The sequence below is a fragment of the Alloacidobacterium sp. genome (assembly GCF_035631355.1).
Lineage (GTDB): Bacteria > Acidobacteriota > Terriglobia > Terriglobales > Acidobacteriaceae > Alloacidobacterium.
Genome location: NZ_DASQIX010000052.1, coordinates 1 through 52,943 on the forward strand (window position 1 = coordinate 1; position 52,943 = coordinate 52,943).

Consider the following 52,943-nt stretch of genomic DNA (forward strand, 5'->3'; position numbering starts at 1 on the left):
GTGGAACCGCTGCAAAGCGCCCTCAAGTATTTCGCGGATGATTTCCGCAGGCATGTCGACGAACAACGTTGTCCCTGGAAATAAATGTGGAGATAACCGTGGCGACCATATACATCGACAACGAAGCGAAACAGGCCGACCCCAAAGAGAACCTGCTCCATGCCTGCCTTTCGCTCGGCTATGACCTTCCCTATTTCTGCTGGCATCCGGCGCTGGGATCGGTTGGCGCGTGCCGTCAGTGCGCTGTCAAACAATTCCGCAACGAGCAGGACACAACGGGCAAGCTCATCATGGCCTGCATGACGCCCGCCGCGGAAGGCACGCGTATTTCCATCGCAGACGCCGAAGCCGCAACTTTTCGTGCAGCGGTGATTCAGGGTCTCATGCAGAACCACCCGCATGACTGCCCTGTGTGCGACGAAGGCGGTGAGTGTCACCTGCAGGACATGACGGTGATGACCGGACACCGCATGCGCTCCTACAGCTTCGGAAAACGCACGTTTCGCAATCAATATCTCGGCCCGCTGGTCAATCACGAGATGAACCGCTGCATCCAGTGCCAGCGCTGCGTGCGTTTCTATCGCGAATACGCCGGCGGAGACGACCTGAACGCATTTCGTCTGCGTGACAGCATTTTCTTTGGGCGCGCTGAAGACGGCATTCTTGAAAGCGAGTTCAGCGGCAATCTCATTGAAGTCTGCCCCACCGGCGTCTTTACCGATGCGACGCTCAAGCAGCACTACACCCGCAAATGGGACCTCCAGATGGCACCATCCATCTGTGTACACTGTGGTCTCGGTTGCAACACCACCGTGGGCGAGCGCTATGGTTCTCTGCGCCGCGTCGTGAACCGATATAACCACGAAGTGAACGGCTACTTCCTCTGCGACCGTGGCCGCTTCGGTTATGAGTTTGTCGAAAGCCAGAAGCGCATCCGCTATCCGCTGCTGAACGGCAGAAGCGCAACCAAATCCGAAGCGCTGGAACGGTTCGGAGCAATCCTGAGTGAAGGCAATGTAATCGGCGTCGGATCGCCGCGCGCTTCGCTGGAAGGCAACTTCGCGTTGCGAACACTGGTCGGCCCTGATCGCTTCTTCGCTGGGATCTCCGATCAGGAGTCTCAACTCCTGTCGAGCATGCTTCGCATCCTGCGCGAAGGCCCTGCGCGCTCGCCGTCACTCGACGATGTTGAGCACTCGGATGCCGTTTTCGTGTTGGGTGAAGACGTAACAAACATCGCGCCGATCCTGGCACTGAAATTGCGCCAATCCGTACGCCAGGCTCCGATGAAACTGGCGGACGCTCTGCACATTCCCCAATGGCTCGACCATGCAGTTCGCGAAGTTGTACAGGAAACAAAAGGGCCACTTTTCATCGCCTCTCCATACACCACAAAACTCGACGATGTCGCGACCGCAACCCATCGCGCTTCACCGGACGATCTCGCGCGACTGGGCTTCGCCGTTGCTCATGCAATTGATCCCACCCCTGAAGTGGCTGACCTTCCGGAAGAAACAGGAAAACTTGCGGCAAACATTGCATCTGCTCTGCTCGGCAGTCAACGCCCGTTGATTGTTTCCGGCACAAGCTGCCGCAGCCAGAGCGTGATCGAAGCAGCCGCACAGATCGCATCGGCGTTATGCAAGACGGGCCATCGCACATCGTTAAGCTTCACCACACCTGAATGCAACAGCCTCGGCCTCGCTATGATGGAAGCGCGTCCGCTCTCCGCAGCGATAGAAGCTGTCGAAAACAATCCTGATGCTGCGCTGATTGTCCTCGAAAATGATTTGTTCCGTCGCGCTTCCGCAAGCGAGGCATTGTCTTTTTTGCGGAGCGCGCGACATCTCATCGTGCTCGATTGCCTGGAATCCCAAACCACAGAAGCAGCTGAAGTGGTGCTGCCCGCAAGCACATTCGCCGAATCCGACGGGACGCTGGTCAACAGCGAAGGACGCGCACAGCGGTTCTTCCAGGTCCTGGTTCCCGGTTCCGATATCGAGGAAAGCTGGCGATGGCTCCGCGAAGGTTCTTTGGCAGCGGGCATCGAGACTGAAGCGAAATGGCTAAGCTTCGATGACCTGACCACAGTTATGGCAGCAGAAATGCCTGCGTTCGCCTCGATTCCACTCGTCGCTCCCGCCCGCAAAGCTGCCGGAAAAATTGCACGCGAGCCAAACCGCTACAGCGGACGCACCTCAATGCTCGCCAACATCAGCGTGCATGAGCCGAAGCCGCCCGATGACCCCGATTCGGCGCTCGCATTCTCGATGGAATCCGGCCCCGCGCCCGCGCCTCCTTCGCTGCTACCCTTTTTCTGGACGCCTGGCTGGAATTCCATTCAGTCGGTCAACAAATTTCAGAGCGAAGTCGGAGGCCATTTGCGCGGCGGCGACCCTGGAGTCCGATTGATCGAGCCATCGCAAAACCCAACCTGGCAATATTTCACCGAGATTCCAGCCGCTAAAAATACAAATCGGGACGAATGGCTTCTCATCCCGATTTATCACATCTTCGGCTCGGAGGAACTAAGCAGCCATGCTAACGGCATCTCGCAGTTGGTTCCACGTCCGTATGTTGCTTTACATTCCGACGACGCTTCTCGGCTCGGCGTCAATGCAGGCGAGAAAATCAATATAACCGTCGCCGACTCCAGCTTCGAGCTTGAAGTTATCTTGCGTGACGATCTCCCCCGCGGTACAGCAGGCTTGCCTTCTGGATTACTGCCAATCGCAGCAATGCCATCGCCAGCCTTCGCAAAGCTCACTCCAGCAAAGGTCGAATCTCGAGCCGGGGGTATGGCATGAGGCAATACATCTTTCCCTTGATTGTCATTGCAGTTGTGCTTGGCGTCGCTCTCAATCTTGCCGCTGGACTTATCTGGGTAGAGCGCCGTCTGCTTGCGCTGTGGCAGGACCGGTATGGCCCCAACCGCGTCGGCCCCTTCGGCCTCGGACAGGTCGTTGCCGACTCGCTGAAGTTGTTCACAAAAGAAGACTGGGTCCCACCGTTTGCGGACAAACCGGTCTTCATCATCGCGCCCGCCATCGTCGTGGCGACGGCGCTTCTCTCATTTGCAGTTATCCCGTTCTCGCCCGGCTTTGTCGTTGCCGATCTCAATATCGGCATCCTCTATCTACTGGCCATGTCGTCGCTGGGTGTCTACAGCGTTGTGCTGGCAGGCTGGGCGTCGAACAACAAATACTCGCTGCTCGGCGGAATCCGCGCTTCGGCGCAAATGCTGAGCTATGAAGTCTTCCTCGGCCTCTCACTGCTCGGTGTCGTCATGCTAACCGGCTCATTCCGGATCACTGACATAGTCGAGGCTCAGCGCAAGATGTGGTTCGTCGTGCCGCAATTCCTCGGGTTCGTTCTGTTCCTTATAGCCGGAGTGGCCGAGACACGCCGACTGCCCTTCGATCTTGCCGAAGCCGAAAACGAATTGATCGCGGGCTTTCACTCGGAATACTCCGGCATGAAGTTCGGTATGTTCTTCGTAGGCGAATACATCGGCGTAACTCTGATCTCAGCTACCATCGCGCTCTTGTTCTTTGGCGGATGGCTCGGCCCCTGGCTTCCCGCGCCGCTATGGTTCGCCGCAAAAACGATGTTCTTCATCTGCCTGTTCATTCTGTTTCGAGCGGCGCTGCCCAGGCCGCGCTTTGACCAGTTGATGTCCTGGGGCTGGAAAGTGATGCTGCCCCTCGCGCTGGTCAATTTATTAGTCACCGGGGCCGTGGTGCTGGCCCGGAGGTAGAGGTAAAGGAGGCTGTTGATGCTCAGTCTTGTGCGTTCTTTATGGGAAGTTTTCCGGCACGCTTTTGCGCGGCGTGTTACCGTCCAATATCCTGACGAAAAGCCTTACCTTGCGCCGCGCTATCGGGGCCGTATTGTTCTCAGCCGCGATCCCGACGGCGGAGAGCGCTGCGTCGCATGCAACCTTTGCGCCGTGGCCTGCCCAGTGGACTGCATTTCATTGCAGGCAACCGAAGACGAGCATGGCCGCAGATATCCAGAGTTCTTCCGCATCAACTTCTCGCGCTGCATCTTCTGTGGCTTCTGTGAAGAGGCCTGTCCCACTTACGCGATCCAGCTCACGCCGGATTTCGAGATGGGCGAATACAAGCGAAAGAACCTCGTGTACGAGAAAGAGGACCTCATGATTAGCGGCCCGGGCAAATATCCCGGCTACAACTTCTGGCGCGTCGCTGGGGTGGCCATAGGTGGCAAAACCAAAGGCGAGGCCGAGCGCGAAACCCCGCCTGTAGATATCCACAGCCTGATGCCCTGAGAGGACGACATGGTGACGCTCTTCTATCTCGCCGGAATTCTCGCCATCATTGCCACATTGCTCGCCGTAACGCGCCGCCACGCGGTGCATGCGTTGCTCTATCTGGTCGTCTCCCTGCTCGCGGTCGCCATTGATTTCTACACTCTCGGCGCTCCATTCGTGGCCGCGCTTGAAATTATGATTTATGCAGGCGCCATCATGGTGCTCTTCGTTTTCATCGTGATGATGCTCAATGTCTCCGAGCACGCCATGGAAGTCGAGCGCTACTCCCTTCACCCCAAAAACTGGTTTGGCCCTGCGCTGCTCGCCTTTGTTTTATTAGCTGAGATCGTCTACTGCACGCTGACATCGAGCCATGCGACGGCGCGCGCAGCAGTTGTGGGCCCGAAACAAGTTGGCGTCGCGCTGTTTGGAAACTTCTGGATTGGGGTGGAACTCGCATCTCTGTTGCTCACCGCCGGACTGGTGGGCGCTTATCACCTGGGCCGGCAAGCATTCGCAAAGGAGGAGCCGAAACATGCCGCAGATAATACCGATGCAGCACGCCTTGATACTGGCGGCGATCTTGTTCACGCTGGGGCTGGCAGGACTGATCACGCGGCGTAACCTCATCTTCACGCTGATGTCCATTGAGATCATGCTTAACGCAAGTGGTCTCGCATTCATCGCAGCCGGCTCGCGCTGGGGACAGCCTGATGGACAGGTGATGTTCCTCTTCATTCTGTCTATGGCAGCGGCGGAGGTCGCAATTGGATTGGCCTTCGTCCTGCTTTACCACCGAAGGCAGATGGAGCTGGACGTGGATGCAGCCAGCGAGATGAGAGGCTGACATGCTGCGCCTGCTCTGGCTGGTCGTACTCATTCCGTTTGTCAGCGCTGCCATTCTCGCCTTGGTCGGCTCCCGCTTAAGCCGTCGCATCGTCGCATTTCTGGGCGCAGGTTCTATCGGCCTTTCCGCAGCTTTGAGCATCCTCATCGGCATTGCGTTTCTGTCGTCCCCGCCTCCCGGCAATGCCTATACCCAACATCTGTGGACATGGATGAGCGCGGGCGGCTTCCAGCCCGAAATCGCCTTTTATCTCGATCCTGTCTCGCTTTTGATGCTTCTCGTCGTCACTTTCGTCAGCTTTCTAATCCATCTCTATTCCGCTGAATACATGCGTGACGACGAAGGCTACGCACGCTTCTTCGCCTATATGAATCTTTTCGTGGCGTCGATGCTCACGCTTGTGCTGGCGAACAATCTGCTGCTGCTCTATCTCGGATGGGAAGGCGTTGGCCTTTGCAGCTTCCTGCTTATCGGCTTCTGGTATCAGGATCCAAAGAATGTCCGCGCCGCAGCCAAGGCCTTCATCGTCACCCGCTTTGGCGACACCGCCTTCGCAGTCGGCCTGTTCCTTTTGCTCACAAAGCTCGGAACGCTCGACATTCAGGAGATGATGCACCGCGCCGCGACGCAATGGACAGTAGGCAGCGGCATTGCAATCGCAGCAGCTGCGCTCTTATTAGGCGGAGCAGTCGGAAAGTCCGCGCAGTTGCCGCTGCAAACGTGGCTGCCCGATGCGATGGCTGGCCCCACGCCAACGAGCGCTCTCATTCATGCGGCAACTATGGTGACTGCCGGCGTCTACCTTATCGCACGCACGCATGTGCTTTTCATTCTGGCGCCGCAGGTCCAATTCGCCGTCGCCGTCATTGGAGCGGCAACCATGCTCCTCTCCGGCTTTAGCGCGCTCGCTCAGAGCGACATTAAACGCGTATTGGCTTATTCGACTATCAGCCAGATCGGCTACATGTTCCTCGCTCTCGGACTGGGCGCGTGGTCGGCGGCCATGTTCCACTTCATGACTCATGCCTTCTTCAAGGCTCTGCTTTTCCTCGCCGCGGGCGTCGTGATTCATGCAGTGCATGAACAGGACATGTTCCGCATGGGCGGTCTCCGCAAAGAGTTGCCGCTTGCTTTCTGGTCGTTCATCATCGGCGGATGCGCGCTCGCTGGACTGCCGCTTATTACCGCCGGCTTCTTCAGCAAGGACCTTATCCTGTACCAGTCGTGGGCAGGCCCAAATGGAAGCGACTGGTTCTGGATTGCGGGCATGATCGGGGCCATGCTCACGTCGCTTTACACCTTCCGCATGATCCTGCTCACGTTCTACGGCCCGCAGCAGTTGCATGTAAAAGCGCACAGCGGGATACCTGTTCGCATTGCCCTTGTCGTGCTCTGCGTCTTGTCCATTGTCGGCGGATATGTGGACACTCCTCCAGATTTTGGCGGAGTGCCCGCGCTATCAAGATTTTTGAACAGCGTGGTGCCTCCGCTTGAGGTGGTCCATCGCGGCCTGATTACCGAGACCATCACCGCGCTCTCCGCCAGTACCGTCTTTGCCATCGGCTTCTTACTCGCTTTCGCCTTCTACAAGCCGCAGCGTGTCCGCGTGCCGATGAAAAATTTCCTGCAGCAGCTCTGGTTTGCCGGCTGGGGCTTTGATTGGATCTATGACTGGCTGCTCGTTCGCCCCTTCTTATGGGTAACGCGCAATATCAGGCGTGACCCAGCCGACGTTCCTATTCATGGCCTGGGAGAAATTGTCGTATTCGGCAATCGTGTCCTGCGTCTCACACAAACCGGACGCGTGCGCTGGTACGCGGCGGGACTTGCGATGGGGACAGTCGCAATCCTCGCAATAGCATTCTTTCTAAGGTGACAGCATGGCGCTACTTATTCTCATCGCGATTTTGATCTTCGGCGGCATTGCTTCATGGATTGCCGCCTCGCGCAGCGCAACCATGGCCCGCTGGATTGCTCTGGTGTTTATCGGCGTTGATTTCGTTCTGACCATTTCAATTTGGTTTGCCAACTTGGGCCACGCCCGCTGGTATCAGGAGTGCAGTTTCCAGTGGATTCCACAATTCGGCATCCGCCTGCACCTGGCGGTCGACGGACTCAGCCTTATCATGCTGCTGCTAACTTACTTCCTCGGAATCATGGCCATACTCTGCTCATGGACAGAGATCCGCGAGCGGACAGGCTTCTTCCACTTCAATCTGTTGTGGGTTCTGGCGGGAATCACAGGCGTCTTTCTGTCGATGGATCTGTTCCTTTTCTATCTCTTCTGGGAATTGATGCTGGTGCCGATGTACCTGCTTATCGGCATCTGGGGCCATGAACGCCGTATCTACGCCGCAACAAAATTCTTCCTCTTCACTCAATTGAGCGGGCTGATGATGCTCATCGCGATCATTGCGCTGGCGATCATCCACCGGCAGTCAACCGGGGTCATCACCTTTGACTATGAGCAGTTGCTGGGAACATCACTCGAACCCAGCACAGCGCTTCTGCTCATGCTTGGTTTCTTCATCGCATTCGCGGTCAAGCTGCCGATATTCCCGCTGCATACATGGCTCCCCGACGCGCACACTGAAGCGCCAACCGCGGGGAGCGTCATTCTCGCCGGATTGCTGCTCAAGACCGGCGCTTACGGCCTGATTCGCTTCGTCCTGCCGCTCTTTCCTGAGGCATCGCGTCAACTGGCTCCATTAATGATGACCATCGGTGTCATCGGCATCCTTTATGGCGCAGTGCTCGCAGTCGGACAAAGTGATCTGAAGCGCCTCGTTGCCTACACCAGCGTCAGCCATTTGGGCTTTGTGCTGCTGGGGATATTCGCCGGTAATCAGATCGCGTTGGAAGGCGCGGTCATCCAGATGGTCAGCCACGGCATCAGCACAGGGGCGCTTTTCATCCTCGTCGGGCTGCTGCAGGAGCGGATGCACACGCGCCAGATATCCCAGATGGGCGGCTTATGGGAAACCATGCCATCTCTCAGTGGAGCGGGCCTCGTCTTCGCTATGGCCTCACTCGGGCTTCCCGGACTCGGTGATTTTGTCGGCGAGTTCCTCGTCTTGCTCGGCGCTTACCGCGCGAACGTCAGCCTCACCGTCCTGGCTACTCTGGGAATTCTCGCAGCTACTCTCTACGGTTTAAGAATTGGTCAAGGCGCATTTCATGGCCCCAATCCTCATCATTGGAACCTGCCTGACCTGGGCTTCCGTGAGTGGGCCATTCTCGGGCCAATGATGGCTTGTATGCTGTGGATTGGCCTCTATCCGCAGCCGATTCTGAACACTGTGCGTCCCAGCCTGGGCGCCGTGCAACAAAGCACGCCTTTGCAGGAGATCGTCAGGAGATAAGCATGAACGCTGCTGAATTCACCGCCGCTTCGCCGCTTCTCATCATGTCGGCAACCGCCATCGTTGCCATGCTCGCGATTGCCGTGCGGCGTAATCACTTTGTCATCGCCGCAATCACGCTCGTCGGCGTGGTCGCATCGTTTTGCAGCCTATTCTTCGCAGAATCAGCAATCCCGCGGCAGATCACCAGCCTATTGATTTTCGATTCGTATTCACTTGTCTATATGGCGCTGCTTCTCTGCGCCGCATCATTCGTCATTCTCTTCAGTTATGGCTATCTCAAGCAGCGCCGTGAGCACCGCGAAGAGTTCTATCTCCTGATACTCCTGGCCACCACAGGATCGATGGTGCTTGTGGTCAGCCGCCACTTCATCTCGTTCTTTCTCGGTCTGGAGTTGTTAAGCGTCTCCCTCTACGTCCTCATCTCCTATATCCGCTACGAAGCCATCTCCATCGAAGCCGGAATCAAATACCTGGTTCTGGCTGCATCTTCATCGTCTGCGTTGCTCTTCGGTCTGGCGCTGATCTACGCGGAATCCGGCTCGATGGAACTTTCGCAATTCGCCGCAGCATTTGGTCATTCCGCAACATTCCCGCCCATTGCAGGCTTGATGCTCGTCCTTACCGGAGTAGGCTTCAAGCTTGCGGTAGTTCCCTTCCACTTGTGGACACCGGACGTATACGAAGGCGCGCCCCTCCCGGTTACTGCCTTCATTGCTACGGTATCGAAAGGCGGAATGTTCGCGCTCATACTGCGCTGGTTTCATGTGACTGGCACAGGCATCTCCGGAACTGCTGGACTTATCCTCGCCATCATCGCCATTGCGTCGATGCTCGCAGGCAATCTTCTCGCGCTGACCCAGACCAACGTCAAGCGAATCCTCGCCTATTCATCCATTGCGCATATGGGTTATGCGCTTGTGGCCTTGCTTGCAGGCGGAATGCTCGGCGCGCCCGCCGCCACCTACTATCTGGCCGCCTATTTTACGACCATCCTCGGGGCCTTCGGCGTAATGACCATCCTTTCCGACCCTCAACGCGAGGCAGCCTACATCGACGACTACCGCGGGCTCTTCTGGCGCAGACCAGTGCTTGCCGGCATCTTTACGGCGATGTTGCTTTCCCTCGCTGGAATCCCGCTCACCGCTGGCTTCCTGGGCAAGTTCTACGTCATGACGGCAGGCGCTTCGCAAGCGCGATGGCTTCTTCTTTTCACGCTTGTCGTCAGCAGCACCATTGGCTTGTTCTACTACCTACGTATCGTTGCTGCCATGTATGCGAAGACTACAGACATGGAACCAGCGCGGTCAGTTATGCCTCTGCCAGCAACTGTGGCGCTCGCCGTTCTCACGGGACTTGTCTTCCTGCTGGGCATTTACCCAGCGCCACTCTGGACAGCCATCGTAACCGCGGCGCGCAGTCTGGGATAAGTCCCACGCTGTCATCCTGAGCGAAGCGAAGGATCTGTTCTTCCAATTCGAGCTGCGAGTCAACGCAGACCGCTAACAGGGGTATTTCCCCTCAATATAGTGCGAAAGGTCCTCAATCGTCTGGTCCTGCGCAAAGGCAATCCACTGTACCAGGTCCCCAATCGAGATCAGCCCGATCAATTTTCCGGCGCACATTACAGGAAGATGCCGGATGCGATGCGTGGTGATAAGCCGCATTGCCTCATCAACTGAGCAGTCGGGAGCGATCGTGATCAACGGCTCTGTCAGAATTTCGCTCACTGGGGTTTCCTTTGACGACCGCCCCATCAGGATCACCTTCCGCGCATAATCGCGCTCGGACACGATGCCATGCAACTCACCGTCGTCCACCACCACAAGGGCGCCCACCTCCTTGTCCGCCATCGTCTGCATGGCGTCATACACGGTGGTATCGGAGGACACCGTCCAGATGTCCCCGCCTTTTTTGCGCAGTATTAATGAAACAGGATCGCAGACTTTCATAGCTGACTCCCTATACGCAATCGGGCCCTGGAGTTGCTTCGAGAAGGTAGAGGCAGGCGAGTCGCCACACAACTATAGCAACAGAATCTCAGGCTTTGAGACGCGGCGCTGGCTGGATAAGAAACCATGGTCCCTCGCATTGCCAAACGTAGAAGACCGCCACTTGCGCCAGCACTATACGCCCCACCTGACTCAGTTGCAAAGGTCAATTTTGTGATTAATTGCATAGCACGGAATAACTGTTCCGCAGGAAAATGGAGCACCAGCGCGTACCCGACTTGCCAGACTGTTTCACTCTTATTTCACACAATAAAAGTGCTTTTCGCGGGTGGTGCATGGACGATTTACAAGCCAAGGATGCCGTTTATAACTTGTTCTCTGGCAATAATTGCGAGATATGGGTTATGTAGAAGCAACCTGAATTGATTACATATCAAAGTCATCTTGACGGGAATGTCTGAAAAACCTTGGACTCGGGAGACCAATGGTATATCTTGTCCGACGATAGTGAGAATCGGGGATAGTGGCGCTGAACATCGCGCAGGTAACGCCGTTATTGATCCGCAATGGAGCTGGCGCTTCCCGGCATGCTGCCACATCTCACGGGTTCTGAAGGGGTGTTCGGTGATGAAGGCTCCTGTTCGGTGGTTTGCTCTTCTCGTGGCAGGCATGATGTGCCTGTGCGCTTCTTTGTCAGGTTATGCCGCCACACCTCTACAAGCGGCTTCACCGGCACAACAAAAGGGCCAGCTTGCAGCGGACGGGCCGGTGAATAATGTCATTATTCCGGGCCCATTGCGTTCTTTCCTGCGCATGGCTGGCATTAGTCAAAAAGTCTCGCCTGAAGATGTGTTGCCGCTGCTCGCCCGTAATGCTTATCTCCAGGGTTATGAAAGTGGCAGAGAGACCGAATTCCTGCTCCTGCTGGACCGCTATGTGCACCAGGCGCGCGAGCTTGAGGCCCTTGCAAATGCCAATAATGGCTCAATCCGCGTTACCAACTGCGAAGAAGCCATCGCTCTGATCCAGGTGCTCGGATACCGGTTGCGTGAAAACTGCGGCCAGAAGAATGCGGTCCTGTACACGGCAAATCCGGAGAGGGCCTTTCTTACTATTGACTCCGGTTTCCCTCTTACTGCACTTGAAGAGGCGCTTCAGAAAGGCACGCCGTTTAACTATCCGTTTCCTGCCACCCCGGTTCCTGTCATTTTTAACGAGAACGATTGGGTAAACGCCAGCTTGGAGAAAAAGAGAACAGGGGGAAGCCTCATCGATGTCCTTATCAACGACCCCTCGGTGGCACGCCTCTATTGGGCTTTTTCCAAAATAGATCTTGAAACCCGGCAGTCCCTTGAGCAATCGCCTGGGCTCAGGAGGCTGCTGCCGTATGGCCCGGTGCTTGATTTCTATGGCAGCCAGGTTTGGATCCGCTCGGGTCATGTCGTCCTGCCCGGTGGCCAGAACGCCGAAAAGGGCTGGAGAGAGCTTGTAGGCGCCAGTCCCGACTCACCCGGAGACTTCGTTGTCCACCTCGTCTCAAAGGACAATGGTTGGTTGGCCGTCTACTTTGATGCGCTGTCGCGTGTCAGCCAGGCGCAACAGGCGCATCTCACCGAGTCCCCGCGCCTGAGACACCTTTATGACGCCTTCCGCTCTCCGGAATCTGAGACCAGCCCCACCAGAAGCGTGTTTCGCAAAGCGCCGGATCTCATTGTGCTGTTCACTCGTGTTGATTGGGAGCCTGACGGCCAGCCACACGTCCCGGGAAGCCTTGATGTCTGGAAAGAAATACTTAACCAGAAAACCGACTCGAAAATTGTTCGCGAATGGGCCAAACGCAGCCATAACTGGAACCACCCCGAACAACTGCTCGAAGGCATGGTCTCACTTTCCCGAATCGAAACCGACAGCGGACCGCTTCAAATCTACCTGATGACGAGCGAGATCGACGGCCAGCGGCTTCCGCAACAGCACCTGGCCGATGGAACTGTGCGCATTCTGGCTGCCAAGTTCGCGCAGCTCAACAACTGGTATCCCATCTTTGCCGAGTTCCCGCAGTTAACTGACACATCCATCATCAACTTTGTGAATGTCGCCGACGCCATGGATGGCATCCCGAACATGTCCCTGCGCGGCAATACGCTTGGCTCCTTCCAGGCCAATATCGGCCTGTGGCAGATCTTCGCCCGGCAGGGCGAGATTACAGCCGCCGCAATGAACTCGTCTTGGCAGAAGACCATTGAGCCTTTCGCGAAAATCACCTCGTCCGTTCAGCTTTTTGACGCCGCGCGCGCCTCCCTCGGCCAGCTCATGCTCGCTTCAACCGGCAGCGCCAACCGATCAGAAGACGAAATCGTCGACCTTCTCGCAGGCCCTCCCCAGGACAGCGCCGACGGCCAGCGCATGCGCCGCCAACTCGCCGCAAAAATTGCATCGGTGCTTGAAGACCAGCGCCTGGTTTCCCTCGACACGCTGTTCGCACTTAGCGATGGCCTGAGCGATATGGCGCATGGAAAGCCCGCCAACTCGCGGCTTCTCGCGCTCGCCGGAGAGCTTCGTGACTTCGAGCTTCCCCGCCCTATCTTCACCACAACCGAGAAAATTAACTGGGCGCCTCCCGTTTACAGCGCACGCCATGCCGAGCTCCAGATCAAGACTGACTTGACAAAAGTGATCAAGTCGCCCGGCTCCCCAGCGCAACTAGAGACAGCCCGCGGCCAGTTGGCGCCGTTCCTCAGAGACACGCTAGTTGGGCTAAATTACGCCTACTATGAACCGCCCGGCGCACAGATTTTGCACACTAATCCGCTTTTCGTCCGCTCGCATGATTTTTCTGGCATGACGATCATGGGAGCAGAGCGCCTCTGGCGCGCACCAGAGCTGGTCGGTGTTGGCACGCCGGCTGGAGGCGGCGCGTACCTGCTCGGCTCATTGGCCGATTTGCCCTATGCCTTGGCCGAAACGGAAGAAGATTTTATCGCTCCGGAAAATGTTCAAGCGCTTATCTGGAAAGAATCAGTGCCCGACCTTCTCGTCAGTGCAACACTGCCACGCTGGTGGAATATCAGCGCGAACGAGCTTCATGCCGTCGCGCTTTACCAGCGGTCCGGAGAAGAGATTCTAACAGCGGCGGGAGAGAACGCTCAGCTACGGAGCAAGGTCATCAGCGTCCTTTCCGATCGCATGGCGCCGAGGCGACTGGAGCGCACAGAACGTGCCCTCCGAAACCCGGCAGACAGAACTGAAATGCTTCGCCGAATGATGCCAGCCGATACCTTTTACCTGGCTACAGAATTTCGCAGGAAGTATCCTGACGAAGCTCCGTCCTTCGGCCCAGCCAGCCGACAGTTGGATGATCTCTGCCGCAAAGACTCAGCCGATACCGACCCTGAGCGCCTGGAAAGAGATTTCGGCGTCCCTCATCCAACATTGGCCCGAAACTATTCCTCTGAATTCCTGAATGTGAAACCGTTCCCTGCCTTTGGTGGATACTCCAGCCGGCTCTTCGGCGAGTCTTGGGAATCCACAAATTTGTACTGGGCGCGACTGGCCGATGAGATGGGCTATTCGCCTGTGATGCTGAATATGCTGGCGCCGCAGTTGACGCGGTACATGACTGCAAAGATCTTCGCGACTGACCTTGAAGATTGGCCCGCGCTGCTGCGCGCCATGGAGGAAACTGGGGACGAATTCAAGCAAGGCAAAATTGGCCTGGTGCCAGTGGCGACCACGAGTTCTCTGCAATAGAAGGGGTGCTGGATGGAAGTTCGTATACGAAGCTCGATAGCGAAGAAATATCTTCTGCTCCTCTGGCTCTTCTCGGGCCTTTTCCTCGGTGGCGGGTGGGTATGGACTGCGGCGCAGGACGACTCATCACGCATTCTTGTAAACGTCGTTCTTGTGCAGCTGAACGTTGCTGTGACTGACCACAAGGGAAACTACATCAGCGGTCTTCGTCCCGAAGATTTTGCCATCACTGAAGATAAAATTCCGCAAACACTCTCGACTTTTGAAGAAGGCAACGGACCGACCCTCAGGCCGGAGACACATGGCGCTGGAAGCATAGCGCAGGCGGCCCTGCCTTCTTCTTCCGCAGCTACTGCTGAAACCCAGCTTTCGCAATTTGCCGGGGCCAATGTTTTCATCCTCTTTGATACCAGCAACTACATGTACCGTGGATTCGTGTTCGCGCAGGATGCCATCGCCGATTTCATCCGTTCCCTCGAAGGTGTGAGCAAGGTCGCCTTCTATTCCTACAGCCGCGATCTGTCTCGGTCGGCGCCATTAACAGCGGACCGAGAGGCGGTACTGCGTGGAGTGCGCAGTTCTGTTGCCGGGGACGACGCCGCTCTTTACAACTGTCTCCTGCTAACGGTGAAAGACACGGCGCGGCTGCAGGGACGCAAAGTCATCGTAGTCTTCTCCAATGGCCCGGACAATGCCAGCTCCGTGCCACCTGAAGATGTTGCCGAGCTCGCCCAGTCAACTGGAACGATCATTTACATGATTAGTACCAGTGTGGCACAAAACGAGCCGGTTTCCACGGCTGTGTTCGAGCGCATGAGCAAAGCCACTGGAGGCAAAGCTTACTTTGCCAAAAGCTGGCGTGACGAAAAACAGGCCTTCGCTTCCATCCGCGACGACCTCGCGCACCTCTACTCTCTTAGCTACTACCCGCAACCCAATCCCAATCGCGGCTGGCGCACGATTTCGATAAAGTTGGTCGGTAAGGACCTGCAAAAATATCACGTACGCACGCGCGACGGCTATCGCCTGCTTCAGCAAGCGCAGATCTCCTCAGGCAGCTATAACACCCCCGAAGGGGGCGCAGGAGGAACCGCTCAGAAGTAAAAATCAGATGCGGAGGAAGAGCTTCCTTCGATACATCCAGTAGAGTGTGAGCCAGTAAATCAGCATCACCGTAATGCCCAGAATTAGGGGCGCCAGCGCCGCGCCGAATAGGCTGAAGATTCGGTGTCCCAGGTTGATATGCAGGCTTTCGATAATGAAGTCTCGCGATAGTTCGGCGATTAAGTACGCGGCAATCGAATTCATGCCCACGACAACCAGCGGGAATGCCCACCGTCGATACCTCTTTACGTCAATAACCCACGCAAATGCCACGAGGAACAAGTAGCAGACCCCGCCGCTGAACAGCGTCCAGCTTGGTGTCCAGATGCGCTTCACGATCGGGCAGACTCCCGTAACATGCAGCAGCAGACCTGCCGCCATCAGAGCCAATCCCACAACCAGAAATAGCCTGACCGGAATTTTCGGGGCCGCAGCGCGAAACCATTGGCCCGCGAAAAGACCCAGAAGCATTGTGCCCAGCGTCGGAATAAAACTCAACGTAAGATAGCCGCCATCGTTATAAGCAAACCGCGACGTGCGCGGAAACAGGTTCAGGAACCAGAGATCGAACGCCTGTCCCAGATTGCTGTTCTTGTTCCAGTGTGCAGCAAATCCGGTAAAGTTGTGATGCCAGTCTGCAGGCACACCTACTGCTGCATAGTTGAAATTCGGCGATGGCATTGGATAAAGCGCCCATGCCAGCCAATACCCAAAAAGAATCGCAGTCAAAGCTGTCCACTGCCATCGGGGCCGGCAATATGCCAGCAGGAATGCAAATGTATAGCCCAGGCCAATCTGAGTCAACGTGTCTTCAAAGGTGAAATATGTTTGGCCGCTGTGCGTAGACCGTAGAAAAATCCCCAGCGCAATGAGTACCAGGCTGCGCCATATTGTATGCGCTAGCTGACTTTCAAAGCTCTGCCCCTTCTTAATACGACTGTGGATGGAATAAGGAAGGGCCACCCCAACCAGAAAGGTAAACCCTGGCTGTATAGTGTCATGCAGGCTCATCCCAGCCCACTCCACATGAGTTTGATTGAAAGCCAGCACCCGCCAGAAAAGGCTCCCCGGGTATGCATGTGCAACCTTGGCGAAGCTCATCACCTCGCCCATCATCAACAGCATCACCAAGCCGCGGTACGCATCCACCGCAATATTGCGGACAGCCGTTGCCGCCGTGTCTCCCTGAGCGGTAATAGGCCGAACTTTATCGGACCTCACCGCGCTGAGTGTCGCGTGCATCCAGTCTTCCTCGCAAAGTTCTTTGCCGATTTCCGCTACGAGACCGGCAGATAACTCTGATGCGCCGTAAGGTAGCACAAACTGGAGAGGCCCTGCACCCAAAATAAATCGAAGATATAGTGCTATTAAACGAAATCCATCAAGTCAGAAAGAGTAATGAAGCACGAACTTTTGCCGCACCAACTGACGAACCTTCGCAGAAGCTTTCTTCGTCTCGGAATCATGACCACACTTGGCAACTCCAGGCTGAGTCTCCATAACAACCGAGTGCGAGTGAATATTGGATCTTGGGATCATTAGAATCGGATTTGATTCATTGAAGTGACAGACCACAACCGTGGATGGAGTAGCGGCGAATGGAGAGAGTTGCTTTCAAAAATCGCGTCGACCAGTTCTGGCAACGCGTCACTGAAGGTATACAGGTCAGCGAGCTTTGGTCGCAGTTCCGGAAGGATGCCAACACAGGCTACCGCCTCTACTCGCAGGAAGTTGATTCCACCCGCGCTACGGGAGTGACCCATAGCTCGCACTTCTTCAGCGTAGCCAGCCAGTTCTTTTGGGCCATTGTGTTGAAGCTCACGCCTGCCCGGCGCGTTTTGCTACTTATCGCTCTGGTGCTTGTTATTGTTCCGGGCGGCGAATGGAGTTTGCGGACCAAATCAGGCGAAGTCACGATGTTCGCGCTGGATTTTCATTTCTATGGCGGGATTCTGATGTTCGTGCTGTTGATCCTGGAGGTCGCCGACAGGGTGGTGATGAAGCGCGACCTGCAGATTGCAAAGGAAATTCAGGCTGCTTCCGTCAACCCCTCCGCAAGTCCCGGGCCTTGAGATCGCCTTTGCGACCCGTCCGGCCAACACAGTCGCCGGGGATTACTATGATGTTTTCGCCCGTCCATGCCTGGACTCAGGGAATACCACCTTTCTCATTGCAGTTGCTGATGTCGCAGGCAAAAGTGTGCCCGCCGCAATGTTAATGGCAACTTTTCAGGCGAGTTTAAAGACTCTGAGTGGCACACCGGGCTCATTAACGGAATTGGTAAGCAGGATGAATCGTTACGCCTGCAGCAATAGCCAGAGAGGCCGCCGCTTCACCACCGCCTTTATCGCTGAGTTCGATCCCGCATCCCGCCGACTGACTTATGTCAATGCAGGACACAATAATCCCATACTGCGGCGACAGTCAGGCTCTATTGAACGGCTGGAGGCTGGAGGAGTACCTCTCGGAATCGTGGAAGATACCCTTTATCATATGGGCGAAGTGTCAATGAACCCAGGCGACTGGCTGGCGGCGTTCACAGATGGCGTCGTCGAGGCGGAGAACATCCGTCAGGAAGAATATGGCGAAATCCGCTTCATTGCCATGTTGAATTCCGGCGTAATGTTGGCTCCATCCATGCTGTTGAACAGTATTCTTACCGATCTGGATCGTTTTGTGGGGAATGCGCCCCAGCATGACGATGTTACCTGCATGCTGTTGCGCGCTGTCTAGGGCTGCGTTCTCGCTGCGCTGCGCCACTCTATCATGGAGCCTTGAGTCTGATTCGCAAAATCGTGCACATCGACATGGATGCGTTCTATGCGTCGGTCGAGCAGCGTGATGATCCAGCACTCCGCGGCAAGCCTGTGGTGGTGGCATGGCGTGGAAACCGGTCGGTGGTTTGCGCAGCATCGTATGAAGCGCGGAAATATGGAGTACGTTCTGCAATGCCTGCGATGCATGCGGAGAGATTGTGCCCTGACGCGATCTTCATTCCGCCGGATTTCGTACGCTACAAAGCAGTTTCGCGAGCTGCGCGCGAGATTTTTAAGCGTCATACGGATATCATCGAACCTCTTTCACTGGACGAAGCCTATCTGGACGTAACGGAGAACAAAACCGGCCTGCCGACAGCGACACGCGTGGCCATGACAATTCGTCAGCAAATCCGGGAAGAGCTGCAACTCACGGCGTCGGCTGGCGTTGCGCCTAACAAATTTCTGGCCAAGGTCGCCTCTGATTGGCGAAAACCCGATGGCCTCTTTGTCATTCAGCCGCAGGATGTGGATGATTTCCTCTTTCCGCTTCCTGTGGGTCGGATTCCAGGGGTTGGAAAAGTAACAGAAGCGAAGCTCAAGCAAATGAGAGTGTCAACGGTTGGCGACCTTCGAGCTATCGAGATGGCTACGCTTCAGGAACAATTCGGACGCTATGGTAAACGTCTCTATGACCTTGCGCGTGGGATTGATGAAAGCCCTGTCGTTTCCGATCGGCCAACCAAATCGATTTCCGCGGAAGACACATTCGAGCGCGATGTTCGCCTGGCCGAGATGGAGGATTTGATTCGCCGCCTTTCGGAGAAGGTGTGGGAGGCTTCACGCAGGAATTCGCGCATGGCCCGTACCATTGTGCTGAAACTGAAGACGCGTGAATTCGCCATCCTCACCCGCAGCCATACTCCCTTAAATCCTCCGGCTTCCTGCGAGGAACTCACAGCAATCGCGCTCTCATTGCGGGAACGCGTCGATCTGGGACCAGATCAGCTTTTCCGCCTGGTAGGAGTTGGCCTGAGCAATTTCCGCGATGAAGAACAGACTCCAACGCTGTTCTTTGAATAACTCAAATCATTTTGTGACCGCTGACAAGGCCGCTGGTAGCCATTACCTTAGAATGGCGAGCAATGCGACTATCTTTACGAAAGGCGGCCAAACCCAACACGATAGAACACCGCCTTCATCGTCAACTAGGATTGCGCGACCTGGTTCTTACGCAGGTGCTTTGTGTAGTCGGGAGTTCCTGGGTTGGAGTCGCCGCTGGTCTCGGCCGCGCACAGACTCTGACGTGGATCGCCGCCATGCTTGTCTTTTACTTACCCATGGCTGCGTCTGTTATTGTCCTCAACCGCGAAATGCCTCTTGAAGGCGGCCTCTATGTTTGGGCGCACAAAGCATTCGGAGACCTGATTGGATTTCTCACCGCATGGAACATCTGGTTCTATGGAATCTCGGTTACCGCCGCCATTCTCTATGCAATTCCTACTGAGATCTCGTACCTTATCGGCCCATCTGCTGCCTGGCTTCCTGAGAACCATCTCGCATCATGCGCAGTCGTGACCGCAACTATTGCGGCCATCACTATCGCGGCTCTTCGTGGACTGGCGCTCAGTAAATGGATTCATAATGTCGGCGGCGTCTCTATGCTTGTCGTTTTTGCCGCACTCATCTTGCTTCCGCTTTGGGCGATAACGCGCCATGCACCGATTCACTGGGCGCCGATTGCTTTTCAGCTTCCTCCTGCAAACCTTCGTTCTCTTGCGCTCTTCGGACAGATGATTTTTGGAGCGTTATGTGGGCTGGAATACATTGCCATCTTAGCGGGCGAAAGCATGCAACCGGCAGAGAGCATTGCCCAGTCGGTCTGGATTTCCTCACCCATCATCTGCGCTATGTTTATCCTTGGCACCAGTTCGGTGGTAGCTTTTGCTAAACCAGGCCATATCGACTTTATCGCGCCAATTCCGCAAACGGTTCGCATTGCGCTCGGCAATACCGGCATTGGCAACATCTTCGCCATCGCGGCGATTCTTCTGCTCCAGTTCAGATTGATTGGAGCCGCTAGCTATATTTTTACCGGTGTCACGCGTCTCCCGCTTGCCGCAGGCTGGGACAACCTTGTTCCGGCATGGTTTACGCGCCTTCATCCGCGCTGGCGAACGCCATCCAACTCTATCCTCTGCACCTCAGCCCTTGTCTTTGTGCTTGTTGTCCTGGCGAATATAGGTGTGCACGCACAGGAAGCCTTTCAGGTTCTGTCCAACGCCAGCCTTACGCATTATGAACTTGCATATCTGGCAATGTTTGCCGTTCCGCTTGCAGGAGTCGCCGCTCTCCGTAAGTCTTTACCTCTATGGCTCAAGTGGACATCGGTCATCGGCTTCTTCGCGACGCTTTTCAGCCTGCTCATATCCGCCTACCCGTTTGTCGATGTCGTAAACGCGCGGGCTTATGCTACCAAGATTCTTGGCACGACAATTTGCAGTAATCTCATTGCGATTCTGTTCTACAACCTCCGCCATAGCTCGCCGGTTATCACAGTGAAACCGATGTCCGAAGAACAAAAATTGAAACTGTAGAAGGAAACAACACGGTTATTTACTATCTATGAGCTTTGTTGCGACGGACAAGCCGCCTGCGCGCAAAATGCCGGGAACGTTGAAGTGTTTTACATAGTCTGCATTCGATGTCACTTCAGGAATATTTTCGAGATGCAGCGCAACCGGAACAGTGCTGACAGCAGCCGCGAATGTAGACCACAGAGCCGCATCGCCGGTGGCGAAGACCTCTACATCCTGATGGTTCCTGTTCGACCATGCAATCGCAGTAAGAATGTCCTGCACGCGCGCAGCATCATCGCTTACATTGAACGTCAGAAATTTTGGATATCCGGCGGCGGCATCGGCTCGCTCTTCCTCGTCGGCGTTGTCAGCCAACCTGGGCATAGGTCCGTTTGCAATGTCACCTGCGCGCGGAGCTTTTGCCGATCCTGTCTGAAAAACATCCAACAACAGAACAGGTCTGCCCTCTTTCCGCAATCGCTTGACAAGATCCGTTTCGAGGGCCGCAGCCGAACCATTGGGATCGACGACAATCGCTGTCTTGCCGCTCCCTTGAATCCAGATGCCAGGCACTCTGTCATTCTTGCCGGGGCGGCTGAGAACGATTGAGCGGCCATTCATGTCGGCTATTACGTTTTGGGGAACTTCTACGGCAAGTGTCTGTCTCAGACGCTCGCGGAGAAAAGGGCGATCCTGAATCTGACCGTTCTGGACTTGCGAGAGATTCTGCCAAAGACGAAATGTCCCATCCAGATCAAGAGCATTTGCAGGCAGCGTGCGATTGGAGAGCGCCATCATGTCCTGGAGCGGGGGCACAGAAATGTCGTGCTCGGTGAGTTCCCGGCTATCACTCAGGCCTGGATTGTGTTTAGCAAAGAATCGGTAAACGGCTTCCCGGCTGAGTTGGTTGAAGTTGTGCGGCGCGTCAATCTGAACGACCTCAACCTGATCGCCCTTGCCGTAGAGGTCGTAAATCTTTCTGATCGCCGGGTACTCTTCTTTCGGAACATTATGCGTCCAATCGCCTGTGGCGGAGACAAGCAGCATCGGCTTGGGCGCAAACATGGCGGCAATTTCAACGTTGCTGGTGTTGAGCCGCAGTCCGGGAGCATTCTCGCACAGATCGCCACCTTGCATGATGGCCGATACCATGTTGACGGGTGAGGCGTACTGTACGCGATCATCTACGGCTGTCAGCAGAAATGCCTGCGTTCCGCCGCCGGATGCACCGGTTATGCCCAGGCGGGTTGCATCCACATCGTCGAGAGATGCAAGGAAATCGAGTGCGCGAATTGAGTTCCAGAGTTGCAAACCCAGCGGGCCAAAGGACCACAACCGTTGCTCCGGGCTGCCGAACCGGTGTGGCAATTGGATCGTGTCGGTATAACCGATCATGTCGTACGCAAAGACGACGTAGCCCTGGCGAGCGAGACTGATGCCAAGAGAAGGCCCGGAGTAAAGCGGCTGGTTTTCAAGCCTTCCATACGGCCAATGGCCGTGCGGGTTGAGGATGCCGGGATGCTTCGGTCTACCGTTTTGCGGCCGGTAGAGATTGCCGCCTAGATAAAATCCGGGCAGCGTTTCAATCAGCACTTTTTCGATCGTATAGTCCTTCTGCTCAAGCTTGCCAAAGACTTGTGCGTGAAGCGGAGTTTTCTCCGGCATTGGCGAGAGCCCGGCTGAAACAAGAATCTGATTCCTTAGAAACTCTTTACGCAGTTCCCATGCCTTCAAACTGGTGAACTCTGGCAGAGGCACGTGCGTCGTAACTGTAACGACATTGGTGTTGCGAGAATCTTCAGAGGGTACATGAACGCTGGATTGCGCTATCAGACACGATGCACTTGCGGTTGCCATCGCAACAACGACAGCAGTCCAGATGCCGACTTGAAGACCCCACCTATATCGACGTGTTTCATAACCAATTCTTTCCATATCTTCAATCTTTCGAGGCGGTGCTTGTGGCAACTTTCAGGGTTCGAGTCTTTCTCTATGCACTATAACTACATCTACAAGAATGCCAGCCATAATTTCATGGAGATATTTTGTTTTGTATAAGCTACTGGATGAAAAGAAAAGGCACGGCTTTTGGCCATGCCTTCTTTTATGTTTACCAGTTTTGCGAATCTAATTTTCCTGCAGCATGGAGCATGACACTGAGGTCAACTTGAGGGAAAGGCGCTGTTGGGGATGAGACGCGCGGCAGTCAACTGGCCTCCAATAGACGTAAAGATGCCGCCCAGGGTCGAAGGATTAAGAGACGATTTGCATCCGCTGGAATTGCTTCCGGCGTCGGAGTAGAAGGTTGTGTTGACGTTGGACGCCATGCCCTTCATCGTGGCGCACGGCGAGGTATAGGTACCGCTGTCAGTAGTGCAGCCGGACGTCTGCGATCCATAGGCAACGGAATACACAGTAATGCCCTTGGAGTTGGCGTCCTGTGCAGCCTGCACTGCCTGCCCGCATTCGCTTTTGTATGAGGGATAAGTGCCTTTGTTTGTTGCGGATGACACCATCTGACTTTGACTGGCTGTTGCCGCACCATCACTGACGATGATCATGGCATTCTGCACGGTCTGATTGGCTGCCTTTTCGGCAGCCTGTTCAGCCAGAAGCGCACCCTCTGCGGCATAGATGACGCCTGCATAGTAGGTCCCTTCGCCGCCCGGGGCCTGCATGCCTGAGCACGAACCAGATCCGACTGCGCGCCCAACATAGGAGGTGCTGGACGTATTTACAGAACCATTTGGAGCACCGGACGAGTCAAGGCTCTGATAATTGCTCATAAAGTCCGTGACCTGATAGGTCGGAGTGCCTGATGCTGGCGAATAACTGGTGGCATTTGCCGTGGGAAAAGTATAGGGCACTATGCCCGGGCTTGTGCTGCTACTGCAATCGTAGTCACGGGCCGCCTGCGTAGCTGACGATGGTTCGGGAAATGTGAATATACTGACGCGATCAATGGCGTTGGTATAGTTGCCATCGGAGCCCAGGCTGCCGCAGCCAGAGGAGGAGCAGGGGCTGATGGTCGTCAGCAGCGTCTGAACGCCGCTCAATGCACACTGAATCCTTGTATTGCCGCTGCAATTGCTATCGTTAGAGTTCATGGATTGCGTAGCGTCGATGATAACGGCCAGGTTATAGGATTTTGGCCCGGCACCCTGCATGAGTGCTGTTCCTTTGGCGGAGATGTTAATTGCCTTGAAACCGAACAGCCCCATAAATGTTGTCGGCACGCTGGCGGTCTGGATGACCTGGATGGCATTTGCAGTGGCGCCGCCCGAGCCTGTAGGGACGCAGGGTACCGTTTGCGCAAAAGATGCAGCGCAACCCAGCGTGAAATAGGAGTTGGTGACATTCAGGTTGGGATAAGCGTTGTTCTGTCCTGACTGGGAACTGTAGGCCTTGGCATTGGAGACGGCCAGGGTGCCGGAAGTGGAAAGCCCCTGCGCTCCGGCCATGGCCGCTGCATTGGTTGAATTGAGTAGCAGGCGGTGGGCGAAGTAAGCATGCCCGACATCGACGACCAGGCCTGCCATCCCAAGAAAGGTGATCATCATAAAGGCGATGATTGGAATCATCTGACCGCGCTGGTCTTTGTATGTGCGGCGTAAGAATGAATTGTCATGACAGTTCATTGGACAATCTCCGTTGTCTGCACCGCAAGATTGCAATTTGGCAGAAAGTTATGTCCGTAGACAGCAAGGTTACAGGGGTAATAGACGGTCATCTGGGCGGACCCACCGGCGACGAGGTTTCCGGCAGCTCCGGTGGAGGTGCTGCTGCTGCTGCATGTGCTCTTGCTCAGTCCCGTATATGGACCATAGGAAGTGCCATTCAGCGAAAAAGAGAAAGTCAGGTTCGCTGTATTAAGATTTGGCGCGGCATTCACAAATGCGTTGGCGGCATCGCTGCATGGGTTTGTCGTAACGCTGCGCTGTACCGCAAGATACTGCGCTGCGGTGCCGACGGCGTTCGTCATCGTCAGATAGTTGCTAAGGGCGACCCCGAAGGTAGTAATGCCGGTCACGATGAGCAGGAGAACGGGCACACAAAGAGCGAACTCAAGGATAGATTGGCCGTCATCACAGCTGGGATGGCGGCGCGCACGGATGCGTCCACGCAAAGAGAGCGTCTCCATGCATGCTTCAGTTGAGGCCGCTGTGCGGCTTGCTAAGTTCATATGCACCACCGAGTGGGGGCGTAGTATTTACTGATTAGTATCTCTTATATGGCTAATTCGAAGGATGTTCAATCAAACAAGAGTTATATCCCTCGGTTCTACAACCGTTACTTTCGTAAGGAAATCAAGCTTCACTCTTCTATCTTTCTGATTGGAATTCGCCCTGCGAGCACTGATTTTTTGAGCGGTTGCATGGAAGCTTCTCCTTATGAGATATAAGGAAAGTCGTTCAAGCCAGTTGCCGGGGATATTTTTGTATCAGCCCGAAACATATTTCATTGCGCTCACCTTCATGGTCCTCAGCATGCTGTGCTGGGGATCATGGGCAAATACGGTCAAGTTATGCCCCGGCTACCGCTTTCAGCTCTTCTATTGGGACTATGTAATCGGCTTAATTCTTGGTTCAGTCGTATGGGGAATGAGCCTTGGCAGCAGTGGAGGGACTGGCCGCGCATTTATCTCTGATCTCGCGCATAGCAGCAGTCATCACATGTGGTTTGCTGTGCTGGGCGGAGTCATTTTCAATGTCGCCAACCTGCTTCTGGTGGCGGCAATTGATATTGCCGGGCTCGCAGTTGCATTTCCTATCGGGATAGGCCTTGCTTTGGTGGTTGGCGCAGTCAGCAGCTATTGGATATCGCCTGCAGGCAATCCTGTCATATTATTCGGCGGTGTCGCTCTCGTCGTGACTGCGATTGTGCTTGATGCAGCGGCCTATCGTCTTCGGGAGGCGACCCAGCAAACGATGAGTAGGGGCGGTGTTGTTATCAGCCTGGTTGCCGGTCTGCTGATGGGGTGTTTTTATCCATTCGTCTCAAAGGCGATGAGCGGCGAGAATGCTCCGGGACCGTATGCCACATCATTCTGGTTTGCTCTGGGAGTGGCGGCATGCTCTCTGGTTGCCAATACTCTGCTCATGCGGCATCCCCTGGATGGGAAACCACCGGTTGCGATGAGGGCCTATGCATCCGCATCGGGACGATGGCATATGTGGGGCATTGTCGGAGGCGCGATCTGGTGCACAGGCGGCGTATTGAATTTCGTGGCGTCGCGCGCCCATATCGTCGGGCCAGCCGTATCGTATTCCATCGGGCAGGGAGCGACGATGATTTCCGCGTGCTGGGGTGTTTTCGTCTGGAAAGAATTTGCCGGCGCGCCGGCGCGGGCCAAAACATTGCTCGTGTGGATGTTCGTATTTTTTCTTTGCGGATTGACGGCAGTGGCCCTGGCTCCTCTGTTCTAGAGACGAGGCATCGAGCAGAAGGATCTGTATCAGGTGTTGCGCGAACGATTGTGCGAGATAGTTTCCTGATTCAGGGAAAGCGACGACTCTGCAGACGTCGAACAGCACTTTGCGCAAATTGGGCGGGGATGCGTTTCTAAGGCTTCCGCCTTGACAATATGTCTGGTTTTATCGTGAACCGGTCCCCAGAATTGCTATGAGTAGGCGGCTTTCGTTGCTTCCTCTGGAAGGAAGCCGATACACTTGGGAGTTACTGAAAGGCCTGTTCAATGCTTGTAGTGATGAAAGCCCATGCGACACAGGAAGAGATCCAGGCAGTCTGCGAACAAATTGAGCAACTGGGCTATCGCCCCCATCCACTTCCCGGAGCGCAGCGCACCGCCATTGGTATCACCGGCAACCAGGGAGAAATTGACCGGGGCAATCTGGAAGAGATGTCCGGCGTCGCCGAGATCATTAAAGTTTCGAAGCCTTACAAGCTGGTGAGCCGCGATGTGAAGGAAGAAGACACGGTCATCAGCTTTCCCGGCACGAATGCCACCATCGGCGGACGCAACCTGGCGATGATTGCCGGGCCGTGCTCGATTGAAACGCGAGAGCAGGCTTTTGCCGTGGCCGAGCAGGTTGCCGTCGCAGGCGCGCAGTTCTTCCGCGGCGGAGCCTACAAGCCGCGCACTTCTCCGTATGCCTTTCAGGGATTGGGCGAGGAAGCGCTGAAGATCATGGCGGAAATCCGCGACAAGTTCGGGCTGCGGATTGTGACCGAGGCCATCGATAACGAGGCGCTGGAACTGGTAGACAAGTACGCCGACGTGATCCAGATTGGTGCGCGCAATATGCAGAACTTTTCGCTGCTGAAGGCGGCGGGCCGGAAGCGCAAGCCTGTTCTGCTGAAGCGCGGCATTGCGGCCACGCTTGAAGAGTTTCTGATGGCGGCCGAGTACATCATGAGCGAGGGCAATTACCAGGTCATTCTGTGCGAACGCGGCGTACGCACCTTCGCTGACCACACCCGGAACACACTCGACCTGAGTATTGTTCCAGCAGTGCAGCGCTTGAGCCATCTACCGATTGTGGTCGACCCGAGCCACGGCACCGGCAAGCGCAATAAGGTCATTCCGCTGGGCCGTGCGGCGGTCGCTGTGGGCTGCGACGGACTAATCGTAGAAGTGCACAACCAGCCGGATAAGGCGCTGTCAGACGGGATGCAGTCGCTTTATCCTGAGCAGTATTTCCAATTGATCGACGAAGTTGCGAAAATCGCGGCGGTGCTGGGCCGCAGTGTGCCGCACGGCATTGAGATTACGGAAGGCGCGGCTGCCACCGCCAAGTAGGCACCCCATACGTCCCGTGACAAGAGTCCGACCGCACTTCACTTTGCTTCTGTCTGCGCTTCTTTTCTTGACGGCGTGCCGGCGGCATGATTTCCCGCAATTCCCTGCTGACTATCGCGAATGCGCCTACGTCACCAACGGCGGCAGCAACACCGTTACGGTTCTCGACCTTGTGAACATGCGGCAGGACCGCGTGATTCGCGTGGGTGACAACCCGACGGGAATTGCCGCGAATCCAGTCAAGAATGAGATTTACGCCGTCAATACGGATAGCAATTCCATAAGCGTGATAGATGCGAAGAAAAATGCCGTAGTTGCGACGATCCCCGTCCACAGCAAGCCTTATTTCATTGATGTGGATACGAAGGGTGAGCGTGGGTACGTCGCGAATTCCGGCTCAAACAATGTTTCGGTCATCGATCTGGCTGCGCGCCGCGAGATTGCAGCGATTGGCGTGGGCGAAGCGCCCGGAATGGCGCGCATTTCTCGGGACGTCAAGAGCCTGGTCGTCAGCAATCGCGTGGGCGGCAGCATCTCTGTTGTTGATCCGCGGACCTATAAAGTTCGGAGCGTCTTCAGCGGCTGCCCGGCGGCGACAGACATTGCTATTCTTCCCGACTCATCGAAAGCGTTTGTTACCTGTTCGGGCGGACATCAGGTCATGGTGATTGGGCTGGCCCAGCCGGAAAGTCCGATTGCCGATGAGCATGTTGACCGCCTGGTGACATTTCTTGACGTGGGCCAGACCCCGGTGCAACTGGCGCTGAAGCCTGATGGTGGCGAGATCTTTGTCTCCAACTTTGGCAGCGACACAATATCAGAGATCGCGACGCAGACGAATGAGGTCGGCGGCGCTTATCTGGTGGGCGCGCATCCGGCGGGCGCGATTGTGAGCGCTGACAACTCCACGCTATGGATTAGCAAGTTTAATACCGGCTCGATTGAGGTTTATTCGATTGATGATGGCAAGGTCATCAATACCGTCCATGTTGGTGAGGGGCCGGATGCGCTTGCATTTTCTGTCGAAGGACATCTACTGCTGGCTGCCGACGCGCAATCAAACGACATCTCTGTCGTCCGGGTGTTGAGCCGCACTCCAGCCGGAGTGACCCGCGTTGGGACGCTTTTCACCATGCTTCCGGCGGGAATGCACCCGAATGCGATTGTGGTGAAGGCATTTCGTGTGAAGTAGCTGGCTTAGAATCATGGTCATGAGGGCGGCTGTTCTTCATCAACCTGCTCCCATCGAGCAGCATCCATTACAGCTTGAAGATGTGCCTGTGCCGAAGCCGGGGCCAGGCGAAATCCTGCTGCGCGTTGAGGCTTGCGGGGTTTGCCGGACTGATCTGCATATCACCAGCGGCGAGTTGAAACCGGTTCTAGTTGCGGTCACTCCCGGACACCAGATTGTGGGCCGCGTGGAGAAGCTGGGCGCAAATGTCTCAGGCGTGAAGGTTGGCAAACGGCTCGGCGTTTCATGGCTTGGCGGAGTGGATGGCACTTGTCTGCTCTGTTGCAAAGGGATGGAGAACCTTTGCGATCATCCTGTATTTACTGGCTATTCGGTGAACGGCGGTTATGCCGAGTATGTGGTCGCGCGCACTGATTTTTGCATTCCACTGCCAGAGAAGGTGGCGGCGAAAGATGTGGCTCCGCTGCTCTGCGCAGGAATTATCGGCTTTCGCAGCCTGCGTGTGGCCGGGGTGGAACCGGGTGATCGTGTCGGACTGTTTGGGTTTGGGGCTTCTGCGCATCTGGCTATCGAAGTCCTGAAGCATTGGGAATGCGAGGTGTATGTGGCCACACGCGGAGCTTCGCATCAGAAGCTGGCGCGTGAGCTGGACGCGGTCTGGGTGGGTGAGGCTACCGATAGACCTCCCGTCCAGCTTGATCGTGCGGTGACATTTGCCCCCAGCGGCGATGTCGTTGTATCAGCGCTCTCTTCGCTGCGCAAGGGCGGGATTGTTGCGATCAACGCGATTCATCTTGACCGGATGCCGCAATTTGATTACGACTCACTGCTCTGGGGAGAGCGCCAGTTGCGTAGTGTGGCGAACATGACGCGTCAGGATGCCCGTGACTTTGTAAAGCTGGCCACCGAGGTTGGGATTCAACCTCGGACAACTTTATTTACTCTCGATCAGGTGAATGAGGCGCTTGCGGCGGTGTATCACGATTCGATTGATGGGGCGGCGGTGGTGATTTGCTCCTGAGATTTCTTGGCTGGCGTAGAAAAAGCAGGCCCTTCGACTTCGCGCTCTCGCGCTCCGCTCAGGATGACAAATCAAAGAGATGCGCCTCGTTCTAGTAAAATACTGGTGAGGAAATCTATGCCGGAAATACAGCGCAGGAAGACCGTTACGGTCAGGATAGGCAACGTACGCGTGGGATCAGACGCGCCGGTGGTCGTCCAATCGATGACCAATACTGACACCGCCGATGTCGAGGCGACAATCCAGCAGGTGGCGGCGCTGACCGCAGCCGGATCGGAACTGGTGCGGGTCACAGTCAATAATGACGACGCGGCCAAAGCTGTTCCCTACATCGTGGAAGGGCTGGCGAAGTTCGGCATTCATGTTCCGATCATTGGCGATTTCCATTACAACGGGCACCTGCTGCTGAAGAAATATCCGGACTGCGCGAAGGCGCTTGCAAAGTACCGCATCAATCCGGGTAATGTCTCCATCGGGCGCAAGGACGACGACAACTTCCGCACTATGATCGAATGCGCGGTCGAGAACAACAAGCCGGTCCGCATTGGCGTAAATTGGGGATCGCTCGACCAGGCGTTGCTGACACGGATGATGGATGAAAACTCGAAGCGGCCTGAGCCGCTTGACGCCCGCGACGTGATGATGGAAGCGATGTGCCGCAGCGCGCTCGATTCGGCAGCGGCGGCGGAGCGCTACGGCCTCGGTCATGACAAGATCATCATCAGCGGCAAAGTGAGCGGCGTTCGCGACCTGATTGACGTGTACGACATGCTCGCCGGCCGCTGTGACTATCCGCTGCATCTTGGCCTCACCGAAGCCGGGATGGGCATGAAGGGCATCGTCGCTTCGGCGGCCGGGTTGTCTCCGCTGCTGCTTAAGGGCATTGGCGATACCATTCGCGTTTCGCTGACTCCGAAGCCGGGTGGCGACCGGACGGAGGAGGTGCGGACCGGGCAACAGATTCTGCAGTCGCTTGGCATCCGCAGCTTTACCCCGCAGGTGACAGCCTGCCCCGGTTGCGGGCGTACTACTTCGACTTTCTTTCAAGAATTAGCCCAGCAGATCCAGAACTACCTGCGCGACTCGATGCCGACATGGCGTGAGCGCTATCCCGGCGTTGAAGAACTGAAGTTGGCGGTGATGGGCTGCGTGGTCAACGGTCCCGGCGAGTCAAAGCACGCCAACATCGGGATCTCACTCCCAGGAACATTTGAAGAGCCGAAGGCCCCGGTTTACGTCGATGGACGGCTGATGACCACTCTCCGCGGCGACACAATCGTTCAGGACTTCCAGAAGATTCTCGATGAATACGTGAAGACCAGGTACGGAACCGGATTAAAGAAAGAAGAACTGGTTGAGGTTCGCTGAGACCATCTCGAGTCCTTACCGCGGATAGTAGTATCCCGGACGATAGACATACGGGTAGGGATACGGATAGGCATATCCGTAGTAATACGGGCTCGGGTACGGATATACATATACTGGCCTGCGCCGTAGTTCAGGCTGCCGTGGCGTTACTGACGCCTGCAGTCTCTGTGCTTCTTGATACGAGACGGGGGTCACCGTTACCGGAGCTGCAAGGTGGAAGTTGAGTAAAGCCTCTGGTGGAATCACCACCTGCGGGCCTTTGGTCGCCGCCGAAGCCGCCAGCCCGGTAATGCCTCCAGCCATGGCGCCGATCGCAGCGCCCGGACCGCCGCCGAAGATCGCCCCAAGCGTTGCGCCGAAAGCCGCACCTCCCGCTGTGTTGGCGGTTGAGTAACCGCCTTTGCCTGGCCCCTCTCCTGTCCATGCATCCGTGGTCAGTGGATAAGTCTGCCCACCGAGATCCAGCGACGTAATCTGCAACTGAAGTCCAGGCTTGCCTGCCAAATCTCCCGGCTTCTTAACACCAGTTACCTGCCCGGTCAAAACCGCGCCGCGTGGAATCGCCAGTACGTTACCCTCATACAAATCACTGGCAACTGTAGCCTGGAACATCGCTCCCGGCTGCATCTTGTGTGAATCGAGAAGCTCGCTGGTTCGAACATTAAGCAAAGTGCCGGCAGGAATCGTAACAGGACCGAGCAGCTGTTGCGGATAGCTCGGGGCCTGAGAAGGATAATTCTGCTGTTTATCAGCCTGATTCGGGGTGGACACGCCCTGGTCATACGGAGGCGGAGGAGGCGTCTGCTCTTCGGCCTGCTGGCTCACACCCTGCGCTGGCTGCGCAGGAGTGCTGACGCTGAGATTGTTTTCCACAGAGCGAACACCGCTCACACCCGCAGCAAGCTGCTCGGCAAGCTGCTTGGAGGCACTGTCGCGCACTGTGCCGGAAAGCGTTACATCGCCCTGGATAGTAGCAGCAGTAATATTTTGCCCCTGCAACTGGGGTGACTGGCCAAGCGCGGCAGCCACATCTGTCTCAATATCTGCATCGGCACGGGCAGCAGCCTGCGCTTGTTGTCCGGCCGCAAACAATGGAGAACCAATCATCGCAGTAGAAATGACCGTGGCCATTAAAAGCCGTTTCATGCCATTCAAGGAACTCATGATTGCAACACCCTCTTCTACTTCCGCAATCTGCCTGGACAGACGTATGGCGATTCCGCTCGTCGCTTGTGTAAACACAGGCAGAAGCAAAAAGTTACGCGTCATGAGGGCCTAAACCGGGAGAATATAAGAAATTACCCTTTTAACTGCTTGTAACGCCTTATCAAAGCGCTGGTCGAGCTGTCATGCTTGCCCTCAGCCTTACCTTCAAGCTCCGAGATGATGTTCTTGGCCAGTACCTTACCCAGTTCCACGCCCCATTGATCAAAAGAGTCAATCTGCCAGATCGCTCCCTGGGTGAAGACGCTGTGCTCGTAGAGCGCAACCAGCTTGCCCAGTACTTCCGGCGTGAGCGTCTCGATCAGAATCGTGTTTGACGGACGATTGCCTTCAAAGACGCGATGCGGAACCAGCCAGTCTGGAGTGCCTTCAGCCTTTACTTGTTCCGGCGTCTTGCCGAATGCCAGCGCCTCGCCCTGCGCAAAGACGTTCGCCATAAGCAGATCGTGGTGGTCGCCCAATGGATTAAGCGTCTTGCCAAATCCTATGAAGTCGCAGGGAATCAGCTTCGTGCCCTGGTGAATGAGCTGATAAAAAGAGTGTTGCCCGTTCGTCCCCGGCTCGCCCCAGAAAATCGGGCCAGTCTCGTAGTTCACGTGCTCGCCCATGAGCGTGACATGCTTGCCGTTGCTCTCCATCGTAAGCTGCTGAAGGTAAGCAGGAAAGCGCTTTAGGTACTGCTCGTACGGTAGAACCGCTACTGTTTGCGCGCCGAAGAAATCGTTGTACCAGACAGAAAGGAGTCCCATCAGTACCGGCAGGTTTTGGGCAAACGGGGCCGTGCGGAAATGTTCATCCATCTCATGGAAACCGGCCAGCAGCTTGCGAAAATTGTCCGGCCCGACTGCAATTATCGTCGAAAGCCCGATGGCCGAATCCATCGAATAGCGTCCGCCGACCCAATCCCAGAAGCCGAACATGTTCGTCGTATCGATGCCAAACTTCGAGACCTCGGTCGCGTTGGTCGAAACCGCGACAAAATGCTTCGCAACCGCTTTCTCGTCGCCGAGTTTCTTGAGACTCCATTCACGCGCGGTGTGCGCGTTGGTCATCGTTTCCAGGGTGGTGAAGGTCTTCGAGGAAATGATGAAGAGCGTCTCTTCCGGATCGAGATCAACCGTAGCTTCGGCAAAGTCAGTGCCGTCCACGTTCGACACGAAACGAAAAACCATGTCGCGCTTGCTGTAATGCCGCAGCGCTTCGTAAGCCATCACCGGTCCAAGATCAGACCCGCCAATGCCGATATTGATGACGTTCTTAATCCGTTTGCCTGTGTGCCCCGTCCACGCGCCGCTGCGCACACGATCAGCAAACGCCGACATGCGGTCCAGCACTTCGTGCACTTCGGGAACAACGTCCTTGCCGTCGACGAGAATTTTTTCGTCCTTCGGCGCGCGGAGCGCGGCATGCAGAACGGCGCGGTTCTCCGTAATGTTGATTTTCTCGCCACTGAACATCGCATCGATACGCTCGCGCAGGCCGCTTTCTTCTGCCAGTTTCAGCAGTAAGCTGAGGGTCTCGTCGGTAATGCGGTTCTTCGAATAGTCGAGATAAATGCCGACGTCCTCTGCCGTCAGACGCTCGCCGCGCTTCGCATCATCGGCAAACAACGTCCGCAGATGTATGTCTTTAATCTTCTGGTAGTGCGATTCGAGGGCCTTCCATGCGGAAAGCTGCGTAAGCGGAACTGCCTTTGCCATAGTAGCCATGATGCTCCTTCTTTTCTTAGCGATTATGATTCTCCCACAGCTCAGGTGGTCGCATACAACTACCAGCTAACTGAGACTATTCATGGCAAATTCACGGCCGGCTTCCAGCAGTTTTGCCACGGATTCTTTTGAACATGATTCGGAATAGATGCGTAGCAGCGGCTCGGTACCAGAAGCTCGCAACAGCAGCCAAGTTTCCGCCGCATTTGGTTTGCTTGCTGCTTCAGGATTCTTCAAGAAAAACTTGATGCCGTCCAGCGTCTTTACCCGTTCGACCGGCATCCCCACGAACTGCTTTACGCCTGCACGAGCCTTCGCGATGGCCGCATTCTTAAGGTCATCGTCGATGTGCAGATCGATGCGACCATACTGATGCTCACCATATTCTTCCTGCAGCCGCGCAACCAACTGCCCCAGCGTGCGGCCTTCTTCCGCCATCACGTTGGCAATCAGCAACGCATTCAGCAGTCCGTCACGCTCCGGCAAATGCCGCTTGATGCCGATGCCGCCTGACTCTTCGCCGCCGATCAGAATTTCCTTTTCCAGCATCAGGTCGCAGACATACTTGAAACCGATGCCATGCTCGTGTAGCGTGCGGCCATAACGCTTGCAGATACGGTCAATCATTCCGGTTGTGTTGAAGGCTCGCGTCACATCGCCGGGCCATTGCTTGCGCTCCAGCAGCCATTGCAGCAATACGGAAAAAATTTTGTGTGGATCAACGAAGTTGCCATACTCATCCACCGCGCCGATGCGGTCAGCATCGCCATCGGTGACGAGTCCGGCGTGACATTTCTCGGCTACAACTGTGTTCTGCAGCACGCGAATATGGGGCTCAATCGGCTCCGGGTTGATGCCCCCAAACAGCGGATCGACGTTTGCGCGAATTTCAACGAAATCAACGCCAATTTTTGAGAATATCCCGGCCAGGATGCCACGTCCTGCGCCATACATACAATCGATGCCGAATTTCAATCCCGACTTGCTTATCAGGTCAAGGTCGGCAAAGCTGGAAATAGCCTCGACAAAAGGAGTGAGGAAATCAGTCTCTTCGATCTTGGCCGGAGCTGAGGCTTTCGGCAGCGGCTTGCCCAGATAGCTCTCAATTTCAGCCATAATCGAGGGCTTTCCCGAACCACCGTACCAGGCTTTGTACTTCACGCCATTCCATTGATATGGATTGTGGCTTGACGTGATCATCACGCCGCCCATCGCGCCATGTGCGCGCACGCCGTAAGAAAGCGCAGGGGTCGGAGTGATTCGGTCAGCAATCTTTACGGGAATGCCGGCAGCGGACAGAACTTCGGCAACAGCGCGGGCAAACACCTGCGATTGAAAGCGCGTGTCATAGCCGATGCAGACCCCTTCTCCTGGATCTTTCTTCATCAAAACATAGTTGCCAATGGCGCTTGCCGCCAGGCGAACATTGTCAAAAGTAAAGTCATCGGCGATTATGCCTCGCCAGCCATCCGTTCCAAATTTGACCGCAGTCTTATTTCCCATATTTTTAGAGCAGTTCTTCGCGGCCATTTGCGGCAAGCTGTTTGACTACTTTGCCGACATCCTGCGAATGGTCCCGCGAAGTGATAAGAATAGCGTCTTCCGTCTCGACCACAACAAGGTCTTTCACGCCGACGAGCGCAACGAATTTCTCCGGGCTGTAAACATAGTTGCCATGCGCATCCAATGGCAAACCGCCCGTACTCTCAATGACGTTTTCATCTTTATCCGCAAGATTTGCTTGAAGTTGATGCTCATATAGCGCGGCCCAGGAGCCAAGGTCATTCCAGCCGAAGTTCGCAGGCAGGCAATACAGGTTGGAATGACGCTCGCCCTTCGCCGAGCGTGGTTCGAGGACCGCATAATCCACGCTGATGTTTTCGCATTGCGGATAAAGCCTCTCAAACACGCTGCGGAATTCCTGGGTTCCATATGCCGCGGCAATTTCTTCCAGAATCGGCGCAGTCTCCGAAAGATGCTCGCGTATGGCATTCGCCAGAGTGCGCGCGCCCCATACAAAAATGCCGCTGTTCCAGTGGTAATTTCCCGCCGCAATAAATTCTTCCGCGCGTTCCTGGTTCGGTTTCTCGGTAAATCGCCGCACGCGCAGCGAGCCGTCGTCCAGAGCGCTGCCGGTTTCTATGTATCCATAGCCGGTTTCCGGACGCGTGGGCGTTACTCCAAGTACGACCATGTTTTCACCGGCGGCAGCGATTCGCATCGCATGTTCCAGAACGGCAAGAAATGCAGCCTCGCTTGTAATCACATGGTCTGCGGGAAAAATGCCCAGTACCGCGTCGGGGTTGGTCTTCTCAATTAGAAAAGCGGCCAGGCCGGCGGCAGGCGCCGTGTTGCGCGCGGCAGGCTCGCAGACGATGTGTTCTTCAGGAACAACATCGAGCTGCCCGCAGATTGTCGGCGAAAGCAGGTCATTGGTGATGACCCAAAAATCATCACGCTTTGCCAGTGGTTGAAGGCGGTCTACCGTCCGCTGAATCATGGTGCGCTCGCCATCAAGCGCCAGCACCTGCTTCGCCCGCGCCTTGCGGCTGCGCGGCCAGAATCGCGTCCCGCTGCCCCCGGCCAGAATGATTGGCCGAAAATCGATCACTTTGGACATGGCCTCCGTACCTAAGCAGATTGTGGAAGGATGCGAATCACTTCGGAAGCGGCTTCCGTCACAAGCTTCCAATCGCGAGCGCCTGCCGGAATCACCGCAAGCTGGCAGCGCTCCAAAGCGAACGGCTCGAAGCTGCGGCCTTCAACTCTTAACTTCCCTTCTGCAATGAAAACCATCTGGACGACATCCGCGAATGCGTTCTCGGACGAGAGCGTGGTTCCTTTCCACCGCTCTACACGAAAATATTTCTGGTCAATCAAAATGGAATGCCCATCCACCTTCTTAGGTGTCATTTTTCCCGAACCAGTTGCTAAGCGCATCGCTTCGAACGATTTATCCAGGTGAAGTTCCCGGGGACGCCCGTAATCATACATCCGGTACGTCAAGTCGCTCGTCTGCTGCGTTTCCAGCAATACCGCACCAGGCCCGATGGCATGTACCGTTCCCGCGTCCACAAAGATCATGTCACCCTTACTCACGGGCACAGATACCAGCAATTCTTCCAGGCGTGACTCGGTGATGGCCGTATGCACTTCTTCGCTCGGAGTACCGGGTTTGATGCCAAGAGCGACTGCCGCGCCCGGCTGTGCGTCCAGCGCATACCAGCACTCGGTCTTGCCGCGCGGTTCACCGTACTTCTGCGCCAGCGCGTCGTCGGGATGCACCTGCACACTGAGCTTTTCCTTGGGGAAAAGCACTTTGACGAGGAGCGGAAACTCCTGTCCAGCGCGGCCTGCACCAAGCAAGGCTTCGCCGTGAGCGACTGAAATTTCCTTCAGAGACTGTCCTTTTAGCGGCCCTGTATCAGCCGAACACATTTCGCCGGTAAGCCACACTTCGCCGATCGGCTCGCCGTCAGTTTTGTAGTCGTACCAGGGTGAAAGATCGTTGAACCCCCATACGCGGGTTCGAAAATATGGAGCAAGTCTGAATGGCTGGAGGGCTTGCATGTATTTCCAGTATGCCTGATTCTGCACAACTTACGCAGCCTCGCTCATAGCAGCTACCATAGAAGAACATGGCTCGATATCTCGTAACCGGCTGCGCCGGATTCCTCGGCTCCTGGATCGCACAAGCGCTTGTAGAACGCGGCGAAACCGTTCGCGGTTTCGACAATTTTGAAACCGGACGCAAACAGAACCTTGCCGGCATTCTCAACAGCATGGAGTTTGTCCAGGGCGATCTTCGCCATGCGGACGAGGTGGCCCGCGCCTGTGAAAATGTCGATTACATCGTGCATCAGGGCGCATTGCCATCGGTGCCGCGATCAGTGAAAGACCCTCGCACCAGCCATACTGCCAACATTGACGGCACCTTCAATGTGCTCGAAGGCGCTCGCGCCGCGGGCGTCAAACGTATCGTTTATGCCGCGTCGTCTTCCGCCTATGGCAATCAGCCCGGCTTTCCACGCAAAGAGACGATGGTTCCCATGCCCATTGCGCCGTATCCGGTGCAGAAGCTTGCCGGCGAGCTTTACATGCGCAGCTATTGGCAGGTTTATGGGCTGGAAACCGTGTGCCTGCGATACTTCAACATCTTCGGTCCGAGGCAAGTGCCCGATTCCCCATACAGCGGCGTTATGGCGAAGTTCACGCTGCAGATGTTGAACGGAGAACAACCAACGATATTCGGCGACGGCGAACAGGGACGCGATTTCACCTACATTGAGAATGCCGTTTCGGCCAACCTTCTCGCCCTGCATGCGCCGGCGGAAAAAGTGGCGGGCAGGGTCTTTAACGTGGCTTGCGGTGAGCGCCACACTCTAAACAAGACATACAAAATCCTCGCGGAGCTGACGGGTTTCACCAATCCGCCTCTCTATGGGCCGCCGCGCACCGGCGATATACAGGACTCGCTGGCCGACATCAGCGCTGCGCGTGAAGCCTTCGGCTATGAGCCGCTGGTCAGCTTTGAGGAAGGGCTGCGCCGTACGGTCGAGTGGTACCGGCAGCAGATGAAAGAGGCTGCTCCGCAAAGCAGCCTCGCGTAATTTTATTGCGTTGCTTCCACCAGCTTTTGCAGCGGGTCGAGCTCAGTAAACCGCACCAGCCCCTCCGGCTTCTTGGCCGCATCGATTGCCGCAAGGCTGCTCTGTTTCCATCCGGCGGGAGCAGCGCTTCCGCCCGATAAGCTCGTAATCGCCTGCGAGCCTATGGCGGCCAACTGAGCAAACTGCAGTGCCCGCTCTGCGGCGTCCTCTGCGAGTATGGGCGAAGCCGCGACCTGTTGCTGCACCTTCGGAGCGGCCGCTGTCCACGACGCAAATGCAGCCTCCAGTTGGCGCCGCTCCGCCTCATGTTGTGATGGATTTTGCAGGAAGGCGCTGACCAGGACTTCCATCTCATGCTTCGATGGCGGATCGGGCCGCACGGCATCCACCAGCCGGTCCAGCGGAGTCAGCTGCGAAGTGTGCTGCCCCTGGTAGCGATTTCCAAAGCTCACCGGCTCAAGCACCGAAGCAAAGCCGCGCAGGGCGTCAATGTCCGTCGTGCCGGCCAGGGCGCGCAGTCCCACGTCTTCCTGCGTGAGATGCGTCAGGCCAAATGCTTCCAGCCGCACCGACATCACATGCAGACGGCGATACATGTCGTTCACGTCGCGGACATTCTCAGGCGACCAGAAACGCTCCGCGATCGCCGCCGTACGCGGCCAGATGCGCGAATCGATGGTGCGCTCATACAACTGCTCGCCCCACATGCAGACTTCGCCGCCCATGATGAGCTTACGCTGCTCCGGAGTCAGATCAGAGTTCGACGGCAACGGATCAGCGAGGTAATGCTCGCCTGCAGATTTCATCGCATCGAGGTAATACGGCGCCGACAGAATTCCCTGATACCCCTGTTTCGCGCCCGCAGCCAGCGATTCCGTGCCGCGCCACGATTGCACGACAACGTCCTTTGGCAGAGCCGGGTTCATCACCTCGTCCCAGCCGACCATGTGTTTATGGTGCTTCTCCACAATCTTCAGCAGGCGCTGGTTAAAGTAAGCCTGCAACGCCGCCGTGTCCTTCATGCCGTGCTTCTGCATGAACTCTACTAGGCGTGGATTGTTCTTCCACTGCACACCGTTCGTCTCATCACCGCCAATATGCAGATACGGATCAGGAAAGATCGTTGCCATTTCGCCGAGGAAGCCGTCGATAAACTTATAAGTGCTGTCGCGCGTTGGGTCCATGGCGTAGTCGGAAATGCCGAACTCGCGCCGAATCTGATAGGGGCCTGCACCGCTGGAAAGCTCGGGGTAGCCAACAAACCAGCTCGTAGTGTGGCCCGGCATGTCGAACTCCGGCACGACACGAATGCCGCGGGCGCGCGCATAAGCGACCACTTCCTTCGCTTGCTCCTGCGTGTAGTACAGGCCATCAGAGCCCATGCCGGTCAACTTTGGGTATAGCTTGCTTTCGATGCGGAAGCCCTGGTCATCGGTCAGGTGCCAGTGGAAGACGTTCAGTTTTACCGCCGCCATACCATCTAGCGTGCGCTCAATCACGCTGACCGGCTCAAAATGACGGCCAACATCGATCAGCAGTCCACGCCAGCGAAAGCGCGGCGTGTCCTCAATACTCACTGCCGGGAGAAAATACGCGGAATGGTCCGGCTGCACCAGTTGCAGTAAAGTCTCCATGCCGCGCAGCGCGCCGACTACGGTATTCGCTTCCAGCTTCGCGCTGCTCGACGTAACGTTCAGCGCGTATGACTCATCCTCATCAACCGACTGGACAGCTTCACCCGCGCCTTTCACGTCAATGACAAGCGAAGCACCCGCAGCATCCTTGCGGATGTCTTTCGCAATCGGCACTCCGGTCTGGTACTCCAGCCGATGCAGCATTCTCTGGATGCCGGCATCCAGCCGCTCGTCGCTGAATTGCTGGGCGGCGACCGTAAATGTCGAGGTGATGACGAAACCGCCTTGTCCTACCGTCAGCTTCGCCGGCTGCGGCATCAGGGTGTTGTTGAATGATGGCTGAGTAGATTGTGCGTTCATTTGAAGGGAAGAAAACAAAAGCACACCACAGGCAACGGCCGAACTAATCGCAAACCGCAATGCATCGCTCCAGAGTAGATTTATTCCGACCAATTAGAATAGCAATCGAAATGCGACGCGCGCTTCCGGTCTTCTGTTTCCTGCTGTTTTCCGTCTTTCTTCAGGGACAAACGCTTCCGCCGCTTCAATATGCCAACCTTGGCGACCTGAAGCTTGAGAATGGCTCCGTCATCCATGACTGCAAGCTCGGTTATCGCACCATGGGCGCGCTAAATGCCGCCAAATCGAATGCCGTGCTCTTTCCAACATGGTTTCTTGGAAAGAGCGGAGACATCGCTGCGACCCTCGGGCCAGGCTCATACGTCGATACGTCGAAATACTTCGTCATTGCCGTCGATTCGGTGGGTAATGGCATTTCCTGCTCGCCCTCGAACAGCACGACTCAGCACGGCACCGACTTTCCGCAGTTCTCCATTCGCGACATGGTTTACTCCGAATACCGCCTAGCGACCGAGACGCTGCACCTCAAGCATCTGCACGCGGTCATGGGCATTTCCATGGGCGGCATTCAGACTTTTCAATGGATCGTGAGCTATCCGGACTTCATGGACCTCGCCATACCTATCGTGGGCACGCCGCAGATGAGTTCCTACGACCTGTTGCTGTGGAACATGGAGCTTAAAGCATTGGAGTCCGACCCGGCATATCAGAATGGCAAATACACGCAAACGCCGTCGCTCTCGCTGGTCGCGCTCATCCACAACAAGAATCTGTCCACGCCGGACTTCATCGCTAACCACACCACGCGCGAGGGCTTTCATCAGTATTTCGACCAGATTGTCGCCAATGGCGACCGCTTTATGGACGCAAACGATTACCGCTGGCAGTTGCAGGCGCTTATAGGGCATGACATCGCCCAGGGCGGCTCTCTCTATGACGCTGCGAATAAAGTGAAGGCGAAGGTGCTCGTAGTCAGCGCCACGCAGGACCACATGGTGAACCCGCTGCCTGCTCTGGGGTTCGCCAAGCTGATTCATGCACAGGTGCTGCTGCTCGAGTCAGACTGCGGACACATGGCCCCAGGCTGCGAGAGTGCGAAGATGAATCCGGTTGTAGCGCAATTCTTGAATCAGCCCTAAAGATCAGACGAAATTGCTACCGTCACCTTCGACGTGCGTTGGGCGTTCCTTCCCGCGAAAGACCTCAAACCCTACGCGGAGACCGTTCAGCACACCGGACACCTGCTTCAGAGGCGTGGCAATCCCTTGCTGTACGGCGGCGGTTGCTTGCGTGATGCCATCAAGGACAGCCGTTGCAGCCTGATCGACCCGCGTGACCTGCGCCTGCGCCGTGTCAACTACCTGGCCTACTGTCTTATTTACGTGTTCGACCTGCGAGCGCAGGATACCGCTCGCCTCTACCAGATTTGAAGTTGCCACCTTGATCTTTGGTGAAATGTCTTCAAGCAGATTGCGAGTTGTGGACAGGGTAGGAATGATGTGCTGCTTGAGTTGACCGGAAAGCTCGCGAAATTCGTCCGTTGTTTTTTTAGCGGCCAGGTACAGGCCGATCATTACAAAGGCTTGTATAAGAACGCCAATCGAAGTAACAGCCGTAAAGATGATGAGAACAATCTCTGGTATTGTCTGCATATTTCTTTGTCGCCGGTTTCGATTGGCGCTCCTCTATCAACTACGAATTCGATGGCTCTTCAGTGGGTGAAGGCTCGTTGGTTGTGGTGCGATAGGCCTGCCGGCCTGCGTCCACTGCGGCCGAGACCCGATCACTCTGCTCGTTCACAAACTGGCGGCCCTGGTTCATCCAGTCATTGAACTGTGACTTACCACGGCTCGCGTAATCCTTGCCGCGGTCAACATAGTCACTCACCTGTGCCTTGCCGCGATCAACGTATACGCCAACCTGATCGGCGGCCTCGCGTGAGCGCTGCTTCAGATATTCTGTGCTTTCACGCGCGCTGTTGGCCAGGTCTTCGCGGGTTTCGCGGCCCGACTTGGGGGCGTAGAGAACACCCAGCAAGGCGCCAATTCCCAGACCGGCCACAAACCAACTGAATCCGCTTGACTGCTTTTCATCCGACATAAGTGCGTTCTCCTTCACCGGAAACCGGAGGGTACAGTACTAGAGCCTTTCAGTCTCCCGTGTCGTCAATATATGAGTAGATGCCGCGACAATCAATCCCGCTGCCATAAGTAGCTTATGTTATTCCGCTTCTCGATGGAGATAATGGTCATTATGCACACTTTCCAGATGAAAATGCGCGTCTTGCAAACTGCTCTGCTCGCAAGCGCACTGCTGCTTGCCGCAGGCTGCAAACGAGAGCAAGCTGCGGTTCAACCTTCTCATCCCACAGACCAACAAATTACGAATGACATACAGGGCAAGATTTCCGCTGAGAGCGCGCTGAATGGCCAGAACATTCAGGTTGGCGTTACAAATGGCATAGCCACTCTTTCAGGCATCGCGAATGACGATGCATCACGCGCTCTGGCGGGAAACGATGCAGGCAGCGTGGACGGCGTGAAGACTGTCGTGAACAATCTGACCGTCGCGCCGAAACAGACTGCAGTTGCGCCAGCGCCTGTGCCACCCCCGGCTGAAAAGAAGCGCAAGCACCATGAGGAGAAGCAGATGGCTGAATCGGCGCCTCTGCCGCCACCGGAACCTGCTGTTGCGCCAGCCCCCGTGGACCAGCCGGCACCTCCGCCAGCGCCGGCTCCGCCTCCTCCGCCTCCGCAGCCGGTCGAGAAGACGGTCACAATTCCGGCGGGCACGATTGTTCCGGTGCGTATTACCGAGGCGCTCAGCAGCAAGGACGCGCAGCCAAATCTGGTCTTCCATGGCTCACTCGCAGGCGACCTCGTTGCCGATGGCATGGTCGCTGTTCCGCAAGGGGTCACCGTCACGGGCCGCGTGGTTGACGCCAAGGACGCGGCCCACTTCTCCGGCAGCTCGCTGCTCTCGATTGAACTGACACAGATCAGCACCCACAGCCGCCAGATTCCGGTGGTTACGGACGCGTATTCCAAAGAAGGTCAGGGACGCGGCAAGAACACGGCAATGAAGACTGGCGGCGGCGCTGCGCTGGGTGCGATTATCGGCGCGCTGGCGGGCGGCGGCAGAGGCGCGGCTATTGGCGCGGCTGCTGGTGGCGCGACGGGCGCCGGCGTTAACGGAGTCACTCGCGGCCAGCAGGTACAGATTCAGCCGGAAACGTTGGTCAACTTCAAGCTGCAGTCGCCGATTACGGTGACCACGACACAGGCCGTTGGACAGGTGCGGTCGTTTGACGACAATACCAATTCGAATCCGGAGCTGGAGCAACGTCCTCCACAATAGGATCCTTCACCCAGACCAGACTCCCCTCCCCTTCTTGCGGGGTGCTTTATTTATTTTCAACAGCTTAGCAGGGGATCGTCCCCAGGTAACTGTATGATTCTGCTCGGGTTAAATGTTACCTAGTGTTTTCAATCACTTAGCCAGGGATCCGTTTTGCCACAATGAAAAGCCCGCCTGTCGACGGGCTTTTTCCCTCTATATCCAGAATAGTAGATTTTGAGAAATAACAGGTCAATTATCTGAAAGAATAAGCTATTTATTTTCAATGAATTGAGGATTATTTTGATAGCCAGGGGCTTGACAAGATTTTGCACATTGCCCGGGCCTGAAAGGCCGTTCATTCCCGCGCTGTTTGGCGGGTAAAGGAATGCTAAAAGCCCATTGGAGAGAAAAACTATTACCTCAGCGGCTAAAGCCGCACTGATTCTATGATATTTACGGCATGGCTGAAGCCATGCCCTTACGAAACCGGCACCTTTTCGGCAGGCCTAAAGGCCGATGCTTCTACAGAGAGGCGCTTTGCACCTCTTTTGGTTTTCATGGGTAGGGCATTGCTTTCCCACCCTTTACTTTGTGAAGGATCGGGCACCCATTTTCTTGCCGCCCGTTGCGAACCGCAGGTCTTTCCGCTTCGCTCAGGATGACATCGCGGCTTGAGAGATGCGACTGAGAGGTGGAATTTGTGTCTTTTTGGCGGAGTTAAGCGCGGATTTGTGGTTTTTTCGGTGATTTAACACTGGTTTTGGCGCATAAAACAGCCGCACTTCGTAAAGGAGTGCGGCTGTCTGGTGGGTTGCGTTTAGTTGATGTTTACCTGGACGCTTACGGTTGAGGTGGTGCTGCTTCCTGAGCTGCCGCCGGTGCCGGTTACGGTAAAGACATAGGCGCCGCTGGTCGTTCCACCGCCATTGCCTCCACCACCGCTGCTGCCGCCGCCGCAACCAATTGCTCCGGAGATGGCGATGGCGAATGCGATGAGGCTGAGGATGGCGCGCCATCCTTTGCGGCGGGCGGGGATGGTGAACATCAGCAGGCAGGCCAGCGCTGTGCCGCCAGTTGCCTCAAAGAGGTTCTTAAGCGGCCAGGCAAGAGCGCCACTTGTGTGCGATGTAGACGTGACGGTGAAAGTGGAGTTGCCGGCTGTTGTTCCGCTGATTGTTACCGAGGCTGGGTTCAGGCCGCATGTTGGCAAGTCCATGGCTCCGGCCGGGCTGGACGTAAGTGCGCAGGTAAGGCTCACCGCGCCAGTGAATCCGGATGCCGGAGTTACGGTGATGCCGGAAGTGTTGCCGCTGGTCGCTCCGGCATTAATGGTGATACCGCTGCCACCTCCGAGCTTGAAGCTGCCTCCACCACCACCGCCGGTGATGACAATTGAGGCGTTGGCATTGGATGTCACGTAGTTGGCGTCACCTGCGTATGTTGCCGTGATGGTATTGCTGCCACTCACCAGGCCACTTGTGCTTGCTGGAATGGTGATCTGATACAGCGACGCGACGGTCCCGCTGGAGACAAATCCTGTTTGCGATGCTGAAGGAGCTGTTCCCAGGGTGGTGCTTCCAACCGCGAATGTCACAGTTCCGGTTGGCGCGGCTCCAATGCTGTCCGTATCGACCTGAGCCTCGAGGGTAACGTTGGTCCCGCTCTGTGTTCCGCTGACGGAAACGCTGGTGGAACCCTTGCCAACAACGATGTTATATGCGCTTCCGGAATTGCTCCCGGAATAGCTGGCGTCGCCTCCATAGGTGGCAGTCAAGCCATTTGTTGCAACCGGCAGCGTCTGATTTTGGCTAGTGAAGTTGTTGTAGCTGGCAATTCCGCTGCTGGTAATCGCTACTGTAGAGTTGGGGAGCGACCCAGCCGTGTCGGCGAAGCTGATGCTTCCGGTCGCAACCGTATTGGAACCCGATCCTCCCTGCACCTGCCCACTCACTGAAGTGGCTAAGCCGTATGGCAGAGTTCCAGACGTGCACGTAGGGGCGCCGCTCCCGGTGACATCGTCGCAGACGGGACTGCCGCTCTGCGGATCAATCATGGTAGCGCCGATGGCCAACGCGCTGGATTCGGGGCTGATGTTGACCGCAACCGCGGCGGACTGACTGCCGGTGTGGTTTACGTCACCGCCATAGTAGGCATAGACGTTGTAGGAGCCACCGGGAAGATCACCCGTCGACATGCTGGCGGAGCCGCCGGACAGCGGAATTGCCCCGGTCACAAGCGCTCCGTTGTTTGCCAGGCCGCTGTTGTTGATGAGGCTTACAAATTCCGAACTCTGACCCGGCGCTGGTGAGACGGTAATGTTGAAGTTGATCTTAGTTCCGTGCGTCACGCTGGTTGAGTTGGTGGCGGCGAGTGTCGTTGAGGTCGCGGTAAAGCTGGCCTTCTTCCAGTTGGCAATGAGCTGTGCAACGTCGACGCTCCCCAAACCTGAAGCTGCGTCATAGGCGGCTGCGGCGGTTGCGCCAGCGGTGGCGTTGTAGCCGGTGAGGAAACCATTCGATCCGCAATTGGGCTTACCCGACTGGCAAACGACAGAGTTATTGCCGGTGGCCACATCATGGAAGATAGTGGGGTAGAGCGACGCCTGGGCGGCGAGATTGTACAGCACATTGGCCGCCTGCCCGAGACGCACTCCGCCCTGTGACTGGCTAACGAGAGCCAGCATTCCGGCAAAGGCCGGAGACGCTGCGGAGGTGCCACCTACGCCGGTGAAGGTCGTTGAGCCATTAAACGATCCATTCGTCGTCTGGCAATCGGTCTGCGGACTACTGGAGCCGTTGGCGACATTGTCCGAGCAGACGACCCAGAGAGCGCCATAGAGTCCGTCGGCAGCGAGGAAGGATACGTCAGGCAGAACACGGGCAGATGAACTGACGTTATTCGAAACACCTGTCTGAAATGGCGGCTGCGGGTAAGGCCCGAGCGTGCCGGGGCAGTTTCCATTTGAATCAAGAGCAGTCGAGCAAACAGCCATGCTGCTGATGCCGCCGCCCGCGCCGGCGATGTTGGTGTTGCCATTGCTGTCGGTCAGGGGCTGATTCGCGCTGTAGCCTCCCGCGTTGGTTTTGGTCGAGTCGTTCCACGGGCTCTCTGGAATGTAGCTGAGGGCGGTGCGGTAAAAGGTGTTGGCGGCGTTGCTGGTGCTTACATACTGGGCAAAAGACGTGCTGCTCGACTGAAGTATGTCGTAATCGGTGCCACCGACGGAAATGTTATAGGCCGTGGAGCCGAGGCCGTTCACGGCAAGACCACCTGTCGCAGCGGTCTCCGAATTTGGATCATCGCAGCCTGCGGAACCGCTATCGCCGGTGGAGACGGTGACGCTGATTCCCTGGGCGGCAGCCTGCTGCCACATGGAGAGAATCTGCGCGTTGCCGCTGGCGCCCTGGTTAAGCTCGCAGGCACCAAAGCTGACATTGAGAATGCTGACCGTGTTGTCGTTGAGCGCGCGGTCGATGGCAAGAATGAGTCCGGACTGAAGATCGGTGGAAGCCGCTGTGTAGAAATTGACCTTCGCACCGGGAGCAATGCCGCCGGATACTTCCAGGTCGAGCAGCGCTTCGATAGCGTCACCGTTGATGCCGGGATCATTGCCATCGATGATGATATTCGGCTGATTAGAACTGTAGGACGAGGGCAGGAATGCGGCGCGATAAAGCTGGATGTCCTGCGCCGTGATGTTGGAATCACCTGCGATGCCGATGGTTACACCGGTCCCGTCGTAAGTAGTTCCCGTGTACTTGGGATTCAGTGCTGAGTTGGTTGTGTCGTAAATCGTAGCTGCGTCGGCAGGGGCGGTATAGAGGTAGTTGTTGTTCGCAGAATCTGTAAGAGTGAGATTTGGTTTGATCCGCTTCGCGTCCGTATCGAAGTGGGCCGCGGATTTTATGATGGCTCCGCGCTTCGGGCGGAAGTCATTCAACTGCGCGACGCCTGCAACAACCGGAGCAAGAGCGGCTGGAATCTGCGGATCGGTGGCGTTCGCGAAGTGCGTCTCGCCATTCACTACGTACCTGTGAATAGAGGTGTTAAACGCCTGCTGAACCTGGGCCATGTTGCCGGAGAAGATGATGAAGTTTCGCGCCGGGGGAACCTGCTCGACGGTAAAGCCCTGCGACTGCAGCCACGCAGTCACAGTCGTCAGGTCAGTGTCGCTGATGCCGTAGCGCTGGCCGAACTGCGCGGGCGTGAGCCACTTGCGGTAGCTGGGCGAATTGGGGTTCTGCAGGTCGCCGAGATACTGGCGGAGGGCCTGTTCCTGCGTGTCACTGCGCTTGAGCACCAGCATGATGCGCCCGGTTGGCATTGAGCCAGGAGCTGCTCCCCGGTCAAACTTGAGCTGGGCCAGCGGATGCACGTTGTGAGCCAGCGTAACGCGCTGGTCAGAATTAATGACCTGCGTGATGCGGTTGGGGATGATGACGGCTTCCGACTGGGGTTGCGTTTGGGCGAAAGCCGAGGCAGTGAAAGCGAACAGCCCGGCGGCTACGAACGCGGCCAGACGGGAAATGACGGTGCGCGGCGTGCAGTATGTATCAGACATAGCCATCCTGTGAAACGGCGTAATGTTGAATTGAAAGTGTCGCTGAGGAAACGGAAGAAAGGCAAGCCGCATTCTGCGATGCTTTGGATCGTGTACGAGTATAGGACAACGCGCAGGTTTGTGCGCAAGCGGTTTCCTCTGCTGCCAATGGCTGCATAGTAGTAGACCGAGGATTGGGGATTTTGTTTCGGGGATTTGGGATTTTTGTTTTTGGGATGGTGGGGTGAAATGTTGCTTTCCCACCCTTTGCTTCGCAAAAAGGATGGGGCACCCGCGTTTCGTTATTTAAAGAAAACAGTAGGTTCCTCCACTACGTCGCTGCGCGACTCCGGGTCGGGATGACAACTCTTGTTACTTAGCAGGGTCAGAGTGGATATTTTCCTGCTTCGATAGCGTGGCGGGCGAGGTCGCGGCCGATCCGGATGGTGTCTGCCGGTTCGTGTTTGACGAGGCGGCGCAGGATGGCGAGTTGCGTACGCAGCATGTCGCCCTCGGCCACGGCGGCGAGAACGCGACGGGCGGCTGGTTCGAGGATGGTCATAGCGCGGGCGGTGTAGTACTGGGTGGATAAGACACCCAGGTCCCCTGCGTGGACCTGGGGCACCCGCATCTTGCGCGCTCGAAGAATTGCGGATTCGACGGCGTAGATTTCGATGAGCATGTCGGCGAGGTCGGCCATGATTTCCTGCTGGTCGGCGAGCGAGTTCATGTACTTCTGGCTGGCGGCTCCGGCGGCAAGGAGGGCCAGCTTCTTCGCGTTGGCGAGGATCTGGGCTTCGCGGGCGAGGGCGTCTTCGGGGGAATCGTCGAAGCTGGGTGAGGGCGGGGACATAACCTCGTCCATGAGCTGCTTGATGGCGGCAAGCAGCGGGAGCTGGCCGGTCATGGCGCGCTTCATGAGGAAGCCGATGATGATGAGACGGTTGATTTCGTTGGTGCCCTCAAAAATTCTATTGATGCGCGAGTCGCGGTAGGCGCGCTCTGCCGGGTACTCCTCGACGTAGCCATATCCGGCGTAGATCTGGACGACGTGATCGACGACGGCGTCGAGCATCTCGGAGCCCCAGACTTTGAGGATCGAGCATTCGACGGCGTACTCCTCAATGCGCTTCTGGATCTCGCGGGAGTTGCGGGCCTGGTCTTCAGGGATGCTGGCGAGGGCGGCGTCGATCATGCCTACAGTTCTGTAAGTCATGGCTTCGCCGACGAAGATGCGTGCGGTGGAGTCGGCGAGCTTCTGCTGGATGAGGCCGAAGTCGGAGATAGACTTGCCGAAGGCCTTGCGGTCTTTGGCATATTTGATTCCGTTGCCTAGCGAGCTGCGAGCGCCGCCGAGGCAGGCTGCTCCCAGCTTGAAGCGGCCGATGTTGAGGATGTTGAAAGCGATGTGGTGGCCTTTACCGGCTTCGCCGAGAAGATTTTCGGCGGGCACTTTGCAGTCGGAGAGTATGAGCGGACAGGTGGATGATCCGCGGATGCCTAGCTTGTGCTCTTCTGCGCCGACGGTTAGGCCGGGCGTATTGCGCTCGATGAGGAACGCGGACATTTTGGTCTTGCCCGGGTCGGGGTCTTTGGGGTCGGCGATCTTGGCGAAGACAGTGTAGAGATCGGCGAAGCCCGCGTTGGTGATCCACATTTTTTCGCCATTGAGGATGTAGTGCTTGCCGTCATCGGAGAGCGCGGCGCGAGTGCGGATGTTCATGGCGTCGGAGCCGGATGAAGCTTCAGAGAGCGCGTAGGCAGCGATCCATTCCCCGGTGGCGAGCTTGGGCAGGTATTTTTCTTTTTGCTCGTCGGTTCCGTACCAGACGAGCGGCAGCGTGCCGATTCCGACGTGCGCGCTGAAGGCGACGGAGAAACTAGCCAACACAGACATGCGGTCGGCGATGATGGCTGAGGTGACCTTGTCCATGGCGAGTCCGCCGTAGGCTTCGGGGACATCGACCGCCATGAGGCCGAGGTCGCCGGCTTTTTTGAGCAGTCCGCGGGTGGTGGCGAAGTCTTTGGACTCGATGGCTTCGGCTACAGGCAGGACTTCATTGGCAGCGAACTGCGCAGCGGTTTCGGCGATCTGGCGCTGCTCGTCGGAGAAGTCCTCGGGCGTGAAAATGTCGGAGGGTTGGCGCTCTTCGATCAGAAAGCTGCCGCCGGTGACGGCTTTGGCGGGAGCGGAAGTGGTAGCGGTGGCCATGTTCTTTCGGTGCTCCTGTTTCTTGGATGCAACGGAACATCCTACGCTTGTTTTGTGAAGATTGGCGTTAATGTGGCTGCGGTGTGTATCCAGGAAGCATCTGCGCTTTTGCCTTGAAGAGATGGTACTGGTCGAAATAGACATCATTCAGAAATTCATCCACAGGAAGGTAATAGGTACGACCCTCTTCAATATCTTTATCTTGTTGCGAATACGGAGGCATGGGATACATGACGACACTTTTGACCGGACAGACATAGGAGTGGCCGTCTATCTCCTGCGGAAGGTACTCCACCATGATGGCCCGCTCCCACAGCGCACCTTTGTGGAGGAACCAATCGACCTTTCCGCGTGAGATTCTCGTCAAGCGCATGATGGTTCCATCATGCGGATCGAATGCGATTTCACCGCTGATTGTCATTGTCGCCGGTGATCCGCGTGGCGCTCCTGCTCCGTCGGTGGCTGACTCGCTCTCTGTGCATTCGTAGAGAAAGACTGCCAGCAGTCCGGTCTGACCTTGCTCCCATTCTTTCCAGGTAGCTTTATTTTGGTCCGCGCAGTTTGCTACGTGCGTGAGAATGGCACCGAATTCTCCTGACGAGTTCATGCTCGTTTCTGCGGCTTGCTGATCCTTTTTATCTGCCTCGTCTAATTCACGATCTTTCAGGTTATAGGCCTGAGCATGTGTAGTTTCCAACGTGACGAATGGATGATATTCATCACTGCCCAGCCTGGGAACTGCCTTATATGGAGGAGATAAAAGGCTCGTGCCCCGAAAATGACGCGTCGTACGTCTGGCGAAGAAGTTCGGCAACGCAGGCACAACAGTGCCTACATAGTGCTGCATCGTGGCAAGCATGGCAGCTTGCTCTGTCGAGTCCGGCGGCGGAGCATCAGGAATTTCTGCTGCGGGAAGATTCAAAAATGCTGACTCATCAGCCAGTGCGGTTAACGCCAATCGTGATTGTGGCCCAAGCAGGTCATTCTCCAACGTTGCGAGATTCGCCGCACTCAGACGTTCGGTCAACTTCAAATCTGAAAGTATCTGGGATAAGGCGGCATCGGCTTTATTAGAAGCAGCCAGCACTTGCTTTAGTTTCTCAACGGTCACCAGCTGTACATGACGCTGGGTCGGAAGCGCTCGCAACGTAAACGCCACAACAACCGTGCAAGTCAACGCAGCTAGTTTCGTTATCATGACGGATCATCTTCACCAGGCCAAAGTGAGAACCTAGTTCAGGTTTTCAAACACTCCAGCTGCGCCCATGCCGCCTCCTACGCACATCGTCACCAGTCCGTAGCGGAGGTTGCGACGTTTCATTTCGTGCAGGAGGGTGGCGGTGAGTTTGGCTCCGGTGCAGCCCAGGGGGTGGCCTAATGCGACGGCTCCGCCGTTGACGTTGACTTTGGCGGGGTCGAGTCCGGCTTGCTGAATTACGGCTAATGCTTGTGCGGCGAAGGCTTCGTTCAGTTCGATGAGGTCGATCTGATCGAGGGTCAGTCCGGCCAGTTTCAGGGCTTTGGGGATGGCGAAGACTGGGCCCAATCCCATTTCTTCGGGCAGGCATCCGGCGGTGGCGAAGCTGACGAAGCGTGCCAGCGGCTTCAGGTTCAGCGCCTGGGCGCGGTCGGACGACATGATGATGGCCGCGGCTGCTCCGTCAGAGGTTTGCGATGAGTTCCCTGCTGTTACGGTTCCCTTGGCGTGGAAGGCTGGCTTGAGTTTGGCCAGCGCTTCGAGGGATGTGTCGGCGCGGGGGCCCTCGTCGCGCCTGAATTCGTTGGTTTTGACTTCGGGCTTGGCGGGATTTTTGGTCGGCGTGGAATTTGTCACCGTAACAGGCACAATTTCTTCGTCGAACCTGCCGGATTGGATGGCTGACAGCGCTTTCTCGTGGCTATTGAGGGAAAAGGCGTCGGCTTGTTCACGGGTGATGCCGTATTTCGCGGCGACGCGCTCGGCGGTGAGACCCATGGAGAGGTAGGTGTCGGCGTAGTGATCGACGAGCCATGGGTTCGCGCTGATCTTGCGGCCGCCCATGGAGATCATGCTCATGGATTCGGTTCCTCCGGAAAGCATGACCCCGGCGGAGCCTGAGCGGACGCGGTCGGCGGCGATGGCGATGGATTGCAGCCCGGATGAGCAGAAGCGGTTGATGGTCATCGCAGAGGCTTCAACCGGCAGGCCTGCGCGAAGGCTGGCGATGCGGGCGACGTTCATTCCCTGCTCGGCTTCGGGCATGGCGCAGCCCATAATGACGTCTTCGATTTCTTTGGTATCGAGCGCGGGGACCTTGGCTAGCGCGCCTTTGATGGCAATGGCGGCGAGGTCGTCGGGGCGGGTGTAGGACAGC

At 56.3% G+C, this 52,943-nt stretch carries 38 protein-coding genes and 1 pseudogene; 22 read left to right on the forward strand and 17 right to left on the reverse strand.

Annotated features, from left to right (window positions below; translation table 11 throughout):
* Positions 1–98 precede the first annotated feature (98 nt).
* From nuoG to VEV40_RS09175, 8 genes and pseudogenes are all read left to right on the forward strand, one after another.
* Positions 99–2,807 (forward strand): NADH-quinone oxidoreductase subunit NuoG, encoded by a 2,709-nt coding sequence (gene nuoG, locus VEV40_RS09140; RefSeq protein WP_324831785.1) that lies wholly within the window; start codon positions 99–101, stop codon positions 2,805–2,807.
* On the forward strand, positions 2,804–3,757 hold the full coding sequence (nuoH, locus tag VEV40_RS09145) for an NADH-quinone oxidoreductase subunit NuoH (protein WP_324831787.1): 954 nt from the start codon (positions 2,804–2,806) through the stop codon (positions 3,755–3,757). Before nuoG ends, nuoH begins: the two co-directional genes overlap by 4 nt.
* 18 nt (positions 3,758–3,775) lie before the next feature.
* Positions 3,776–4,291 carry an NADH-quinone oxidoreductase subunit NuoI gene (nuoI, locus tag VEV40_RS09150; protein WP_324831788.1) on the forward strand — a complete coding sequence of 172 codons (516 nt, stop codon included), beginning with the start codon at positions 3,776–3,778 and terminating at the stop codon, positions 4,289–4,291.
* A gap of 9 nt (positions 4,292–4,300) precedes the next feature.
* Positions 4,301–4,807: pseudogene (gene nuoJ, locus VEV40_RS09155) on the forward strand (NADH-quinone oxidoreductase subunit J); the annotation flags it as partial.
* A 1-nt stretch (position 4,808) separates the two neighbouring features.
* Entirely contained in the window at positions 4,809–5,120 is a 312-nt protein-coding gene (gene nuoK, locus VEV40_RS09160; protein WP_349255858.1) for an NADH-quinone oxidoreductase subunit NuoK, read from the forward strand.
* A 1-nt stretch (position 5,121) separates the two neighbouring features.
* Complete coding sequence (gene nuoL / locus VEV40_RS09165) at positions 5,122–6,996, forward strand: NADH-quinone oxidoreductase subunit L (RefSeq protein ID WP_324831792.1); 1,875 nt, start codon at positions 5,122–5,124, stop codon at positions 6,994–6,996.
* 4 nt (positions 6,997–7,000) lie between these two features.
* Positions 7,001–8,482, forward strand: coding sequence for an NADH-quinone oxidoreductase subunit M (gene nuoM, locus VEV40_RS09170; RefSeq protein ID WP_324831793.1), 1,482 nt, complete (start codon positions 7,001–7,003; stop codon positions 8,480–8,482).
* 2 nt (positions 8,483–8,484) lie between these two features.
* Positions 8,485–9,912, forward strand: a complete 1,428-nt coding sequence (locus VEV40_RS09175) for an NADH-quinone oxidoreductase subunit N (protein ID WP_324831795.1) — start codon at positions 8,485–8,487, stop codon at positions 9,910–9,912.
* A 72-nt stretch (positions 9,913–9,984) separates the two neighbouring features.
* On the opposite strand, the gene VEV40_RS09180 is transcribed toward VEV40_RS09175, so the two are convergent.
* Positions 9,985–10,434: a CBS domain-containing protein gene (locus VEV40_RS09180; protein ID WP_324831796.1), complete on the reverse strand. Its 450-nt coding sequence runs from the start codon at positions 10,432–10,434 to the stop codon at positions 9,985–9,987.
* Positions 10,435–11,061: 627 nt separating this feature from the next.
* Between VEV40_RS09180 and VEV40_RS09185 the strand changes: the two genes are divergently transcribed.
* On the forward strand, positions 11,062–14,181 hold the full coding sequence (locus tag VEV40_RS09185; protein WP_324831798.1) for a hypothetical protein: 3,120 nt from the start codon (positions 11,062–11,064) through the stop codon (positions 14,179–14,181).
* Between the two features lie 12 nt (positions 14,182–14,193).
* The gene (locus VEV40_RS09190) at positions 14,194–15,285 is read left to right on the forward strand and encodes a VWA domain-containing protein (protein ID WP_324831800.1); all 1,092 of its coding nucleotides are present in this window, start codon (positions 14,194–14,196) and stop codon (positions 15,283–15,285) included.
* Between the two features lie 3 nt (positions 15,286–15,288).
* Here the strand turns inward: VEV40_RS09190 and VEV40_RS09195 are convergent, their stop codons facing one another.
* On the reverse strand, positions 15,289–16,527 hold the full coding sequence (locus VEV40_RS09195) for a DUF5009 domain-containing protein (protein WP_324831802.1): 1,239 nt from the start codon (positions 16,525–16,527) through the stop codon (positions 15,289–15,291).
* A 356-nt stretch (positions 16,528–16,883) separates the two neighbouring features.
* On the opposite strand from VEV40_RS09195, the gene VEV40_RS09200 reads away from it, so the two are divergent.
* The 4 genes from VEV40_RS09200 (at position 16,884) to VEV40_RS09215 (ending at position 20,638) form a co-directional block, all read left to right on the forward strand.
* Complete coding sequence (locus tag VEV40_RS09200; RefSeq protein ID WP_324831804.1) at positions 16,884–17,357, forward strand: hypothetical protein; 474 nt, start codon at positions 16,884–16,886, stop codon at positions 17,355–17,357.
* A gap of 145 nt (positions 17,358–17,502) precedes the next feature.
* Positions 17,503–18,018, forward strand: a complete 516-nt coding sequence (locus tag VEV40_RS09205; protein ID WP_324831805.1) for a PP2C family protein-serine/threonine phosphatase — start codon at positions 17,503–17,505, stop codon at positions 18,016–18,018.
* A gap of 41 nt (positions 18,019–18,059) precedes the next feature.
* Positions 18,060–19,124, forward strand: a complete 1,065-nt coding sequence (gene dinB / locus VEV40_RS09210) for a DNA polymerase IV (RefSeq protein ID WP_324831806.1) — start codon at positions 18,060–18,062, stop codon at positions 19,122–19,124.
* Between the two features lie 62 nt (positions 19,125–19,186).
* Positions 19,187–20,638: an APC family permease gene (locus VEV40_RS09215; RefSeq protein WP_324831808.1), complete on the forward strand. Its 1,452-nt coding sequence runs from the start codon at positions 19,187–19,189 to the stop codon at positions 20,636–20,638.
* Between the two features lie 15 nt (positions 20,639–20,653).
* Here VEV40_RS09215 and VEV40_RS09220 read toward each other — a convergent pair whose 3' ends face one another.
* From VEV40_RS09220 to VEV40_RS09230, 3 genes are all read right to left on the reverse strand, one after another.
* The gene (locus VEV40_RS09220) at positions 20,654–22,555 is read right to left on the reverse strand and encodes a hypothetical protein (RefSeq protein WP_324831810.1); all 1,902 of its coding nucleotides are present in this window, start codon (positions 22,553–22,555) and stop codon (positions 20,654–20,656) included.
* Positions 22,556–22,782: 227 nt separating this feature from the next.
* On the reverse strand, positions 22,783–24,258 hold the full coding sequence (locus tag VEV40_RS09225; RefSeq protein WP_324831812.1) for a Tad domain-containing protein: 1,476 nt from the start codon (positions 24,256–24,258) through the stop codon (positions 22,783–22,785).
* Entirely contained in the window at positions 24,255–24,761 is a 507-nt protein-coding gene (locus tag VEV40_RS09230) for a TadE/TadG family type IV pilus assembly protein (RefSeq protein WP_324831813.1), read from the reverse strand. The genes VEV40_RS09225 and VEV40_RS09230 overlap by 4 nt, the downstream gene beginning before the upstream one ends.
* 250 nt (positions 24,762–25,011) lie before the next feature.
* On the opposite strand from VEV40_RS09230, the gene VEV40_RS09235 reads away from it, so the two are divergent.
* From VEV40_RS09235 to ispG, 5 genes are all read left to right on the forward strand, one after another.
* The gene (locus tag VEV40_RS09235) at positions 25,012–26,046 is read left to right on the forward strand and encodes an AcrB/AcrD/AcrF family protein (protein WP_324831815.1); all 1,035 of its coding nucleotides are present in this window, start codon (positions 25,012–25,014) and stop codon (positions 26,044–26,046) included.
* A 269-nt stretch (positions 26,047–26,315) separates the two neighbouring features.
* The gene (aroF, locus tag VEV40_RS09240) at positions 26,316–27,380 is read left to right on the forward strand and encodes a 3-deoxy-7-phosphoheptulonate synthase (RefSeq protein ID WP_324831817.1); all 1,065 of its coding nucleotides are present in this window, start codon (positions 26,316–26,318) and stop codon (positions 27,378–27,380) included.
* A gap of 16 nt (positions 27,381–27,396) precedes the next feature.
* The gene (locus tag VEV40_RS09245; protein WP_324831819.1) at positions 27,397–28,572 is read left to right on the forward strand and encodes a YncE family protein; all 1,176 of its coding nucleotides are present in this window, start codon (positions 27,397–27,399) and stop codon (positions 28,570–28,572) included.
* 19 nt (positions 28,573–28,591) lie between these two features.
* On the forward strand, positions 28,592–29,593 hold the full coding sequence (locus tag VEV40_RS09250; protein ID WP_324831821.1) for a zinc-dependent alcohol dehydrogenase family protein: 1,002 nt from the start codon (positions 28,592–28,594) through the stop codon (positions 29,591–29,593).
* Between the two features lie 117 nt (positions 29,594–29,710).
* A complete protein-coding gene (gene ispG / locus VEV40_RS09255; RefSeq protein ID WP_324831822.1) occupies positions 29,711–30,961 on the forward strand; it encodes a flavodoxin-dependent (E)-4-hydroxy-3-methylbut-2-enyl-diphosphate synthase in 1,251 nt (416 codons plus the stop codon).
* Between the two features lie 15 nt (positions 30,962–30,976).
* Here ispG and VEV40_RS09260 read toward each other — a convergent pair whose 3' ends face one another.
* The 5 genes from VEV40_RS09260 to VEV40_RS09280 form a co-directional block, all read right to left on the reverse strand.
* A complete protein-coding gene (locus tag VEV40_RS09260; protein ID WP_324831823.1) occupies positions 30,977–32,107 on the reverse strand; it encodes a BON domain-containing protein in 1,131 nt (376 codons plus the stop codon).
* Positions 32,108–32,259: 152 nt separating this feature from the next.
* Entirely contained in the window at positions 32,260–33,894 is a 1,635-nt protein-coding gene (pgi, locus tag VEV40_RS09265; RefSeq protein ID WP_324831824.1) for a glucose-6-phosphate isomerase, read from the reverse strand.
* 66 nt (positions 33,895–33,960) lie between these two features.
* A complete protein-coding gene (locus VEV40_RS09270) occupies positions 33,961–35,397 on the reverse strand; it encodes a phosphoglucomutase/phosphomannomutase family protein (RefSeq protein ID WP_324831826.1) in 1,437 nt (478 codons plus the stop codon).
* Between the two features lie 4 nt (positions 35,398–35,401).
* The gene (locus VEV40_RS09275; protein WP_324831827.1) at positions 35,402–36,514 is read right to left on the reverse strand and encodes a mannose-1-phosphate guanylyltransferase; all 1,113 of its coding nucleotides are present in this window, start codon (positions 36,512–36,514) and stop codon (positions 35,402–35,404) included.
* 11 nt (positions 36,515–36,525) lie between these two features.
* The gene (locus VEV40_RS09280; RefSeq protein ID WP_324831829.1) at positions 36,526–37,464 is read right to left on the reverse strand and encodes a type I phosphomannose isomerase catalytic subunit; all 939 of its coding nucleotides are present in this window, start codon (positions 37,462–37,464) and stop codon (positions 36,526–36,528) included.
* A gap of 68 nt (positions 37,465–37,532) precedes the next feature.
* Here VEV40_RS09280 and VEV40_RS09285 point away from each other — a divergent pair, with 68 nt between their 5' ends.
* On the forward strand, positions 37,533–38,504 hold the full coding sequence (locus VEV40_RS09285) for an SDR family oxidoreductase (protein WP_324831830.1): 972 nt from the start codon (positions 37,533–37,535) through the stop codon (positions 38,502–38,504).
* Positions 38,505–38,506: 2 nt separating this feature from the next.
* On the opposite strand, the gene VEV40_RS09290 is transcribed toward VEV40_RS09285, so the two are convergent.
* Entirely contained in the window at positions 38,507–40,558 is a 2,052-nt protein-coding gene (locus tag VEV40_RS09290; RefSeq protein WP_324831831.1) for a beta-N-acetylhexosaminidase, read from the reverse strand.
* 50 nt (positions 40,559–40,608) lie between these two features.
* On the opposite strand from VEV40_RS09290, the gene VEV40_RS09295 reads away from it, so the two are divergent.
* Positions 40,609–41,637, forward strand: coding sequence for an alpha/beta fold hydrolase (locus VEV40_RS09295; RefSeq protein WP_324831832.1), 1,029 nt, complete (start codon positions 40,609–40,611; stop codon positions 41,635–41,637).
* Positions 41,638–41,640: 3 nt separating this feature from the next.
* Here VEV40_RS09295 and VEV40_RS09300 read toward each other — a convergent pair whose 3' ends face one another.
* Positions 41,641–42,150 (reverse strand): hypothetical protein, encoded by a 510-nt coding sequence (locus VEV40_RS09300; protein WP_324831834.1) that lies wholly within the window; start codon positions 42,148–42,150, stop codon positions 41,641–41,643.
* A 40-nt stretch (positions 42,151–42,190) separates the two neighbouring features.
* On the reverse strand, positions 42,191–42,598 hold the full coding sequence (locus VEV40_RS09305) for a YtxH domain-containing protein (protein ID WP_324831836.1): 408 nt from the start codon (positions 42,596–42,598) through the stop codon (positions 42,191–42,193).
* 153 nt (positions 42,599–42,751) lie between these two features.
* On the opposite strand from VEV40_RS09305, the gene VEV40_RS09310 reads away from it, so the two are divergent.
* Positions 42,752–43,855, forward strand: coding sequence for a BON domain-containing protein (locus tag VEV40_RS09310; RefSeq protein ID WP_324831837.1), 1,104 nt, complete (start codon positions 42,752–42,754; stop codon positions 43,853–43,855).
* Positions 43,856–44,654: 799 nt separating this feature from the next.
* Here the strand turns inward: VEV40_RS09310 and VEV40_RS09315 are convergent.
* The 4 genes from VEV40_RS09315 to VEV40_RS09330 all read right to left on the reverse strand — a co-directional run.
* Positions 44,655–48,398, reverse strand: a complete 3,744-nt coding sequence (locus VEV40_RS09315; protein WP_324831838.1) for a protease pro-enzyme activation domain-containing protein — start codon at positions 48,396–48,398, stop codon at positions 44,655–44,657.
* A gap of 364 nt (positions 48,399–48,762) precedes the next feature.
* Complete coding sequence (locus tag VEV40_RS09320; protein WP_324831839.1) at positions 48,763–50,589, reverse strand: acyl-CoA dehydrogenase family protein; 1,827 nt, start codon at positions 50,587–50,589, stop codon at positions 48,763–48,765.
* Between the two features lie 67 nt (positions 50,590–50,656).
* Positions 50,657–51,787 carry a hypothetical protein gene (locus tag VEV40_RS09325; RefSeq protein ID WP_324831841.1) on the reverse strand — a complete coding sequence of 377 codons (1,131 nt, stop codon included), beginning with the start codon at positions 51,785–51,787 and terminating at the stop codon, positions 50,657–50,659.
* A gap of 33 nt (positions 51,788–51,820) precedes the next feature.
* Positions 51,821–52,943 (reverse strand): acetyl-CoA C-acyltransferase (locus tag VEV40_RS09330; RefSeq protein WP_324831843.1); only part of this gene is annotated, 1,123 nt, incomplete at its 5' end.

What these genes read in the sequence shown, in the direction of transcription:
- nuoH (WP_324831787.1), top strand. Translation starts at nt 2,804, where the DNA reads ATGAGGCAATACATCTTTCCCTTGATTGTCATTGCAGTTGTGCTTGGC.
- nuoI (WP_324831788.1), top strand. Translation starts at nt 3,776, where the DNA reads ATGCTCAGTCTTGTGCGTTCTTTATGGGAAGTTTTCCGGCACGCTTTT.
- nuoK (WP_349255858.1), top strand. Translation starts at nt 4,809, where the DNA reads ATGCCGCAGATAATACCGATGCAGCACGCCTTGATACTGGCGGCGATC.
- nuoL (WP_324831792.1), top strand. Translation starts at nt 5,122, where the DNA reads ATGCTGCGCCTGCTCTGGCTGGTCGTACTCATTCCGTTTGTCAGCGCT.
- nuoM (WP_324831793.1), top strand. Translation starts at nt 7,001, where the DNA reads ATGGCGCTACTTATTCTCATCGCGATTTTGATCTTCGGCGGCATTGCT.
- VEV40_RS09175 (WP_324831795.1), top strand. Translation starts at nt 8,485, where the DNA reads ATGAACGCTGCTGAATTCACCGCCGCTTCGCCGCTTCTCATCATGTCG.
- VEV40_RS09180 (WP_324831796.1), bottom strand. Translation starts at nt 10,434, where the DNA reads ATGAAAGTCTGCGATCCTGTTTCATTAATACTGCGCAAAAAAGGCGGG.
- VEV40_RS09185 (WP_324831798.1), top strand. Translation starts at nt 11,062, where the DNA reads ATGAAGGCTCCTGTTCGGTGGTTTGCTCTTCTCGTGGCAGGCATGATG.
- VEV40_RS09190 (WP_324831800.1), top strand. Translation starts at nt 14,194, where the DNA reads ATGGAAGTTCGTATACGAAGCTCGATAGCGAAGAAATATCTTCTGCTC.
- VEV40_RS09195 (WP_324831802.1), bottom strand. Translation starts at nt 16,527, where the DNA reads ATGCACGCGACACTCAGCGCGGTGAGGTCCGATAAAGTTCGGCCTATT.
- VEV40_RS09200 (WP_324831804.1), top strand. Translation starts at nt 16,884, where the DNA reads ATGGAGAGAGTTGCTTTCAAAAATCGCGTCGACCAGTTCTGGCAACGC.
- VEV40_RS09205 (WP_324831805.1), top strand. Translation starts at nt 17,503, where the DNA reads ATGGCAACTTTTCAGGCGAGTTTAAAGACTCTGAGTGGCACACCGGGC.
- VEV40_RS09215 (WP_324831808.1), top strand. Translation starts at nt 19,187, where the DNA reads ATGCGACTATCTTTACGAAAGGCGGCCAAACCCAACACGATAGAACAC.
- VEV40_RS09220 (WP_324831810.1), bottom strand. Translation starts at nt 22,555, where the DNA reads ATGGAAAGAATTGGTTATGAAACACGTCGATATAGGTGGGGTCTTCAA.
- VEV40_RS09225 (WP_324831812.1), bottom strand. Translation starts at nt 24,258, where the DNA reads ATGAACTGTCATGACAATTCATTCTTACGCCGCACATACAAAGACCAG.
- VEV40_RS09230 (WP_324831813.1), bottom strand. Translation starts at nt 24,761, where the DNA reads ATGGAGACGCTCTCTTTGCGTGGACGCATCCGTGCGCGCCGCCATCCC.
- VEV40_RS09235 (WP_324831815.1), top strand. Translation starts at nt 25,012, where the DNA reads ATGAGATATAAGGAAAGTCGTTCAAGCCAGTTGCCGGGGATATTTTTG.
- aroF (WP_324831817.1), top strand. Translation starts at nt 26,316, where the DNA reads ATGCTTGTAGTGATGAAAGCCCATGCGACACAGGAAGAGATCCAGGCA.
- VEV40_RS09250 (WP_324831821.1), top strand. Translation starts at nt 28,592, where the DNA reads ATGAGGGCGGCTGTTCTTCATCAACCTGCTCCCATCGAGCAGCATCCA.
- ispG (WP_324831822.1), top strand. Translation starts at nt 29,711, where the DNA reads ATGCCGGAAATACAGCGCAGGAAGACCGTTACGGTCAGGATAGGCAAC.
- VEV40_RS09260 (WP_324831823.1), bottom strand. Translation starts at nt 32,107, where the DNA reads ATGAAACGGCTTTTAATGGCCACGGTCATTTCTACTGCGATGATTGGT.
- pgi (WP_324831824.1), bottom strand. Translation starts at nt 33,894, where the DNA reads ATGGCTACTATGGCAAAGGCAGTTCCGCTTACGCAGCTTTCCGCATGG.
- VEV40_RS09270 (WP_324831826.1), bottom strand. Translation starts at nt 35,397, where the DNA reads ATGGGAAATAAGACTGCGGTCAAATTTGGAACGGATGGCTGGCGAGGC.
- VEV40_RS09275 (WP_324831827.1), bottom strand. Translation starts at nt 36,514, where the DNA reads ATGTCCAAAGTGATCGATTTTCGGCCAATCATTCTGGCCGGGGGCAGC.
- VEV40_RS09280 (WP_324831829.1), bottom strand. Translation starts at nt 37,464, where the DNA reads ATGCAAGCCCTCCAGCCATTCAGACTTGCTCCATATTTTCGAACCCGC.
- VEV40_RS09285 (WP_324831830.1), top strand. Translation starts at nt 37,533, where the DNA reads ATGGCTCGATATCTCGTAACCGGCTGCGCCGGATTCCTCGGCTCCTGG.
- VEV40_RS09295 (WP_324831832.1), top strand. Translation starts at nt 40,609, where the DNA reads ATGCGACGCGCGCTTCCGGTCTTCTGTTTCCTGCTGTTTTCCGTCTTT.
- VEV40_RS09300 (WP_324831834.1), bottom strand. Translation starts at nt 42,150, where the DNA reads ATGCAGACAATACCAGAGATTGTTCTCATCATCTTTACGGCTGTTACT.
- VEV40_RS09305 (WP_324831836.1), bottom strand. Translation starts at nt 42,598, where the DNA reads ATGTCGGATGAAAAGCAGTCAAGCGGATTCAGTTGGTTTGTGGCCGGT.
- VEV40_RS09310 (WP_324831837.1), top strand. Translation starts at nt 42,752, where the DNA reads ATGCACACTTTCCAGATGAAAATGCGCGTCTTGCAAACTGCTCTGCTC.
- VEV40_RS09315 (WP_324831838.1), bottom strand. Translation starts at nt 48,398, where the DNA reads ATGTCTGATACATACTGCACGCCGCGCACCGTCATTTCCCGTCTGGCC.
- VEV40_RS09320 (WP_324831839.1), bottom strand. Translation starts at nt 50,589, where the DNA reads ATGGCCACCGCTACCACTTCCGCTCCCGCCAAAGCCGTCACCGGCGGC.
- VEV40_RS09325 (WP_324831841.1), bottom strand. Translation starts at nt 51,787, where the DNA reads ATGATAACGAAACTAGCTGCGTTGACTTGCACGGTTGTTGTGGCGTTT.